This window comes from Nonomuraea sp. NPDC048901 (genome assembly GCF_040649695.1).
In the GTDB taxonomy this organism is placed as follows: domain Bacteria; phylum Actinomycetota; class Actinomycetes; order Streptosporangiales; family Streptosporangiaceae; genus Nonomuraea.
Genome location: NZ_JBEZFW010000024.1, coordinates 55,084 through 112,110, shown reverse-complemented (window position 1 = coordinate 112,110; position 57,027 = coordinate 55,084). Strand labels below are relative to the sequence as shown.

Sequence of the window (57,027 nt, the reverse complement as noted above, 5' to 3'; positions counted from 1 at the left end):
ACGCGCTGGTGGGGTACGTATCGAGGAGACGAACAGGGGGTGGGATGCGGCAAACATGGGCATTTGTCGTTGCCGGGTTGAGTCTGTACGCGTTGCTCCCCACGCTGCCCTCGGCCGACTTCCACCCAGTGGCCATATCGAGGGACCTGCCCGCCCGGCACGTGGACCCCCCGACCAAGCGGCTCGTCGAGGACGTCTTCTACGTCACGCAGGGCATCGAGGTGACCAATCGCCTGCTGCCGTTCCAGGACGGCCTGACCATCCGCGGCGCCGCCCTGGCACCGGGCGTGACCTTGGACGACGCGGGCCGGCTGCACGGAGTTCCCCAGCGTCCCGGCACCTTCGCCACGCCCGTCCGCCTGTGCCGTGGCCAGGACTGCGTCGATCAGCAGGTCACGGTCGTCGTGCTGCGGAACGTGCCCTGGCAGCCGAGTGAGCTGGCCTTCCCCGGCAAGGTGGGCAACCGCTACGACGACCAGATCGGGATCTCGGGCGGGCCCACCGGCGTGCCGCCCACGTTCTCCGTGACCGACCACGGCAAGCTGCCGGCGGGCGTCACGATCGGCCCCGACGGGCACATCGGCGGCATCCCGGAGGCCGCTGGGGTGTCCGAGGTGCCCGTCCGCATCTGCGTGGCGGGCAACTGCGCGGGCGTCGTGGTGACGCTGATCGTCGTCTGAACGCGCTCAGCCGGGCACGCTCTCGGCGACCGGAGCGGGAGCGCGTAGTTGCCGCACCCCGGGAGACAGCAGCGCGGCGAGTGTGGACAGCACGACGAGCGCCGCGCAGCCCAGCAGCGCCGTCCGGGTGCCGACCAGGCTCGCCACCGGCCCGGCCAGCATGAGCCCGATCGGGCCGAACATCAGCGAGCCCAGCGCGTCGTACGAGCTGACCCGCGACAGCGACTCCGGCGGCACCTCCCGCTGCATGGTCGTCTGCCACAGCACTCCGAACACGTCGAAGCAGACCCCCAGCACGAACGCGCCCGCCACGATCGCCCACAGCGGCGCGCCGGTGCCCAGCAGCACGTACGGCAGCGCGGTCGGCAGGCAGAGCAGCGTCCCGACCAGGATCGGCCGCCTGGGCCGGACGCGCAGCGAGACGATCACTCCCACGATCGTGCCGGCCGCCTCGCCGGCCAGGAACGCCGACCAGGCCGCGGGCCCGCCCAGGCTCTCCTTGGCGATCAGCGGCCCGAGCACCCCGTGACCCGCCTGGAGCCCCATCACGAGCACCGAGAACTGCGCGACCACCACCCAGATCCACTGCCGGGTGCTGAACTCGCGCCACCCGTCCCGCAGGTCGGCCAGCATCGAATGCTCGGCCGCCGCGTCGCGCTCGGCGGGCGTGAGCCGCAGTGCCGCGATCAGCACCCCGGCCACCGTGAACATCAGCCCGCTCACGGCCAGCGCCCACCCGCTGCCGAACAGTACGACCGCGCCGCCGCCCAGCACCGCGCCCGCCACCCGCGAGCTGTTGGCGCCCAGGCCGAGCAGCGCGTTGCCGGTCTGCAACCGGTCGGCGGGCACGACCTCGGGGATGATGCCGGTCAGCGAGGGGAACAGCATCGCTATCGCCACGCCACTGGCCGCCGCGGCGGTCGCCATCGCGGGCAGCGGGGTCCAGCCCGACAGCATCATCGCGGCCAGGGCGAAAAAGGCCAGCGCGCTGATGAACTCGCTGACCATCATCACCCGCTGCCTGGGGAACCGGTCCGCGATCACCCCGGCGAACAGCATGAACACGATCATCGGCAGCGCCTCGGCGGTGAGCACCACGGACAGCGTGGTGGCGTCCGCGCCGGGCAGGGCGAGGATGCCGAAGGCGAGAGCCACGGGGGCGAAGGAGGTGCCCAGTACCGAGATGGTCCGCGCGGTCAGCAGCAGCGTGAACCGCCGATCCCGGAGCAGCCCGAGATCGCGAAGATAGCCGTGCACGTGGTAAGCCCCCTAATCCCCCAAATGCTCACTATTGTGATGGTTCTTCGCATCTGCTGTCGTCTGAATATCTCCGTGCTTGTCACGCCGCTGACAAGACCGGAAGCGGAATGTGCAGGCGTTTGGCAAGAATCGAAGCTCTTTCTGCCGTAATTTTCTAGGTCCCTGTAGTCGGCGAGGGGACCCGGGCATGCCCGAGGCACTGATCGAGCGCGTGGCGCGATGGGCGCGGGAGATCCCGGACGCGCCCGCCTACACCTTCGTCGATTACCTGGGTGACGGCTCCCGCGAGACCCTGACCTGGGCGCGGGCCGACCTCAAAGCGCGGGCGCTGGCCGTACGGCTGCGCGAGGTCGCGGGGCCCGGTGACCGGGTGGCGATCCTCGCTCCCCAAGGGCTGCCGTACGTGGTGGCGATGCTCGGCGCCCTGTACGCCGGGATTGTGGCGGTGCCGTTGTTCGCGCCTGATCTGCCGGGGCACGCCGAGCGGCTGACCCGCGCCTACTCCGACGCCGAGCCGGTCGCCGTGCTCACGACCACGGCCGCGCTGCCCGGCGTGCGGGCCTTCGCCGCCGGGGTTCCGGTGATCGCCGTCGACACGGTCTCCGACCTGCTCGCCGACGAGTGGGAGCCGGTGGCGATCGAGCCCGGCGAGCTCGCCTACCTGCAGTACACCTCCGGCTCCACCCGGGCGCCCGCCGGTGTGGAGATCACGCACGGCAACCTTGAGGCCAACGCCGCGCAGCTATGGAAGCTGTTCCGGGCCAAGCCGCTTACCTCGGTCGCGGCTCTGTGGCTGCCACTCTTCCACGACATGGGGCTGGTCGCGACGATCGCCCTGCCGATGGTGGGGGGCAACCAGGTGGCGTTCATGGATCCGGTGGCGTTCGTCATGCATCCGGTGCGGTGGCTGCGGCTGCTCAGCGAGTTCGACGACGTCTATACGGGCGGGCCCAACTTCGCCTACGAGTACACGGCGGCCAGGGTCGGCGCGGCCGACAAAGAGGGGCTGGACCTGTCCGGGGTGCGGGTCATGCTGAACGGCGCGGAGCCGGTACGGCCCGGCACCGTCGAGGCGTTCAACGCCGCGTTCGGCGGGTGCGGGCTGCGGCCGGAGGCGCACACCCCGGCGTACGGGCTGGCCGAGGCCACGGTCTTCGTCTCCGCCATGGGGCCCGACGAGGCCGTGGTGGCCACGGACTTCGACCGCGACGCCCTCCGCGACGGCCGCGCGGTGCCGCACGGCGGGTCGTCGGGGGCGCTGACCACGCTGGTGGCGTGCGGACGGCCCAGTGGTCAGCGGGTGCGCGTCGTCGGCTCGGGCGGGCAGGAGTTGCCGGACGGGCGCGTGGGGGAGATCTGGGTCCAGGGCCCGAACGTGGCGCGCGCCTACTGGCGCGATCCCCTCCGTACGGCCGAGGTGTTCGGCGCGACGCTGGACGGCGCGGACGGCGCCTGGCTGCGGACGGGCGACCTTGGGGTGGTGTACGGCGGGCTGCTGTACGTCACCGGCCGGATCAAGGACCTGATCATCGTCGACGGGCGCAACCACTATCCCCAGGACATCGAGGTCACCGTCCAGGAGGCGCACCGGGCCGTGCGCCGCGACCATGTGGCGGCCTTCTCCTTGCCAGGGGAGGAGACCGAGCGGCTCGTGGTGGTGGCCGAGCGGTCGCGCGGTGGTGCTTCGGCCGATCCGGCGGAGGTGGCGGCTCGGGTACGGGCAGCGGTCCGGAAATTTCACGATTTATCCGTCCACGACTTCGTGCTGACGGGCACCGGAGCCGTACCCCGGACGACCAGCGGCAAGATCGCCCGGCGGGCCTGCCTGCGGGCGTACCTGGAGGGCGCCCTTGTTTGAGTCGGCGGGGCGCCTGATCCACCGCGGCCGGTGGACGCTGCTGGTCCTGAGCCTGGTGGCGGCCGTCCTGGTCGCGCCCTTCGGGCTGCAGCTGTTCGGCCGGATGGCCGACGGCGGCTTCGCCGACCCGGCCGCCGACTCGACCACCGCCGCCCGCTGGAACGACGCCTGGTACAGCGGCAACACGCCCGACGTGGTCGTCCTCTACCGGCACCCGCAGGTCAAGGTGCGCGACGCGCGCTTCAAGAAGGCCGTGCACGACTCCCTGCGTGCCCTGCCCGCCCAGTACGTACGCAAGCTGGCCACCTACTGGACCACCGGCGCCAAGGAGCTGATGTCCACCGACGAACACGCCACCTACGCCCTGATCACCCTGAAAGGCGCCAAGCAGGCGGCGTACGCGGCGATCAAGGACCGGCTGCCCGTCGCGAACCTCCAGGTCCAGGTGGGCGGCTCGGTGCCGCTCCTGAAGGAGCTGAACGATCAGACGGCCGCCGACCTGGCGCGCGCCGAGGCGATCTCGATGCCGGTGCTGCTGGTGCTGCTCGTGGTGGTGTTCGGCAGCGTGGTGGCCGCCGGGCTCCCGCTGCTCGTCGGCCTCTTCGCGGTGCTCGGCGCGCTCGTGCTGCTCAGGCTGCTGACCGAGGTGACCGAAGTCTCGGTCTTCTCGCTGAACGTCGTCACCATGCTCGGTCTCGGGCTGGCCGTCGACTACTCCCTCTTCGTGCTGAACGCCTTCCGGGAACAGATCAGGTCCGGCGCCCCGACCCAGGAGGCCGTGGTGCGCACCATGGCGACCGCCGGGCGTACCGTCGCCTTCTCCGGTTTGACGGTGGCGACCTCGCTGCTGGGGCTGCTGCTGTTCCCGCAGATGTTCCTGCGCTCGATCGGGCTGGGCGCGGCGGCCGTGGTGCTGGTGGCCATGGTCGCGGCGCTGGTCGTCCTGCCCGCCGCGCTGTCCATTCTCGGTCCCCGCGTGGACGCCATCCGCATCACCCCCGACTTCGGCTCGGCCCGCGTGGGTGCCGGCCTGTGGCACGCGATCGCCTCAAGCGTGATGAAACGGCCCGTGCTCTACCTGGTCGCGGTTACCTCCGTACTGCTCGCGCTGGCCGGGCCGTTCGCCCACGTACGGTTCGGCAACGTCGACCACCGGGTCCTGCCCGCCGCCGCCGAGAGCCGCCGCGTCGCCGAGATCGTCGACCGCGACTTCGCCAAGAACTCGATGGCCACGATCGACGTCCACGCCCTCATCGAACGCTCCTTCACCACCCGCCCCGCCGCCGTCGGCCCCCTCGGCCAGGGCTACACCCCGATCAGCGCCGTCACCACGATCGACCCTGCGGATGCCAAGCCCCTCGCCGACCGCCTGCGCAAGCTGCCCGGCGTCACGGGCGTCGACCTGGCCGGCCTCTCCCAGGCCAACGGCGCGGTACGGCTGGCGGTCCGCTACTCCTACGACCCCATGTCGGCCCAGGCCCAGAACCTGGTGACACTGATCAGATCCATGACCCCGGAGCCGAACATCCGGCGACTCGTCGTAGGCGGCCCGACGGCGGCCCAGATGGACCTCCTGTCGAGCCTTCTGTCCAGGTTGCCGTGGATGGCGCTGGTGGTGGGTGGGGTGACGTTCCTGCTGCTGTTCGCCGCCTTCGGCTCCATCGTGCTGCCGCTCAAGGCCCTGCTCATGAACGTCCTGTCGATCGGCGCCTCGTTCGGCGTGATCGTCTGGGCCTTCCAGGACGGCCACCTGGCGACTTGGCTGCACTTCACGTCGACGGGGACCATCGAGGCCACGGTGACGGTGTTGATCCTGGCAGTGGTGTTCGGGCTGTCGATGGATTACGAGCTGTTCTTGCTGTCGCGCGTACGGGCGGAGTGGCTGCGAACGGGCGACAACACGGCCGCGGTGGCGACGGGGTTGCAGCGGACCGGCGGCGTCATCACCAGCGCGGCACTGTTGCTGCTGGTGGTGATCGGGGCGTTCTCGACGGCCGGGATCACGATCGTGAAGCTGCTCGGGGTGGGCATGTTCGTGGCGATCGTGGTGGACGCGACGCTGGTGCGGGCGCTGCTGGTGCCGGCGACGATGCGGCTGCTGGGCGGGGCCAACTGGTGGCTGCCGGGGGTGCTGCGGGGAGTGCATCGGCGGATCGAGTTCCATGAGGGGTCTTTGTCCTCGGAGGGGGCCCCTTTGGCTCAGCCGGCTGCTGGACGGCGGCTCGCTGAGCGGCGGCCTGCTGAGCGGCGGCCTGCTGAACGGCGGCTTGCTGAGCGGCCGCTTGCTGGACAGCTGTCTGCTGGGCGGCCGCTTTCCCCGGACGAGCTTTCCCCGCCAGCGCCATCCCCGGGCGCCGCGTCGGCGAGTACGAACGGCGGCGAGGCTCGGCGCCCTGAGACGGCGAGCGGCCCGCGTCCCGGGAGGGCGATCAAGCCCAATCCGGACGGCCCCGGCTGGTGCTGGGCGGAGGACGGCCCTGGGACAGCGTCGCCGGTGACCGTCAACGGCCGCCCAGCCATCTTCGGTGTGGACACCGACCCCATACCGGTATCCGCCGAACACGACCCCCCTGCCGCCCTCCCCGTCCCGCGCCCCGCCGCACCACCCGTCAGAAAGCGCCCCTACAGCGCCGCCGAGCCCGCAGTCTCCAAACGACCGCAGGTCACCGCCCGCCCGACCCCCAAAAGCCCGGCCGGCGCCGATACCGCCGACACCGCGTCTGGTCCCGACGACCCAGGAACCTCTGGTTCCGGGCGTGCTGCGGGTACGCGGCGCCCGACCTGGGAAAAGGTCACCACCGGTCGTACCAGGGTCGTCAGGGCGAACCCCAACGGACCCGGCTGGACCTGGGCGGAGGTGGACATGTGACCTTGACCGTCGCCCCTGTACAGCCCGCCACCCGATCCCGGCTGCTCCTGACGGTCGTCGGCTTGGCCGGGTTCGTGACGACGCTGGACAACACCGTGGTCACCGTCGCCCTGCCCAGTATCCAGCGCGATCTCCACACCCGCCTGAGCGCGCTCGAATGGGTCGCTACCGGATACATCCTGACGTTCGCCGGCCTCATGATCGCCGGCGGCCGCCTGGCCGACGTGTACGGACGGCGCAAAGTGCTGCTCATCGGGCTCACCGTCTTCACCGGGGCATCGCTCGGCGCCGGTCTGGCCACCTCGATCGAGCCCCTGGTCGTCGCGCGCCTGGCCCAGGGGGTGGGGGCGGCGCTCATCCTGCCCGCGACGCTGGCCGTCCTGGCAGGGCGGCCCGATCGGTCGCTCGGGGTGGCCATCTGGATGGCGTCCGGCGCCGGTGCTCTCGCATTGGGACCGGTGGTGGGCGGGTACCTGAGCCAGCACGCCCATTGGAGCTGGGTGTTCCTGATCAACGTCCCCATGGGAGCGATCGTCATCGCGCTGGCCACCGTCGCAATATCGGAAACGCGCGCTGAGCCCAGCGTCGGGCGGCGGGGTCAGGTGGATGTGCCTGGGCTGCTGGCGTCGGTGGTGTTTCTGGCTTCTGGGACGTTCGCGCTGATCCACGGGGGCGAGTACGGCTGGGGGTCGCCGCCCATCCTGATCGCGGTGGCCGGGTGCGTGGGTGGCGGGGTGCTGTTCCTGGTACTGGAGCGTGGGGCGCGGGCGCCGATGGTGGAGTTGGGGCTGTTCGCGGGCCGGAGCTTCACGGGTGGGGTGCTGGCTCAGGTGCTGTGGGGGCTCGGGGTCAACGGAGTGTTCTTCTATACCGCGCTGTTCCTGCAGGGGGTGCTCGGGTTCACGCCTACGGCCTCCGGGATGGCGTTCGTGCCGTTGGCGTTGCTCGTGGTGGTCGTCACGCCGCTGGTGCCGGTGGTCGAGCGGCGGCTGGGGAGTGGGAGGACGGTCGCCTGCGGATTGGTGCTGGTGGCGGCTGGGATGGTGGGGGCGGCGTTCCTGGAGGCGGGGGACGGGTGGGGGCGATTGGTGCCCGCTGTCTGCGCGATCGGGGTGGGGTCGGCGCTGACCATGCCGCTGGGGTCGGCCGTGCTGGGGGCGGTGCCTGAGTCTCGGGCCGGGGTGGCGGGTGGCATCTTCTCCGTGAGTCGTGAAATTTCCGGCCTCTTCGGGATCGCGGCCATCGGGGTGATCGTCCACGAGGCTGGGAGCTTCTCCCAGGGGTACGCGCTCGGCCTGCTGGTCGCGGCGGCCCTCGTACTACTGGGCGCGTTGATCGCCTTGCTGACACTGCCGTGAGCAGATCGGCCGTGAGCTGGTTGGGCGTGATGGTGACCCGCACGTAAGGGCGGGCTGGGCGTGACGGCGGGCAGGGCCGAGAAGGCGGGCTGGGTGTGAGGGTTGCGGTGCTGGCTTTGGGGTCGCGGGGGGACACTCAGCCATGCGTGGCGCTGGCCCAAGGGCTGGCCGCGCGTGGGCACGAAGTCACGCTTGTGGCGCCCGAACGCTTCGGACATCTGGCCATAGGTGAGCGTTTAGCGGGCCTGCGGTTCGTGCCGCTAGGGGTGGATCCGGTGACGATCGTCGAGAGCGAGGAAGGGCAGGCGTGGTTGCGCAGCGGGCCGCTGGGGTTCGTGCGGGGCTTCAGGGCCGTTCTCGAACCCCTCGCCGCGGAGCTCGTCGCCCAGGTGGACCACGCCTGCGCCGACGCCGAACTGGTCCTCGGGCCCGCGCTCGGCGCCATGGGCAGACACCTCCACGAGAGGTACGGCATGCCGTACGGGATCCTGCAGTTCCAGCCCAGCGAGCCGACCGGCGAGTTCCCGAACCCGCTGATCCCGTGCCGGACCCTGGGCAGGGTCGGCAACCGGGCCAGCTTCGCCGTGGTCGAGCGGCTTGGCTGGCTGATGCTGGGCCGCATGATGAACCGGCTGCGCGGGCAAGTGCTGGGGCTGCGACCGTTGCGGGGGAGTCCGTTCGCGGCCGACCGGCGGGATCGGGTGCCGGTGTTGTGCGGGGTGAGCCCGCTGGTGGTGCCCAGGCCGCGCGACTGGCCCGACTACGTCCACCTGACCGGCTACTGGCGCCTGCCACTCGACCCGGACAGCGCAACCGCCCGCCCGCCGCACCCGGACAAACCCACCCTCCCACCTGGCCCGGACCCGACCGCCCTTCCGCTGCCCCCAGACGTCGCCGCCTTTCTAGACGATGGACCGCCGCCCGTGTTCGTCGGGTTCGGGAGCATGGTGCCCGATAAGCCGGACGCGGTCGCCGAGCAGGTGGTCGCAGCGTTGCGGTTGGCGGGGGTACGGGCGGTGGTGCAGGGGTTGCCCGTGGCCGCCTCGGCGGACGTCTGTCCGGTAGGCGAGGTGGCGCACGAGGTGCTGTTCCCGAGGACGGCGGCCGTCGTGCACCACGGTGGGGCGGGGACCACGGCGGCGGGGCTGGCGGCCGGGGTGCCGAACGTGGTCTGCCCCTTCTTCTCCGACCAACCGTTCTGGGGTCGCCGGGTGGCGGCATTGGGAGCGGGGCCGCCGCCGCTGCCTATTCGGGCGCTGAGCGGGCGGTCATTGGCGGCGCGATTGCTGGCCGTACCGGAATATCGCGAGAACGCGGCGCAACTTGGGGGGCTACTGCGGGTGGAACACGGGGTGAAGAACGCAGTGGATCTCATTGAAGGTAGCTGATCATCCGGATATTGTGCGATATGTCCGCGATCACCCCCTGGAGTAAGGCGCCATGCGACTGAGGAAGATTTTCGTCATCGGATTGGCACTCTCACTGCTGGGCATAGGCGTTCCAGCCTGGTCGGAGGACGATCCGCGCAGCTGCAACGACCTGATGTCCGGCGACACCCCGGCGTACGTCGTGTGCCGCTGGATGGCCACCCCCGACGAGGCGCGGGACATCGCCAACTTCTGGCTCTCCAACGACGGCGAGCACATGCAGGAAGCCGGCCCGCTGAGCCCGATCCTCGTCGACTGCACCGAAGCCGGCAACGAGTGCGCCAACGACTCCGAGGGCGACGGCGAGCTGCACGACGTCGACTCGCCCGATGTCGACGGCGCTGAGGACGGCGGCTCGCCCGAGTGCCAGTCCGGCGAGGAGTGCTTCGTCAACCCCGAGGGCCTGTCCAAGGCCGAGATCCAGGCTGCCGAGAAGTCCGCCGGCGGCCAGGCCGTCAAGGCCGCCGCCGCGGCCGGGATGCGCGTCTGGATCGACGCGGAGCTGGCCGATGATTGGAAGGCGGGCAAGCTCGCCGAGGCGGCCAAGAAGGTCGCCGCGGTCGCGGCGCAGCAGGGCGCCGTGGGGATCAGGTTCAGCTCGCAGCTCGGCTTCAACAAGACGTTCGAGACCGCTGACGAGATGGACAAGTTCGTCACGGAGGCCACCACCACGCTCCGCAACCTCGCGCCGGGCAAGAAGCTGGCCGTGCACACGGTGGTGCCGGTGCTCGGCTGCGGCGCCAACGACACGTGCAAGGCCGAGGTGACCAAGAAGTACCCGCTGCTCGACCCCGAGCGGATCGGTGCCTGGCTCACCAAGGGCCTCGTCGACCAGCTCGCCCTGGACGGCGGGCACCTGGCGACCGAGTACGCCACCTGGAAGATCGACGCCACCGAGGCCCAGCGCAACCAGTGGATCCAGGTCAGGGCCCGCGCCTGGGACGCCTACGGTCAGATCGTCGCGGAAGACGCGGGCTTCGCCGCCGTGGGCTCGCCGCAGCTCACCGCCGAGCAGGCCACCAAGTCGATCACCGACCGCATCGCCACGCCGCTCCAGGCCGACGCCGCCGAGACCGTCAACCTCTGGTCCCGCTGGCAGAACGACCAGGGACAGGTCAGCAGGCTGTACGGCGAGAAGTGGGCCGAGAACGCCACCTGGGACCAGCTGAAGAAGCTGACCTCGATCCGTCCCCGGCTGGCCACGATCTACGACCCGTCGGCGCCGGAAGTCGACTCGGCCACGGACCTCAAGAAGCTGTCCGAGGTGTTCGGGCAGGTTTATCTGCACACCGCCTGATCAGGTCACTGTGCTGACCCCGGGTCAGGTCGTCGTGCTGACCCGGGCGGCGAGTCGTTCCCGCAGTGCTGTCAGACGGGAGATCTCCTCGTCCAAGGCGGTGAGCCGACGCTGGACGACTCCGGTGCCCTGAGTGCAGCCAGTGCTGCCGTACGGCGGCAACGTGTCGCCCTCCAGAAGATGGAGGCGTTCGGCGCAGCTGCGTACGTCCTCGACGGTCAGCCCCAGTGAGAGCAGTTCGCGGATGATCCGCACCAGCGTCACGTCATGGGGCCCGTACTCCCGCTGCCCGGTCATCGTGCGCGGCGCCGGGGGCAACAGCCCGCGCTGCTCATAGAAACGCAGTGCCCGAGGTGTCGTGCCCGCCGCTGCCGCCGCGTCGCCGATCCGCATCAGCCCTCCAAAGGTAACTACAGCTCTACGACGACGGCTCCGAGATGCCGGCCGCCGATCATCTCGTGCAACGCCTGGGGAGCCTGCTCGATGCCCGGCACTCGTACGTGCGGAAACGTGATCTCTCCGGAACGCAGCCAGCCGCCGAAGCGCTCGGTCCACTGTGCTCGTGCCCGCGCGTCGTCCGGGGCGCTGAAGCCACGCATGGCGATGCCTTTGAGGATGAGCTGGTAGGTGTCCAGTTCGACCGGCGCCGTCGTACCGGTGCCATGTGCCGACATCTGGCCGGACAGTGCGCCGACCAGGACGAACCGCGCCCCGGGCCGGGCCGCGGCCACCGCCGCCTGGAGCTGTTCGCCGCCGACGTTGTCCAGGAGGACGTCGATGCCGTCCGTCGCGATCTTGGCCAGCTGCTCGTCGATCGGCTCCGCGCCGCGGATCACGGCGGCGTTGTACCCCAGCTCGGACACCAGCCGCTCGGCCTTCTCCCGCGAGCCGGTGCTGCCGATGACCTGGCCCGCGCCGAGCAGCCGGGCGATCTGCCCGGCCAGCGAGCCGACCGCGCCGGCGCCGCCGGAGACGAACACCGTGTCTCCGGGCCGTACCTCGGCGCCCAGGGTCAACGCGGCGTACGCGGTCCAGCCCTGTGCCAGATGAGCGACAGGGTCGGGCAGTGTGTCACCCAGTGGGGTGCATTGGGCGGCGGCCACGGCCGCGTACTCGCGCCACCCGAGCCAGTGCGAGACCAGCTCGCCGGGGCGCAGCCCGCTGTCCGCGGGCGCTGACACGACCTCACCGATCGCCGCCCCGAACAGGGTGTCACCGGGGAGGAGAGGTGGGAACGGCGCGCCCTTCACCGATCCGCCGATCAGGGTGCGGAGTGCGGCGAAGACGTGGAAGAAGCGGTTGCGGACCAGTACCTGGCCTTCTTCGGGCACCGGCAGTGGCGTCTCGACGACCCCGAAGTGCTCCGGCCTCGGCAGGCCGTCGGGGCGACTGGCGAGCCGGACTTCGCGGGACATACGGGGCAAGGCTTCGCGGGACGTGTGGGGCAGGGCAGGCATGCGACGCTCCTCAGCGGTGGGCAAGGGGCCCTTATGGCGTCGCGACCTTAACCCTTGACCCATACGTCAAAGGCAAGTCGCACGATGAGGAGGTCGTGGCTCGCCGCCCTGGGGCACACGCCGCAGGCTGGATTTCCGATAGCACGAACTGGCCAGACGGCTTGGGCCCGGGGAGCACGAGGGCCGGAAGGTCACCTCGCCGGAGGTGCGGGGACATGTCCCCACTGTCACCGCCCGAGCTCCATCGGCGCAGAGCGCCTGAAGGCGGTGACCATACTTACAGGGCCGGGCCCGATAACACGCGTCAACACACACCGACAGCGCCCTCTGGCGAACGCTGCCCGCTTCAGATGGTGCCAGGCGGTTTCAGAGTTTGATCAGCTTGGCGTATGGGGTCGTGATGCGTTCCTGTCGTGATCCGAAGTCGATGAGGACGGCCTCGTCCTCGACACCGATGACCCGACCGAGACCGTAGCGGTCGTGGGACACCTGGTCGTGCATGCTGAACTGCTCGACCGGCGGCGCCGGAGGCGGGGGCTTGAAGGGGCTGGTGGGCAGGTGGCGCCGGGTCGCGGCGCTGGGTGGCTTCATCTACTCCAGTATGCGCCACCGCGAGATCTTAGAACGCCACATTCGCCGCAGTGGTTCGGTTTTCGGGCGTGAATACCCAGGAACATCGGCCTTATGCCCGTTTTATTGGCGTCCGGAAAGCCGTCGAGGACAGGCGGTGACATGCTCAGGGCCGGGGATCGGCCAACTGCCAGTCGCCCTGGCGGTCCGTCGTGTCCAGCTTGGGCGGGCCGCCGCCCGGCAGGCCCAGCGCGGCCAAGATCATGGGGTACGAGTTCTTGAACTCCCTGATCCAGTACGGCCAGGTGTGGGTGCCGTTGCCGTACAGGTTCAGGGTGTGCTGGATGCCCAGGCTGTTCAGGCGCTTGCTCAGGGCTTTGACCGTGTAGGCGGAGATGGGTTCGCCCAGGTGGGCCGGGTGCCAGGGGGAGCCGGGCGGGTCCAGGGGGCCCATGAAGCTGTTCGTGCCGCTGGACATGTAGATGGAGACGCCCCTCAGCCTCGGGGCCAGGGCCACGGGGTCGTTGGCCGCCCAGACCTGCCGGTCGCGGATGGGGTCGCCCCACAGGGCCTTGGGGTCCTGCTTCTCGCTGGCCTGAGCGTTCATGATGATCGCGGGGATGCCGGGGATCTCGGTGGCCATGATGCCGCTGTACGCGCCGACGAAGCGGAACATCCCCGGATAGCGGGCCGCGTACTTCATCGCCCCGTACGCCCCCATCGACAGGCCGGCCACGGCTCGCCGGGTGCCCGCTCGGTAGCCGATCTCCAGCAGTCGTCGCACCTCATACGTGTGGAACGTGGCCCACGCCGGTGTGCCGCCCTTGCCGCCGTTGTACCAGTCGGAGTAGTTACCGGCCCGGCCTGCTTCCGGCATGACGACCATGGCGTCCAGATTCTCGGTGAAGCCGGCGATGTCGGTCATGCGGGTCCAGGAGGTGTAGTTGTCGGCGCCGCCATGGAGGAGGTACAGGACGGGCCAGGTACGGTTCGCCTGCTTGGACCAGCCCTTGGGGAGCAGCAGGCGGACCGGCGTCATCAGGCCGATCGACGGTGAGGAGATGAGGAGGTCGAGCATGCGAGGGCTCAGCCACCTCTCCCGCACGACGCGGGCACTGCCGGGGAGGGCTTTCTGGCCGGGCATGTAGTTCGTCGCGGTGGTCGATTTTCCGTCGGGCACGAGCAACCAGCCCGGATCGGCGAGTACGGGGGTGGCGTTCGAGCCGACGAGGAGCACCGTCGTCGCCAGTGCCAGCAGGGCGCGGGATCGCATGAGAGCTCCCCTTCGCAAGTGAGACCGGAGGCGAGGCTAGGGGCCCGGGCACCGGTCCAGCTATGCCCCAACGCAACGAAATATCGCCGTTGGGTGCGCTCTGCCGGACAAAACCGGGGGTTATCACCGGCGTGACAAATCAGACCCGAGGAATGTTCGGTACGGGCCTGCCCCGGTGCCACGGCGTGTGGGTATGTTGGCCGATCACCCGGCAGCATGGGAGCCCTCGTGAACGTACTGGGCGAAGCCGACATCCGCCGCTTCCTCACCGAGCGGATCGCGTCACGCGGCGTCGAGCGGGTCGATCCGGAACGGCCGCTGGAGGAGTACGGCCTGTCGTCACGTGACGCGGTGGCGATCGCGGGCGAGCTGGCCGAGCTGCTCGGCAGGCAGCTGAGCCCGACCCTGGCCTGGGAGCACCCGACGATCAACCGTCTGGCCCGCGCACTCGCGGGACCGCCCCAGGAGGACCGGGCAGAGATCCCCGGCGACCCGGGTGAGCCGGTGGCGGTGGTCGGGGTGGGGTGCCGGTTGCCGGGCGCGCACGGCCCCGAGGCGTACTGGGAGCTGCTGCTCGACGGGCGGGACGCGGTCGGGGAGGTGCCCGCGGGGCGGTGGGAGGCGTTCGACGACGGATCGGCGCGTACGGAGGAGGTACTGGCCGGGACGACCAGGCACGGCGGCTTCCTGGAGGACGTGGCCGGGTTCGACGCGGAGTTCTTCGGGATCGCGCCGGGCGAGGCGGCGCTCATGGATCCGCAGCAGCGGCTGCTCCTGGAGACGGCCTGGGAGGCGCTGAAGCACGGCGGCATCGCGCCGAGGTCGCTGGGCGGCAGCCGTACCGGGACGTACGTCGGCATCTCCGGCGCCGAGTACGCCTACTTGACCAGCGCGGACCTGAGCGGCGTCGGCGCGTGGACGGCCACCGGCGTGGCGCTCAGCATCGCCGCGAACCGCCTGTCCTACCTGCTCGACCTGCGCGGCCCCTCGATGGCGGTGGACACGGCCTGCTCGTCCTCCCTCGTCGCCACCCACCTGGCTGTAGGCGCCCTGAGATCGGGAGAGTGCGACCTGGCCCTGGCCGCCGGGGTGAACCTGCTGCTGTCGCCCCTGGTCACGGTGGCCTTCGACCAGGGCGGCGGTACGGCGGCGGACGGGCGGTGCAAGGCGTTCGACGCGTCGGCCGACGGCATGGTGCGGGCCGAGGGCTGCGGCGTCGTCGTACTCAAACGCCTGACGGACGCCGAACGGGACGGCGACCGTGTGCTGGCGGTGATCAGGGAGACCGGCGTCAACCAGGACGGCCGCTCCAACGGCCTCGTCGCCCCCAACCCCGAAGCGCAGGAGGCCCTGCTGCGCCAGGTGTACGCGGGGCTGGACCGGGGACCCGACTACGTGGAGGCACACGGAACGGGCACGTTCCTCGGCGACCCCATCGAGGCGCGGGCCATCGCCGGGGCGTTTCCCGGGCAGGTGCTGCTCGGCTCGGCCAAGACGAACCTCGGCCACCTGGAGGCGGCGGCCGGGGTCGCGGGGCTCATCAAGACGGTCCTGGCGCTGTGGCACGGCGTGATCCCACCCAGCCTCCACTTCCGGCAGCCGAACCCGCACATCCCGTGGGAGAGGCTGCGAGTCGTCACCTCGCCGACGCCGTGGCCACGGGCGGACGCACGCGCGGGGGTGTCGTCGTTCGGCTTCGGCGGCACCAACGCGCACATCGCTCTGGCCGCTTATCGGGCGGTGGGGGAGGCGGCTTCCGCCCGCCCGACCGCCTCAACGACCGCCCAGCCCGCCCTCACCCACCCCGTCCCTGCTCAACTCACGCAACCCTTGCAGCTCGCGCCCGCCCAGCACGTCTTCGTTCTCACCGGTGCCACGCCCGATCGCGTGCGGCAGTACGCGGAGACGCTGGCCGCATGGCAGCCCTCGGCCGACCTCGGCGACGTGGCCCACACCCTGGCCAGGCGAGCCGGTGGCGCTCGCGCGGCCGCCCCTGTGACCGCCCCCGTCATTGCCCCCGTGGCTGCCGTTGTGACCGCTGCTAACGCGGCCGAGCTGCGTGAACGCCTCGCCGCCATCACGCCCCGGCCCGTCCCCCTGGCGCCGGTCGGCCCGGTGTGGGTCTTCAGCGGGTACGGCTCGCAGTGGCCGGCCATGGGCCACCACCTGTACGAAACGGAGCCGCCCTACAAGCAGGCCATCGACGAGCTCGCGCCCCTGTTCCGAGCTGAGGCCGGCATCGACCTCCACGCCCCGGAGGCCCAGGGCGTGGCCACCGTCCAGCCCATGATCTTCGCCGTCCAGCTCGCCTTGGCCCGCCTGTGGCAGGCGTACGGCATCGAGCCCGCCGCCGTGATCGGCCACTCGATGGGCGAGGTGGCGGCTGCCGTGGTGGCGGGCGGCCTCGACCAGCACGACGCGGTACGCGTGATCTGCCGCCGCGCCCGCCTCCTCGCCAGCCTCGCCAGCCTCGGCGGCCTCGGCGGCCTCGGCGGCGGTGATGGTCGCAGTCACGGTGGCGGTGGCGGTCGGGATGGGGATGGCAGTCACGGTGGCGGTGGCGGTGGCGGTCGGGATGGGGATGGCGGTCGCGATGGCGATGGTGGTGGGGCGATGGCCGTGGTCGGGGTGGCTGCCGATGAGGTGCCCGATGACCTGTATGTGGCGGTTCATTCCGCCCCGCACCAGACCGTCGTCACCGGCGCTCCCGAGCGGGTCGCCCGGTTCGTGGCGGAGGTCGAGGCACGAGGGCTGTTCGCCAGAACACTCACCACCGAAGGCGCCGGACACTCACCCCAGGTCGCCCCTCTGCTGCCGAAGATCAGGAACGAGCTGGCCGCCATCACCCCCGCCAAGCCGCGCCTGCCGTTCTACTCCACGGTCTTGGACGACCCTCGCGAGACCCCCACATTCGAGGCCGCGTACTGGGCCGCTGGCGTGCGCCGACCGGTGCGTCTCCTCCAGGCAGTACAGGCCGCCGCGGAGGACGGCTTCACTGTCTTCACCGAGCTCAGCCCGCACCCCGTGCTGAGCCAGGCGCTCCAGGACACACTCCCGGCCGCGACGATGATCACCCACTCCCTCGAACGCCACCACGACGACGCCTTCCACTCCCAACTCGCCACTGTGGCCACCGCCATCACGCCCAGGACGCGTGGCCGGGTGGTGGACGTACCGGGGGCGCCGTGGCGGCACACCCGCCACTGGGTCACCCCGTACCGCCGCCCGCCAGAACACCGCCTGCTCGGCGCGCACGTCGAGACCCCGGCCGGACACGCGTGGACCATCGCGCTCGGCGACCTCACCGACGCGCCCTGGCGCCTGGACCCGTCCGACTGGCACCGCCACGGCCACCCCGTGCTCCCGCTCACCGCCGTGGCCAGACTGGCGCACGCAGCGGCCGTGGAGGTGTACGGCTCAGCGGAGCTGCATGGCTCGGTGGAGCTGCATGGCCCGGCGGAGTCGCACGGCTCGGTGCAGTCGCACGGTGTGGAGCTTTACGAGGTGGCCCTGCACGCGCTGCTTCCCCTGCCCTCGCAGGTGACGGTCACCTTGGCGGGAACGCGGGTGGAGGTGACCGCCAAGAACGCCGCGGGCTCCTGGACCGTCTACGGCTCGGCCAGCCTCACGCAGCCGGCCGCGCCGCCCGAAGCCCTGGACACGCAGCCAGCCGCGCCGCCCGAGGCCCTGGAGAGGGTACGGCGGGTGGCGGCGGACGGCACGCTCCACGGCGTCGAGAGCCGGGAGCTCGCGGCATCGAGCATCCCGGTGCCCCTCGACGCCAAGCTCGTCGAACGCGTCTGGGTCCCCGCCCCATTGCCGACGACTCCGGCGGGCGACGTCCAAGAGACGGCTCAGGGGTCGGGCGCTGTTGTGCGGGTTCCGCGGCTGCTGGAGCCGCCGGCGGCTCGGCGGCTGATCCTGGACCTGGCCCGCCTCGCCGACCAGGGGACACAGCTCACGATCGTCACCGAACGCGCTCAATCCGTACGGGACGGAGAGGCCGCAGATCCCGGCCCCGCTTCGTTGAGCGGGCTGGTCAGAGTGCTGGCGCTGGAGCGTCCCGAGGCCCGCGTCAGGCTGGTGGACGTCGACGACCCCAGCGTGCTGCCACGGGAACTCGCCACCCCGACCGGAGACGACGAGGTGGCCTGGCGCGACGGCGTCCGCTACGCGGCCCGACTGCGCCGCGCCACCCTGACCCCCGGCCCGGCGACCTCCCGCCTGGCAGCCCCCGCCCCCGCGACCCCGCGTTCGGCGACCTTGCGCTCTGCCATGGCGGTCGCGGGGCCCGGCGGTTATGTGATCACCGGTGGGTACGGGAGGCTCGGGCTGGTTGTCGCGCGTCGGCTGGCCCGCCTTGGCGCCACCCGTATCGTGCTGAATGGCCGGGCCGCCACCCCCGTGCCCAGCGACCTCGTGGGCGTCGCCCAGGTGGTGGCGGGTGATCTGGCCGCGCAGGGTACTGCCGAGCGGCTTGTGGCGGCCGCGACCGCGGGAGGGGTACGGCTGCGCGGAGTCGTACATGCGGCCGGAGTCCTGGACGATCGTCTGGTCGCCGACCTCGACCCCAGCAGCCTCGAACGGGTCTGGGCCGCCAAGGTGGACGGCGCGCTCAACCTCCACCGAGCCACCGAACACCTGGACCTCGACTGGTGGGTGGCCTTCTCCTCCGCCGCCGCGCTGCTCGGCTCCCCCGGGCAGGCCGCTTACGCCACGGCCAACGCCTGGCTGGAGGCCCTCTGCCGACTGCGCCGCGCCCGGGGGCTGCCCGCCATCGCCATCGGCTGGGGTACGTGGGCCGGGGCCGCCACGATGCCGGGCGTCGAGCCGCTGGCTGTCGAGGAGGGTGTCGAGGCGTTTGAGGCGTTGATCCAGCGGGACCGGTGTGCGGGAGTGGTCAGGATCGCCCCAGCTACGGCTTTGTCGGTGTTTCCTGGGATCGGTCGCCTTCCGTACTTCTCGGACGTCGCCGATCTCGCCCCAGAGGTGCGGCGCGACCTCGGGCCCGAGGGGGTGCTGGCCGCCGTCAGAGAGCGGGTCGCGGCCGTGCTCGGGGTGGAGCCGGTGTGGCTCGACGAGAGTGCCGTGCTCACCGACCGGGGGCTCGACTCGCTGGCCGCCACCCGGCTGCGTGGCCTGATCGAGCACGACTTCGGCGTCACGATCCCGACGACACCGCTGCTCAACGGCGGGACGTTGGGCGAACTGGCCCAGGCCGTCACCGCCGACCTGGCCCTCCCGCAGTCCAAACCGCCACCCGCCTCAGCGAGTCAGGCGGACACGCCGACAGGTCCAGCGCGCGCTACCGCAGGTCAGGTAGACGTGCCGACAGGGCCAGCGGATCAGGACGCGGTGACAGGGCCGCCGCGCGGCACAGCCGGACCGTCGGGTGCTGTCAACGGGCGTGCGGTGGTCGGGCCGAGGGATGCGGCGGAGCGGCAGGTGGTTCGGGTGCTGACCGGTCTGCTGGGACGCGAACCCTCGGTCACCGAGACCGTCCCGCCGGACACGCTGGCGAAGGCCCTCGACCTTCTCCGCCTCGAACTCGGCAGATCGGTCGCGATGGTCGGCGGACGGGAGAGAGCGCGGGTGGCCGAGGTCGCCGATGCCGTACGCCAGGGCGAGATGGCCGAAGCCGGGCTCGCCACCGTCAGACCCCTCACCGAAAGAACCGAACGAACCGGGATCAAACGGCCCGACCGCACCGAACGGACTCACCGCATCGAACAGGCCGACCGCACCGAACGGACCGGCGGCTGGCCGCTGTTCCTGGCCCACCCCGCCGGTGGCACCACAGGTGTGTACGCCCTGCTGGCTGCCCGCCTAGACCTCCCGGTCATCGGCCTGGAACGGCTGGACGACGCGGCTGAGCTGGGCATCCCAGAGCGGGCCGCCCGTTACGCCGAGGCCGTCAAACGGACCTGCCCGGGACCGTACCGGCTGGGTGGCTGGTCGTTCGGGGGGATCCTGGCGTTCGAGATCGCCAGACGGCTGGGCGACGACGTCGAGCTGGTCGTGATGATCGACTCGGGGCTGCCCGAGCGGGTGCCCGAGGAGCGGCGGCGGGAGATCCAGGCCCGGCGGTACGTGGACTTCGCGGCCTATCTGCGTGACACCTATGGCGTTCGGGTCCGCCTCGACCCGCGAGAGCTCCTGTCGCTCGACGAGCGCGGGCAGGTCGCGCTGGCCGAGGAGCGGATCGCGGAGTCCGGCGTGCTGGAGCTGCTCAGCCCGGCCATCCTGCGTCACCAGATCACCTCGCACGAGGACACCAGGGCCATCGACCGCTACGAGGCCGGGCCGTACCTGGGCGACGTGCTCCTCTACCGGTCCACTGAGCCGACCCCCTGGGCGGTCGAGGACGTCCGGTACGCCCACGCGGACGATCCGGCACGTGGCTTTCGCCCGTACTGTCCCCGCCTGGAGATCATCGAGGTCCCCGGCGCGCATCACCTCAACCTGCTCGATCCACCCCACGTCGAAGGCATCGCCGCCGACCTGAAGAGGAGGCTCGCATGACGCTGGCAGAGGCCGTGGTGGCGGGCGCGGCGCCTGCCGAGCTGGCGAGCCTGGAGGTGCCGACGCGCTACCGCGCCGTACACCTCCGCAAGGACGAGGTCGGCATGTTCGACCGCCAGGACAAGGACCGCCCAGGCAAGGACCGCCCGGGCAAGGACGGCCAAGACAACGACGGCCCGGACAAGGACGTGCGGAGGTCGCTTCACGTAGGCGAGGTGCCGATGCCGGAGTTGGCCCCCGACGAGGTGCTTGTCGCGGTCATGGCCAGCGCGATCAACTTCAACACGGTCTGGTCGGCGATGTTCGAGCCGATCCCGACGTTCGCCTTCCTGGAGCGGTTCGGCCGTACGGATCCCCGGCACGACCTGCCCACCCACGTGCTCGGCTCCGACGCGGCCGGGGTGGTCGTCAGAGCGGGTCAGGCGGTACGGCACTGGCGTCCCGGGGATCGCGTCGTCACCAGCCCCGCGTACCTCGACAGCCAGGACCCGATGGTGCAGCACGACGGGATGCTGGCCGCGGACCTGCGCGCCTGGGGGTTCGAGACGAACTTCGGGGGGCTGGCGGAGTTCGCGGTGGTCAAGGCGACCCAGTTGCTGCCCAAGCCGAGGCATCTGAGCTGGGAGGAGGCGGCGTGCAACATGCTGTGCGCGTCGACGGCGTACCGGATGCTGGTCGGCGAGCGCGGCGCCCGGATGAAGCAGGGCGACGTGGTGCTGTTGTGGGGGGCGACGGGCGGCCTCGGCGCGTACGGTGTGCAGCTCGTCAGGAACGGCGGCGGCATCCCCGTCGGCGTGGTGAGCTCGCCGGAGAAGGCCGCGCTGCTGCGCGAGATGGGCTGCGAGCACGTCGTCGACCGATCGCGCTTCGACGACCTGACCGATGAGAAGGGCTGGCGCGGGCTGGGGGCGGAGGTCAGGCGGTTGGTGGGGGAGGACCCGGCCATCGTGTTCGAGCACACCGGAAAGGACACTTTCGGCGCTTCGGTATATGTCGCGAAAAAGGGTGGAAAGGTGGTCACGTGTGGCTCGTCCAGCGGGTACGACCACACCTACGACAACCGCCACCTGTGGATGCGGCTCAAGCAGATCATCGGCTCACACGGCGCGAACTACCAGGAGTGCCACGAGACCAACCGGCTCATCTCGCTCGGCATGATCCACCCCACGCTCTCCCGGGTGTACCCGCTGGAAAAGGCGGGGGACGCGGCGCGCGCCGTACAACTGAACCAGCACGTCGGCAAGGTCGGCGTGCTCGCACTGGCCCCCGAGCAGGACCTCGGCATCGAAGACGGCCGCCTCCGCGAGCGCATAGGCGAGGAGCGCCTCAGACTTTTCCGTGTATGACGTTCAGGGCGGCCCGGCGAGCACGGAGCACGATCTCCAGCTCGAAGCGGATGTCCGGATCGGCGAGCTGATCGCCGTAGAGCTCCTCCAGCTGCCGCAACCGGTAACGGACCGTCTGCGGATGTACGTGCAGCCGAGCCGCCACCTCACCCGCCCCCCGGCCGTACCGCAGCCAGGCCAGCAGCGTCTCCGCCAGCCGGTCCTGCTGTGTGGGCCGCAGGTGGGCCAGTGGCGCCAGGCGTACCTCCGCCAGCGCGTTGACCAGCTCCTCGTCCTTGAACACCACCAGCGTCGCCATGTGGTCCGCGCAGTGCAGCAGGCCGCGCGGCAGCACGCCGCGCCCGGACAGCTCCAGCGCCTCGGCCGCCCAGCGCAGCGACGCCGCGGCGGCGGTCAGGGGCACGGGCGGCCCGATGGCGCCCAGGTAGCCGCGGAGCGCGGTCTCCAGCATGCGCGCCTGGCCGGGGCCGTTCGGGTCGGGTATGAGCAGGCAGGGTGTGGCTCGGTCCAGGCCCATCAGCACGTCGGGCGGCATCGCGGGTGAGCGGCAGGTGCCGTGCTGGTCGTCGAGCGCGACGCAGGCCACGGTCTTGGGCAGCCGCCACCCGGCGGCCTTGGCCAGGTCGGAGATGGCCTCCGCGCCGGCGGGCGGGCGGCTCAGCAGCAGGTCGAGCAGGCGGTTGCGGCGGCGCTCGATCTCGCCCGCCGCGTGCGCCCTGGCCTCGTCGAAGCCCTCGGCCGCGGCGTCGGCGAGCTGGTCGAGGTAGACGAAGATGGCCTCGCCCAGGTCGTACAGGGACTGCGGGGAAAGCCCGAGAGTGTCGGCGATCTCGGTGAGCCGCCGCCAGCCGACCCTGGCGCCCAGCCGCATCGCGGCCTGCAGCGGCTCGAGGTTGCGCCCCTCGGCCGCCTCGCCCTTGCCGATCATGCGGAACGGCTCGGGGTCCCAGGGGGCGGCGGGGTCCTGGATGTGGTCGAGGAAGCCGTCGATGGCCTGCTCGACGGCCATCCTGACGACCTTGATGTAGACCTCGTCGGACGGTCTGGCGTACTCGGGGATGCGAGCCTGGATCTCCGCGATCACCTCGGCGGAGATCCGGCCGATTCCGGCCCTGAGCGTCTTCACGATGTCCGCGGAGATCCGGGTCTCGCTGGTGTCACTCTTGATGGCCATCGTCCCTCCTGTCGCCATTGTTACCCGTGCGGCAGAGGGTTGTGTAGCAAGTGCTTGTTTTACCTCTGCAGGAAGGTGCCGAACTCCTCGACGTCGATCAGGCCGTCGCCGTCCTTGTCGAGCTTCTCCACCCCGGCCTGCGCGGCCTCCAGCGTGATCGGCTGACCGAGCACCTCCATCAGCCCGACCAGCTCTTCGGCGGAGATCCGGCCGTCATTGTCAACGTCGATCAAATCGAAGGTGATCGTGTAGTCGTCGCTCATGGGTTGCCCTTTCGCGGGATCCGTATCGGTCAGACCTTAGTGGCGCTCTCTCGAAGCGCGTCGATGAATGCCCTGACTTCTCGTCTTTTATCGCCGGAGCGCCAGGCGATGGCCAGCTCACCCGGCGGGAGGCCGGCCACCGGGCGGTAGACCAGGCCCGGCCGCGTGTAGAGCGCGGCGTTGCCCTCGGCCACCAGTACGACGCCCAGTCCGCTGGTCACGGCCTCGAACACCTCTTCAGGCGTGTTGGCCGTGAACCCGATGACCGGTTCGTCGGCGCGGAGGTCGCGGGCGAGCCAGTAGTCGCGCAGCGGCCCGGCCGAGGCGGGCAGCGCGATGAACGGCTCGTCGCGCAGCGCCTCGAACGGGATCTCCGCCAGCCCGGCGAGGGGGTGATCGTCCGGCATGGCCACGCCTCTGCCCTCAGTGGCCAGAACATGCGTGCTCAGCCCCTCCGGCACGGGCAGCCAGATGAAGGCCACGTCGGAGCCGCCGTCGGCCAGGCCGCCGCTGGGGTCGTCCCAGCCGACCAGCCGCAGCGACACCTCCCAGCCGGGCATCGCCGCGCGGAACAGGCGCAGCGCCTCGTGCTGCAGTCCCCGCCCTACGGCCGTCTGCATGCCGATGACCAGCGTGCCCGTGGGCGCGGCGGCCCTGGCGGTCTCCAGCCCGGCGGTCCATCGGTCGAGCAGTTCGCGCGCCACCGGCAACAGCGCCTCACCCTGCCTGGTGAGCACCACCCCGGTGGGTACGCGCTCGAACACGTCGAAGCCGAGCTGCCGTTCCAGCGCCCTCAGCTGCTTGGACAGCGCGGGCTGCGAGACGAACAGCCGCTCGGCGGCCCTGGTCACGTTCAGCTCCTCGGCGACCGCCACGAAATACCGCAAGTCACGCAGGTGCACGTCCATAACCGATGGTTATAGCAGAAGGTCTTGGACGCGCCGCGCGTACCGCAAGCAGGATGAACCACATGAAGACCCGTGAACTTGGCAACAACCTGACGGTCCCCGCGATCGGTTTCGGCGCCATGGTGCTGTCACCCGGCGTGTACGGCGACATCGACGACACCCGCGCGGAAACGGCGCTCAAGGCGGCACTCGACGCCGGAGCGGTACACATCGACACCAGTGACGCCTACGGCGTGAACGGCCACAACGAACGCCTGGTCGGCCGGGCGATCAAGGGACGGCGTGCTGAGGTGGTGGTCGCCACCAAGTTCGGCCTGGCCATCCCGGAGGGTGAGGCGAGCAGATCGCACCCGGTGGGCTACGCGTTCGGCGAGCTGCGGGTGAACGCCGAGCCGAGGCTGGTCCGCCGCTACGCCGAGCGGAGCCTGCGCAACCTGGACACCGACGTGATCGACCTCTATTACGCGCACTACGTGGACCCGGGCGTACCGATCGAGGAGACGGCCGGGGCGATGGCCGAGCTGGTCGAGGCCGGGCTGGTCAGGCACCTTGGCCTGTCGAACGTGACCGCCGACGAGCTGCGCAGGGCGCACGCCGTGCACCCGGTGACGGCCGTACAGAACGAATGGTCGATGTGGCGGCCGGTCGATCCCGACCTCCTCAAGACGGCCCGCGAGCTGGGCGTGGGGATCGTGGCCTGGAGCCCGCTGGGCAACGGCTTCCTCACCGGCACCGTCCAGCGGCTCGGCGAGGGCGACTTCCGGCACAACGCGCCCCGCTTCTCCGCCGACAACCTGGCGAGCAACAACGACCGCTACGCCCCGATCAGGGACCTGGCCACGCGCCTGGGCATCACCCCGGCCCAGCTGGCACTGGCCTGGCTGCTGCACCAGTACGAGCACGTGGTGGCCATCCCGGGCAGCCGCACGCCCGCGCACATCGAGGAGAACCTGGCCGCCGCCGACCTCGTCCTGCACCCGGACACGCTGGCCCGCGTCGACGAGGCGCTCGCCGGTTTCGAGGTGACGGGCGGCACACTGCTCTGAGGCGTGGCGGCGTCGTCCCCAGCTCTTCCGGGCAACGATCTCCGCCAGATCGCTCGCGTCTCGTTGATCGGCCGGATAGAGGTCTCGTGCACCTCGTGCAGGAAATGATATCTATCTTCCTGCTTGTGCGGTATCGTTTTGGGGAGCCATGGCTAATGGAAGGGTCCTGTCATGTCCCGAACTGTCATTGACCTCGATGACGAGATGGTGGCCGAGGCCATGCGCATCTACGGCTCAAAGACCAAAGCGAAGGCTGTGCGCATGGCCATGGAGGATGCCGTCAAGCGCCATCTCCGTCAGGAGCTCGCGAACGCGATCAAGAGCGGGGAGCTCGACCTCAGCGAGATCGTGGAGAACACCGGTCCCCGCAATGCCGACGGCACCCTTCAGCGCTCCACGCAACAAGGTGCTGCGTGACCGATTACCTCGCTGACAAATCGGCGCTCGCGCGCTGGGGCCATCCCTCCGTCGGCCGGGTTCTGGACGATTTCAGTGACCGGGGCGTCCTGGCCACCTGCGCGGCGGTGGAATGGGAGATGGTCTACAGCGCTCGCAACAAGCCGGACATGGCCCGTATCCGCTTCCTGCTGCGCGGCTTCAACTTTCTCTCCTGCGGCGACGAGGTGTTCGAGCGCGTGCTCGAGGTTCAGGGCGTCGCGTTGGAGCGTGGTTTTCACCGTGCCCTGTCCATGGCGGATCTCCTTATTGCCGCCACTGCCGAACGTCACCGGGCGACCGTGCTCCACTACGACGGTGACTTCGATATGGTCGCATCGATCACCGGACAGCCCACCCAGTGGGTCGTGCCCACAGGGACAGCGGACCGCTAATCTGGCCGGTTTATCCCGCAGGAATGTGGATTGCTTCGACCCAGGTGGGCGGGGGCGGCGGGTCCGTGCCGATGAGCGCGGCGATGAGGCGGGCCGACGACGGCGCGTCGGGCCAGGGAGTGAAGCCGTCGGTCAGCACGATCACGACGCCGACCCGTTCGGGCAGGGCGAGGGCCGCGCTGATGCCGACCCGCATGTCGGTGCCGCCCCCACCGGCGAGATTCACCTGCTGCGCGGACGTCACTCGAGCAGCGGTCTGTACGTCGGCGTCGCAGGCGAGCACCGTGACCCGATTACCGCCGACGCCGACCTCCCGCAGTACACCGGTGACCTCGGCGAGGGCCGCCGCGAGCTCGTCCTCGCCCATGGACCCCGAGGTGTCGATGACGATCGCGACGACCGGCAGCGGGCGGCGCAGGCTCGGCAGCACGACGCCGCGCAGTGCGGCGGTGCGGCGGGACGGGCGATGGTAGGTGTAGTCGACCGCCCCGGCGGCCCAGGCGACCGCCTCCCGTACGGCGCCCGCGAGCACCCGGCGCCAGTCGACCGTCGGTTCCAGGATCTGCTCCGCCCAGCGTTGCCAGCCGGCCGGAAGGCTGCCGCGGTTGCGCTGGTGGGCGCGCATCGCTTCGGCGGTATGCCGCCGCAGAGCCTCGGACTCGACCGTGTTGACGCCGCCCGGCCCGCCGTCACCGGTGAGCTCCCAATCGCCCGGTGAGCCGTGGGCGCCGGAGCCGCAGTCGGAGCAGACAGCGGACGGCGGCAACTGCGGGAGATACTCCTCGAACAGCCGTCCGGCCGTCAGCCCGAAGGTGCCGGGTTCCACCCGGCCTTCCGGCAGTGTCAGCCCATCGGCGAGCAGGTCATCGTTGATCTCGCAGTCCTGGGCGACGTTCACGCGCAACCGGTCGCGCTGGTCGGTGGCCGGCAGCCGGTCCGCACGGCCGTGGTGGTCGCGCAGCACGTGAGAAACCTCATGGATCCATACGCCCGCGAGCTCGGGAACGGACGTCGCCGCGACGAACGCCGGTGACACGTAGCACCGCCAGTGCCGATCGACGGCCATCGTCGGCACACCGCTGGTCGGCACGACCGTCAGCGAGTAGAGCGCGGAGGCGAGGTACGGCCGGTCGCTCGCGGCACGATAGCGCGCGGCGAGCAACTTGACCCGGTCGAATTCGGCCACGGGTCAGGAGGCGCTCGGCAGCGCGCCGGACAGCTGGAGCAGATCGAGGAACGCGTCGATGCCGCTCGGCACCGGCCAGTCGGTGTCGCGCATCGCCGCGAGATCCCCGGCGGCCCGGGCCGCGACGTCCGGTACGCCGGCGTCGACGGCCTTGGCCAGCACCGCCCAGCCGGCCTCCCAGCGTCGCCGCGTGAGGTCGCTCTGCACCGCTGAGACGATGGCCGTCAGGAAGGCGAGCTGCCGGTCGCCCCTCTCCGGTAGTGCGAAGGCGGCCGGATTGGCCAGAACGCGGTCCGGGTCGGGCAGGTCGAGCTGTTCGAGGTAGGCCAGCAGCTCCAGACCCGTGCCGTCGCCCACCGCGCCGATCACCGCGGCCGCGACCGCCTTCTGGTCGGCGTCGGCGGCGTACCCGACCGACAGCAGGCGCAGCACCATCTCCCAGGTACGAGGCGACGGCCAGGCGCGGCCCCGGCTCTCCGCGTCGCCGGGCAGATGGTGGGCCAGGCCGGGCCGTGCGGTCAGGAACCCCGAGATCACCCCACGGGCGCGGGCGACCGCGCTGGGCACCCGGGCCGGGTCAATGAGCGGCAGGGGCACGGCCGGCCAGGTTCCGGCCATGCCTCGTGCGACCGTTCGCGGATCGTGCGTCCACTGCAGGTGGACGAACCGGTTCGCCAGTGGCGGGCTGAGGTGCCAGCCGTCCGCGGCGCTGGACGGCGGGTTGGCGGCGGCGACCACACGGACCGGCTCCGGGAGCGACAGGCTGCCGACCCGGCGTTCGAGGACGACCCGCAGCAGCGCCGCCTGGACGGCAGGGGGAGCGGACGACAGCTCGTCGAAGAACACGACGCCGCGCCCGGCCGCGGCCAGCCGCACCGCCCAGTCCGGTGGGGCCATCGGCACCCCGGTGGTGGCCGGATCATCACCGATGATCGGCAGGCCGGCGAAGTCGGAGGGCTCGTGCACGCTCGCGATCACCGTCTCCAGCGGGACGCCGAGCCCGGCGGCCAACTGCTGGAGGCCGGCGGACTTGCCGATCCCCGGCTCGCCCCACAACAGCACGGGGAGGTTCGCCGACACCGCGAGCGCCAGCGCCTCCAGCTGCGGGTTCGCGGCCGGCTCCGTCCGCTGGGAGCCGAGCCGGCGGACCAGTTCGTCGGCCGCGGCCAGCGGATCCGGTGTGAGGTTCTCATCGGTGACGGTCAATGTTCCTCGTTCTAACGGTCCCGGTCCAGCAGGGCCAGGAGGAAGTCCAGGTCGGTGCGCTCGTGGAAGCGGATGAGCTGGGAGAGCGAGTGGCCCGTGTCGTCGGCGACGTCGGGGTTCGCTCCGGCGGCCAGTAGCGCCCGGACCAGCGCGACGGAGCCGTTGTCTCCGACCGCCACGTGCAGCGCTGTGCGCCGGTTGTGGTCCTCGGCCTCGAGGTCGACCCCGGCCGCCAGCAGGCGCGGCAGCAGGACCTCGTGGTCCAGGTGGATCAGCGCGTGCAGGAGCGTGCGGCGCCGACCGTCACGGAAGCGTGGGTCGACCCCGGCGTCGAGAAGCCTGAGCACTCCCGGCGTGTCACCGTGCTGGGCGCGCGTGTACAACTCCCGCTGCTGCTCCCGCAAGGCCTTCGGCAGCCGACCCTCGCCGGAGGACACTGCCTGCGCCACGGCGAAACAGCCGGCGACCGCGCCGCCGAACGCCCGCATCGCCTGCTCTCGCCGCTGCTCGTCCGCGCTGTGCGGCACCCGCAGCGCGCCGTCCTGGAAGCACACCTCGTGCCACTCACCGCGGCAGCGCACCCGAACCGGGGACGGGAGCCGCGGATCCGGCGGTCCGACCGGATCGGCGGAGTCCTCACGCAGCGGGAAGAGCGCGTCCCGGACCAGCGGATGCAGCCGGTCCGGATCCGCGTCGCCAAGCCGGAGTGCGTCGAGGTCCGGCAGCCGCCGCCAGCACGCCTCGGGCAGCACCGGAGCGCCGGAGATCTCCTCGGGGTCGATGACCCGGATCCGCAGTCCGTCGACCTGCCTGCTGTCTTCGAGCAGCAGGGCGCTGAAGGAATGCGGAATCTGGAAGCGACGCCCGAAGCCCTCGCGGATGAGCAGCCGGATCTCCGGCTCGATCCTGGTCAGCGCCAGCGGGAGTCTCTCCAGGACAGACAGCGGATCGATCAAGCCCCAGCGGTGCTTGAGTGGTGACGGATCCAGCGCGATCCCCGCCGCGGCGAACGCCGCCTCGACCTCCCCTCGCTCATGCAGCAGGGTCACCCATTCGGCGCGGGCCGGCGGGTCGGCGCGGCCGGGGTCGGCCGTGGGCAGCTCCCCGGCGGCGCGCCGGGTCCCGTCCGCGTTGAAGAATGGCGGCCGGTCTCCACCACCATGGCGTTCCAGCAGCGCGCCGGTGTGCCGTACATCCCACAGGTGCCGCAGCATGGTCCAGTCGTGGACGCGCCGATGACCGCCCGAGCTGAAGACATGGTCGATCCGGCCGAAGCACAGGCGTAGCCGCTGCGGCCCGTCCACCATCGTCGGGGTGGTGACGTGCAGATAATGCGTGGCCTTGTCCGCACCCAGGTAACCGCCCAATGTCACCGTCTGGCCGGTGCGGATCGTCGTACGTCCGTCCAGGACGCGCGGCAGATGCCAGCGCAGCAGGTCCGGTGCGAAATGGCGGAGGTCGTCCTCGACAGCGACCGCGACGGCGCCGCCATGCTCCCGGGCGATGTCGGCCAGGTCGAACGCGACGTTGACGTTCGCGGCGGCGCAGGCGCCGCGCCAGTCTCCGTCGAGACGTCGCTCGGTGGCCCGCTCGATCATCCACCGGGGAACGGCGTACCGCAGGATCCGCCGTCGGCTCGACGCCTCGTCCGGTGGGTACGACGGCGTGCGGCGGGGCGCAGCCGTGGGGACGGGGACTGGCGTGCTGACGGCGTTCACGCTTCCTCAGCGATTTCCGGATACTCGCGTTCGATCCGATCCTTGATGAAGCCCAGGTCATAGCGATCGAGCATGACGATCAGGCTGTAGAGCGAGACGGGCTCGTCTTGGATCGCGCCGGTCAGGTCTATCCGCGCCCCCGCGGCGAGCAGCGCGTGGACGAGCGCTACCGAACCGTCCCCGCAGATCGCAGAGAACAGCGGCGTGCGCTGGTCCTCATCTCTGGCGTCGATGTCCAGGCCCGCCGCCAGGAGCCGCCCGAGCAGACCATCATGGTCGAGGTGCTGCAGCATGTGGAGCAGGGTGCGCTGTCGGCCATCACGGACGCGTGGATCCACGCCGGCGTCCAGCAGTCGTAGGACTCCCGGGAGGTCGCCGTGCTGGGCCCGCGCGAAAATGTCCCTTCGCTGGTCGCGCAGGGCCTTGGGCAGCCGTCCGGTTCCGGACGTCCACGCGTGCCGTGCTGCGAAGCATCCGGCGATCGCGCCCCCGAACGCCCGCATGGCGTCCTCCCGCTGCTGCTCCTCTGCGCTGTGTGGGATGTGCAGGACGCCGTCACGGAAGGACGCCTCGTGCCACTCGCCGCGGCAGCGGATCCGGGTCGGCTTCGGGAGCTCCGGGTCGGCCGCAGGAACGCCGTGCACCGCGCGGCTCGGGAACAGGGCCTCGTGTACGAGCGGATGGAGCCGCTCCGGCGGATAGCCGTCCCGCAGCAGGTCAAGGTCGGGCAGGCGGCGCCAGCACGCTTCGGGGAGCACCATGTCCGCGGGCTCCGTGCCTGCCTCGAATTCGACGAGTCGGACGCGCAGCCCCGCATCCGATCCGTCGGTCTCGAACAGGATCGCCGCGTACTGCCGGTAGGGAAGCCAGAAACGGTCGGTTCCCACTGAGGCCGCGAGGCGACGGATCTCCGCCTCCACCCGGCTCAAGGCGAGGGGCATCCGCGCGAGAACGTCGAGCGGATCAACGCGATTCACCCCGTAATAGGGATCGAGCTCGAGCGGCGCGGCATCCAGATCGATGCCGGCGGCTGCGAACGCCGCTTCGACCTCACCACGTTCGTGCAGCAGCGTGACCCACTCGGTGAGCGACGCCGGGTCGGCGTGGCCAGGGTCGGCCGTGGGAAGCTCTTGCGCCCCGCGCGGTGTGCCGTCGCCGTGGAAGAACGGAGCCCGAGCCTTGTCGCCACCGCAGCGTTCACGCAGGTCGTCGGTATGGCGTACATCCCACAGGTGACGCGACGAGCTCCAGTCCTGGACGATGTCGCGCCAGAACGCGCAGTACGCCCAGTCGGTCTCCAGATAGGTGTCCTGCTGGTGAACCGGCCCGACATGCAGGCGTAGCCGCTGCGGACCGTGGACCATCCAGCGGGGCGTCTGGAGGTACAGGTACGGGGCGTCTGAGGCCCCACCCGGCCTTCCCAGGACCATCACCTGGTCGGGCACGATCGTCGTACGCCCGCGGTCCAGGCGGGGCAGGTGCCAGCGCAGCAGGTCCGGGGCGAAGTTGCGCAGGTCGTCCTCGAGCGCCGTGGCGACGGCGTCACCGTGCTCATTCGCGATGTCGGCCAGGTCGAAGGTGACATCGATGTTGGCGACGGCGCAGGCGCCACGCCAGTCGCCGGCGAGCCGTCGTTCGGTCGCCTGATCGATCATCCACGGGGGGACCGCGTACCGCCTTATCCGCCGCAACCGGGACGCCTCGTGCGGCGGATACGAACGGGACGGCGTACGAGGTGGCAGACCGGCCGGTGGGGGCGCCGCGCTCACCGGTAGAGGCTCCCGATCGCGTGCAGGTCCGGATGGGTCCGGGCGGCGGGACGGAGCCGTGGCGCCAGCGCACGCTTCACCTGGCGGGGCACGCCGGGGCCGAACCCGACGTATTCCAGACGGGTGTCGTCGGGAACGGCGGCCAGCAGAGCCTTGGCGCCCCGGCCGGTGATCCCGGTCCGGCGCAGCTCCAGCCGGCGCAGTGGGCTGCCGGGCAGAGCCGCGGCCAGCGCGGCCGCGCCCGTGTCGCCGGTGACGTTCGCGGGCGCGCCGAGGCTCCGCTCCGATGGCGGACGTCCCAGATCGAGTGCCTCGATGCCGCTGAGCGCGTCGGCCAGCGCGCGTGCGCCGTCCGGCCCGATGCCGTTGCCACCGAGGCCCAGGCGCACCGGCCGGGCGGGGTCGGCCGCCACGGCGAGCGTGGCCGCACCGGCGTCGCCGAGATGGTTCGCCGGAAGGTAGAGCTCGCGTACCCCGGCGTCCCGGATCAGCGCGGCCAGCAGGTCACCGGACTCCGAGCCCAGCCCGTTGCCGCCCAGAAACAGCCGTTCGACCGGATTCGGCCGCTCGGTGAGCACGGCCAGCAGCGCCCGCAGGCCCTCCTGCGTGAGCCCGGTGTTGACCAGGTCGAGCGTGCGGATCGTGGTGTTCTGGCGCAGCATCGCGGCGAGGGCGAGGACTCCGTCGTCGCCCACCGGGTTCCGCTTGAGCCACAGGGCGCGCACGGTGGTGTCCGTGGTCAGCCGACCGGCGAGCGCCTCGGCGCCCGCCGCGTCGATGCGGTTGCAGCCGAGGTAGAGAGTCTCCAGGCCGTGGCCGGGAACGAGCGCGTCGGCGATGGTCCGGGCGCCATCGTTGCCGATGGCGTTGGTGCCCAGCAGCAGATGCACGGCGTGCGGCGAGGCCACCGCGGCCGGGAGCAGCCGCGCCGCACCAGCCGGGCCGAGGCCCTGCTTGCACAGATCGACCCGGCCATCGGGCCGTACGGTGCCGAGCGGGAAGGTCTCGTCGGCCGCCACCCGGGTCGGTGCGGCCAGCCGGGCGACCAGCGGACCCAGGTCCGTCAGATCGGCCGGCGGCACGTCAACGTGCTCGATCGCGGGGCAGCGTACGGGCGTCGGCTCCATCATCACCAATCCACCGGTCGGTAGTCCTTCAAGAACAGGCCGGACATCCGGTTCCCGCCCACACCGCGCACGATCGGGTCGTAGACCCGGGCGGCGCCGTCGATGACGTCCAGCGGCGGGCGGAACCCTGCCTCCCGCTGCGCGGTCTTGTCCGGATGAGGGCGTTCGTCGGTGACCCAGCCAGTGTCGACGCTGTTCATGTAGATGCCCGAGGCCGCATAGTCCGCGGCGGCGGTGCGGGTCAGCATGTTCAGGGCGGCCTTGGCCATGTTGGTGTGCGGATGGCGGACGGTCTTCTGCTCCCGGGAAAAGCTGCCCTCCATCGCCGAGACCTGCACGACGTACCGGTCCGGCCACGGCGAGGCCTCGAGCAGACCGCGCAGCCGGGACGTCAGCAAGAACGGCGCGAAGGAGTTCACCAACTGGACCTCCAGCCACTCGGCCGGGTCCACCTCGTGCAGCCGGAGACTCCAGCTGTTGCGATCGCGCAGGTCCAGCGGCTGACCGGTCTCGTCCGTCCGCCCGGCGGGGAACAGCGCCTCCAGGGCGTCCCGTCGCGTGACAGCTTGCCCGGAGCCCGATGGAGTCGCGACCGCCGGCGCGAGTTCCGGCCGCGCGGCAACGGCGGGCGCGACCGTTCCCGATATGTCCGCCACGTCGATCCGCGCGGCCAGGCCGCTCAGCGGGGCGCGCTCCGCCGCGCGCACCTCGCGGTGGTACGCGCCGGGTCGGCGGATCGTCTGGGCCGCGTTGTTGACGAGGATGTCGAGATGACTGAACCGCCGCTGAACGGACTCCAGCAGACCCGCGACGGCCGCCAGGTCGAGCAGGTCGACACCGTGGACGTGTACCCGGTCCAGCCAGGCTTCGGCGTCGGGCACGGCCGCGAACCGACGGGCGGCATCCCGCGGAAAGCGGGTGGTGACCAGGACGTCCGCGCCGTCGCGCAGCAGCTTCAGCGTCAGCTGGAAACCGATCTTCACCCGGCCGCCGGTCACGATCGCCCGGCGGCCACGCAGGTCGCAGTGGGCGTGCCGACGGGCCAGATTCTCCTCGGCGCAGTCCGGGCACAGCAGGTGGTATTCCGGATGCACCTGCTGGTAGGCGGACTTGCAGACGTAACAGCGTCGCGTGCCCACCAGCGGGCGCCGTGTCGGCGCGTCACCCGGCGGATCCTGGGGGCCCGTCGGGGCTGCCGGCGGGACGAGCGCGGGGGATGGATCCTGCTCTCGATAGCGCGTCGTGGCCGCCGTGGCCTCGTGGTCGCGTCGCCTGCGCTCGGCGTGCCGCGACGCCTTTCGGGTCTTCTTCCCCGCCCGGTACAGGTGCGCCGCGGCCTCGTGCACGGCCGCCCATTGAGGATCGGCCGGATCCGCCGCGCGTGCCTGGGCCATCACCCGCAGGCAGGTCTCGACCTCAGCGGGGTTGGGGAGGGTTCCTGATTCGGGCGGCGGTGTCCCGGTCCAGTCAGGATCGACGACCGACACCCACACCCCCACTCCGCGATTTGGGGCAAGGCTGGTCGGATTCGAACCGACGTCCTCCAACCTGCTGTAAGGCGCGACGACCTCTGCGCTACAACCTTGCCGCTGGAGATCTTAGCGACATTCAATGGCCACTACGGGCGTATGGGACCTGTCCGGCTTATGTGGATGAGAGTCGCGTTCCGGAATGTGTGCGCCGCCGCTGGGTAGCGGTCGCGTCATGCGACTGACCTACACGTCTGACCTGTGGTGGAAGAATGCCGTTGTCTATTGTCTCGACGTCGAGACGTTCAAGGACGGCAACGACGACGGGGTCGGCGACTTCCGGGGGCTCACGCAGGAGATCGACTACCTGGCGGGGCTCGGGGTCACCTGTCTGTGGCTGATGCCGTTCTTCCCCACCCCCAACAGGGACGACGGCTACGACATCACCGACTTCTACGCCATCGACCCGAGGCTCGGGACGCTGGGCGACTTCGTGGAGTTCATGCGCACCGCCAAGGACCGCGGCCTGCGGGTGATCGCGGACCTGGTCGTGAACCACACCTCCGACCAGCATCCCTGGTTCATCGAGTCGCGCTCCAGCAAGAAGTCGCCGAAGCGCGACTGGTACGTCTGGTCGGACAAGCCGGAACCCGACGATCCCAAGCAGGTGGTCTTCCCCGACAAGGAGGACAGCATCTGGCAGCTCGACACCTCCACCGGCCAGTACTACCTGCACAGCTTCTACCGCCACCAGCCCGACCTGAACGTCAGCAACCCCGAGGTCCGCGATGAGATCGCCCGGATCCTGGGTTTCTGGATGGAGCTCGGGCTGTCGGGGTTCAGGGTCGACGCGGTGCCGTTCCTCATCGAGAACGTCCAGCCCCAGCTTGCCGACCCGCACGAGTTCCTGGCGGACCTGCGCGCCTTCATGACCCGCCGCGAGGGCGCCTCGGTGCTGCTCGGCGAGGTCAACCTGCCCTACAAGGGCCTGCTCCCGTACTTCGGCGACGGACTCGGCGACCAGCTCACCATGTGCTTCGACTTCATCGGCATGCAGCGCGCGTGGCTGGCACTGGCGCGCGGCGAGGCCGAGCCGCTCGCCGACGCGCTCAGCTCTCGCCCCAAACCGCCCAAGGACTGCCAGTGGGCGATGTTCCTCCGCAACCACGACGAGCTGACGCTGGACAAGCTCACGGACAAGGAACGCCAGGAGATCTTCCAGGCGTTCGGCCCCGAGGAGGACATGCAGATCTACGGCCGTGGCCTGCGCCGACGCCTGCCGACCATGATGGGCGGGGACATGCGCCGCATCAAGATGGCCTACAGCCTGCTCTTCTCCCTCCCCGGCACCCCCGTCATGTTCTACGGCGAAGAGATCGGCATGGGCGAGAACCTCAAGGCGGAGGGCCGCATGGCCGTACGGACGCCGATGCAGTGGTCACCGGACGGCGGCTTCACCCGCGGCACCCCCGAACGCGAGATGCCGGAGGCCGCCTTCGCGCCCGCTCGCATCAACGTGGCCGACCAGAAGCGGGACAACGACTCGTTGCTGCGCTGGTTCCAGCTGCTCATCGAGCGCTACCGGGAGTGCCCCGAGCTGGCCTGGGGCGACTGCACGGTGCTGGAGACGGCCGATCCGGCGATCCTGGCGCACCGCTCCGACGCCGACGGCGCCACGGTGGTGGCGATCCACAACCTCGGCGAAACCGCCCAGGACGTGGAGCTGAAGCTGGTCGGCCTGGAGACGCACACGCTCACGGACCTCCTGGTGGACGGGACCCTGGAGGTCTCGGAGGAGGGCGTGGCCCGGCTGACGATGGACCCGCACGGCTGCCGCTGGCTGCGCGCCTCACCGAAGGAGATCCCCGCCGAGGACGCCTCGGTCAAGTCTCACTGAAGACGCTGTGGCCGCAGCAGCCGGTTTCAGGCGACCATGCTGAAGTCCACGGTTATCTCATCCAGCTCGGGAATCATCATCTTCGTCCCGGATTGCTGACCGGCCCATGTTTTTGGCTGGGCGGTGACGAAGCCGAGCGCCTGCTGAACTTGGGATCGCCAAGAATGCGAGGTCCCTGAGATGTAGTAGACATATACATGGGAACGCAAGGAGCCGCCCTTGCTCTTGACGTATCGGTCGTAAAGAAGGAGTGCTTCGTCCAATTCTATGGACGCGCCCTCGGCCCACCGCTGATCGTACGTGATCGTCGTCCGCCCCGCTGTCATGTGCAGCTGGTAGCGCGTCCAATCAATGTGCAGCGCGAGCTGGCACCAGATGGACCCGTAGTCGTCTTCCCCGCATATTGTTACTTTTTCTATCCATTGATTCTGGATGCCTCTGCACACTTTCTCGATGGTCGAAGAGGGGGTGTACGTACGGCGAAGCGCAGTTCGGACCTGCGAGATCACGGCATCCATCCGTGTCAGGGTGAAGGTGGTGGTTTCCGTTCTTGATCTTGTGTAGGTGTAGGCCACGAGCTGCTCCATAGATGGTTGACATAGCTACTGGCGGCACGGATGACACGCCCGGTGGCGATTACTCTGGGTAGCGTGACATTCCCGGGTATCTTCGGCTGGAGCCCATGAGCAAGCCGCTCCAGGGCCTCGCGTGGACCAATGGCGGCGATGTGCTCCCAGAGCAGGTCATCGGCTAGATCGTTACGTATGGCGGAAAAGAAGGCTATGGGCATGTCGGGAAACTCGTCGAGCAACTGCGCGCAGTCGGCCCGAAGCTCGGGGAACATACTCGCGACTACTTCGGATTTCTCGATCCGGGTCGGCGCCCATGGAAACGGGCGCATACGTCCCGGCCGGATCAGCGGGCCGTACAGCTTGGTGAAGTCATTGCCGGTGATGATGATCGGCACGCGCTTGACTCTTTGACCGTCCACGTGCTGCGGAAAATCTGCCAAGTGCATGAGCTCGCCAAATATGTTCTGTCTGTTGACCGTGTACTGCACCATGTCGCCCCAGTTGCCGATGGCGGCGTCGATGTCATTGAAAATCAACGCCACCGGCCGGAGGCCCCGGCTGCTGCTCGCCCGCATTCTTGCGCACGCCAAATACTTTTCGCGTACCAGCCTGGCCGGCTCGCCGGCCTCCACGCTCTCCAGTTCGCCACCCGAGACGAGGCTGGTTTCGATTCCCAAACGTTCCATGAGTTTTTCGCACTGATATGTCTTGCCTTCCCCGGAGGGGCCGTGGATGCCGAGAATCAGGGGCGCCGAAGGCTCGGGCTCGGGCATCAGATTCTTGTACAGGTGCAGAGTCACTTCGCGGTGAAATCTGGACGGTATTCTTGCGTCGGTCATGCATTATCCGTCTCGGACTGCCCGCTGCGGCGCCTATGTACGCGTTGCTTCATCGCCTCCAGCTCGGTGCGCCATAGATCTGAATGCAGATCATCTTTGGCGACCTGCTCATACTGGACGGCAGTAGCCGGATTCAACGGCAGGCCGAGAGCCGCTCTTCGTTGATTGACGATATCGTTCAACCGGGCGAGGCGATCGGTGAGGATCTGCTCTTGGAGTTCGGGGGTGTTCTTCTTGGCCACCTGCCGGGCGAGTTTGACGCCGCCAAGCGGGCCGACGGTGAGATCGGGGTCGCGTTTGATGATCTCTGCTATTTCGGTCATCACCTTTCGGACGACCTCATCAAGTTGCTCGGTGCTCAGCGCTGCACGTTCTCGGGCGATAGAGGCGGCGGCGGCTTCGATCTCCTGCTTTCTTGCGGCATCCCGCTTGCCTCGGATGAGGTCGACCAGGAGAGATTGAACGACGCCTTGAGCTACTGCGATCACGAACTCAACGATCATGATTTCCCCGCAGGGTGAAGGATGGAGTCGCTTCTAGAAACCGAGTGTCTACGAACTGGGCATCCGTGGTCAATGGGCATGGAGCGCCACTTTGCCACTGCCTTCATTGGGGAGAATGTGGCATTTATCCAGTAAGTACGATTTTATGGGACGAAGCCTAGGGTCCGTGATCCATGGGTTATGCGCCGCAATTACTGTCAACGCCATGCACACCATGAAGCTTGGGGCCGTCGCGCTGACCGCGCTGGCCCTGATGGGCGTACCCGCGAACGCGACCGGTGACAAGACCATCACCGTCACCGTGATGGGCACCTCCGACATCCACGGCAACGTCCTCAACTGGGACTACTACAAGGACGCGGCCTACGCCGACAGCGCCGGCAACAACGTCGGCCTGGCCAAGGTGTCGACGCTGGTCAACAAGGTGCGAGCGGAGCGTGGCGCCGGTCGGACGCTGCTGTTCGACTCGGGTGACACCATCCAGGGCACCCCGCTGGCGTACTACTACGCCAAGGTCGAGCCGATCACCAGGAACGGCCCGGTCCACCCGATGGCCAAGGCCATGAACGCCATCGGCTACGACGCCGTCACCCTGGGGAACCACGAGTTCAACTACGGCCTGCCCCTGCTGGCCACCTGGATCCACCAGATGAAGGCTCCGGTGCTCGGCGCGAACGCCGTCAGCGCGAAGACCGGCCGGCCCGCCTACCTGCCGTTCGTGATCAAGACCATGAACGTCAAGGGCGACAAGCCGGTCAAGGTGGGTGTGCTCGGCCTGACCAACCCGGGTGTCGCGATCTGGGACAAGGCGAACGTCGAGGGCAAACTCCGCTTCACCGACCTGGTGGCGTCGGCCAAGAAGTGGGTGCCGATCATCCGTGGCCTGGGCGCCGACGTGGTCGTGGTGACCGCGCACGCGGGCGACAACGGCATGTCGTCGTACGGCGGCGACCTGCCCGTGGAGAACGCCTCCGCCATGGTCGCGGAGCAGGTGCCGGGCATCGACGCGGTGCTGTTCGGGCACGCGCACAACGACGTGGCCCAGCGGTTCGTCACGAACCAGACCACCGGCCGGCAGGTCCTGCTCACCGAGCCGAGCAAGTGGGGCCAGCGCCTCAGCGTGATCGACTTCCAGCTCGCCAAACAGCGCGGCAGATGGACGGTCACCGGCAAGTCCTCGGCCACGCTCAACACGAACACGGCCGCCGAGGACCCCAAGATCACCGCCCTGCTCAAGCCGCAGCACGACGCCACGGTCGGCTACGTCAACAAGGTCGTGGCCAAGTCGTCGGAGCAGCTCTCGGCCGCCGAGTCGCCCTACAAGGACACCCCGATCCTCGACTACATCCAGCAGGTCCAGGTCGAGACCGTCAAGCAGGCCCTGCCGGACAACCAGCTCCCGGTCCTGTCGATCGCCGCGCCGTTCAGCCGGACCGCCGTCTTCCCCGCCGGCGACATCCGGGTGCGTGATGTGGCCGGGCTGTACGTGTACGACAACACGCTGCTGGCCGTGAAGCTGACGGGCGCCCAGATCAAGGACTACCTGGAGTACTCCGCCAAGTACTTCAACCAGCTGGCTCCCGGCGACCCCGTGGACGTCGCCAAGCTCACGAACGCCGGCAACACGCCGGACTACAACTACGACCAGCTGTCGGGCGTGTCGTACGACATCGACATCGCCAAGCCGGTGGGTCAGCGGATCGCGAACCTCACTTACGAGGGCGCGCCGGTGCCGGCGGACAAGGAGTTCGTGGTCGCGATCAACAACTACCGGCAGTCGGGCGGCGGCGGGTTCCCGCACGTCGCGGGCGCGCCGGTCCTGTACAACGCCCAGGTGGAGATCCGCCAGGCGCTGATCGACTACGCGACGGCCAAGGGCACGATCAACCCGGCCGACTTCGCCGCCGCCAACTGGCGCCTGACGCGTGACGGCGCGCCGGTCTTCTGACGCACGGCAAGCAGCGGACCGGCAGGGCTGAGGCGCGGACGCGCTTCAGCCCGTCGTCCAGCGACGCAGTTTGTCGGGATTGCGGACCACCCAGATGCGCTTGATCCGATCGTCCACGACCTCGAACGCGAACACCGTCACAGTGGTGCCGTCTTCCTGAGCCACCAGACCGGGCTGACCGTTGACCGTACGTTCCAGGAACGTCATGTTGCCCGGCAGTCGGCCGGCCAGCTCGATCCAGGCGTGTGCGATCTGCTCGCCGCCTTCGATGGGATGCAGGAAGGTGATGGCAGAGCCGCCGCCGTCGGCGATCGCCGTGGCGTCGGGGTCGAGCAGGCCGATGAGGGCGTCGATGTCCTTGGCCTGCCATGCCTGCTTGAAGTCCCTGACGACGCCGGCGCGCTGGGCCGCCGGAGTCGCGGAAGGCCGCGCGGCCCGGATGCGGCGGCGGGCCGAGGAGGCCAGCTGGCGGCACGCCGCTGGACTACGGCCGACGATCTCGGCCACTTCGGCGAAGGAGTGGCAGAAGACGTCGTGCAGGATGAACGCGACGCGCTCGGCCGGGGTCATCGACTCCAGCACGACCAGGAAGGCCAGGTTGACCGACTCATCCAGGGTGACCCGGTCGGCCGGGTCGACCATGGTGTCGCTCGTGACCCACTCCGTACGTTCGGGCAGCGGCTCAGGGAGCCATTCGCCCACGTAGGTCTCACGCCGTGACCGGGCCGAGCCGAGCAGATTGAGGCAGATGCGGCTGGTGACCGTCGTCAGCCAGGCGCCGGGGGATTCGATGGCGTCCTGCTGCTGCGGGGACATGGCGCACCAGCGGGCGTAGGTCTCTTGGACGGCATCCTCGGCCTCGGCCAGGGAGCCCAGGAGCCGGTACGCGACATTGATCAGCTGACGCCGCTCGCTCATGATCGCGCTCAATCCCGGATCGGGTGGGGTGGTCATGGTGTAGCCGGCTCCTTTGGTCGCATCTGCCCTCATCGGTTTCGACAAGACAGCCCACCGGAATGTGAGGTCGTGGTGTCGGCGTACGTGGCCACCACGTGGTGCCCGCGTACCCGGCACGTGGCCGGCACGGATGCCTCCCGCCTCACCTGAACGGCAGGCTCGATACCGAATCGCCGGCTTCCCCAAGCCGGCTGATCCGGAAGGAAAGACATGAGCAAGGTCATCAGCGCCCACGCCGTCTCGGTCGACGGCTACATCACCGGCCGCGGCCCCGGCGCCGGACGCGGCCTCGGCGACGCGAACATGCTGTTCGACTGGTACTTCAACGGCGACACACCCAGCCAGACGTTCGACGGATTCAACCTCAGCGAGCCCAGCGCCCGCCTCTTCGACATTCTCGCCGGACGCGTGGGCGCGATCGTGGCCGGCCGCAACACCTACGACGACTCCGACCACTTCGGCGGCGGCAGCCCGCACCCGGCAGCCCCGCTGATCCTCCTCAGCCACCGACCGGCCCCAGAAATCACCGAGCGGCAGACCCTGATCACCACCGGCATCCAGGACGCGATCGCGGTCGCCCGCCAGTTCGCCGATGGCAAGGATGTCGGCCTCATGGGCGGCGGCGTGCTGGCCGCCGCGCTGGAAGCGGGCCTCGTCGACGAGGTGATCCTCCACCAGGTGCCCGTCCTGCTGGGCGCCGGCCGCCCCTTCTTCCGGGAGCTCCCGAAACACGTACACCTCCGTCTGCTGGAGGCCGTCCCGGCCCCCGGCGTGACCCACCTGCGCTACGAGGTGGCCCGATGATCCTCATCACCGGAGGGCTCGGCATGATCGGCGCCCACACCGCCCGCGCCCTCGTCGACCTCGGACACCAGGTCGTCGTCACCGCACACCGCCGCACCAAGGTCCCCTCGTTCCTGGCCGGCCGGGTCACCGTGGAATCCCTGGACGTCACCGACCGGGACGCCTTCCTGGCCCTGGCCGATCGCCACGACATCAGCGACATCGTCCACCTCGCCGGCAGCATCCCTGACAAGGACCCGGTCACCTTCTTCCGTACGGACACGATCGGCCTGCTCAACGCGCTGGACGCCGCCCGCGCCTGGGGCGTGCGCAGATTCGCCGTCGCCAGCAGCCTCGGCGTGTACATCGGCGCGGCCGAGACCCGCTGGCACGAGGAGCTCGCGCTGCCCACCGCGGACCTGCCGCACCTGATCATCGCCTTCAAGAAGGCCGTCGAGCCGCTCACCACGCACAGCCTCCAGGGCAGCGGCGTCCAGCCGGTCGTGCTCCGGATCGGGAGCATCTGGGGACCGCTGATGGACCCGGAATCACCGTTCAACCCCATCCCGCCGTACATCAACGCCGCACTCCGCGGTGAACAGCCGCAGCCGCTGTACGCCGACGACGGCGGCGACAGCTGCTACGCACCCGACGCCGGGCGCGCGATCGCCCTGCTGATGACCACGGAAACCCTGCGGCACACCACCTACAACGTCTCCAGCGGCCGGCCGTTCACCAACCGCGAGCTCGTGGACGCCGTACGGGCGATCACCCCCGGCTCGCGGCCCGACCTCCTGCCCGGACGACGGAACGGCCCCGGAGACGACCCCTACCTCGACATCACCCGGCTCACCCACGACACCGGCTTCACCCCGGCCTTCGACGTCGGCACGGCGGTCGCCGACTACATCGCCTGGCGCGCCGACAACCCCCGCTGAAGGGGCACTCTCAGCGGATCCTCACATTCAGCGGGGTTGCGTTGTCGAACCGATGAGACGAACACGCCACCCACGAAGCCGTCGTACACCGGCTTCGAGGCGACCAGGAGGAAACCGATGAGCGACTTTCAGGCCATCGCCGACCGCGTCGAGATCGAGGCGCTGCGCGCCGAGTTCACCGACGCGGCGATGATGCGCGACCGCCCCCGCCTCGCGTCCCTGTTCACCCACGATGGCGCGCTGCGGATACCCACTATCCCCGAGATGGTCGGCCGGGAGCAGATCCGCTCCGAGGGCGAGCGACTGCAGAGCCAGTGGGACTTCTTCGTGCAGAACACGCACCCGGGCACGATCCAGCTGGACGGCGACACGGCGACCGGCCGCGCCTACATCCAAGAGATCGCACGTACCCAGGACGGCCGCGAGGGCGTGAACTACGCCGTCTACCACGACCGCTACCAGCGCACCGGCGAGGGTTGGAAGTTCACGGAGCGGGCCTACGAGGTCAGATACCTCGACACCACCCCGCTGGCAGGCTCGGCGCCCCGCACGGCCGAGGCGCCCGTTGCCGCGCCGTTTGCCGACCGGGCGTCCGATCAGCGCCTGGAGCGGGCGGCCGCCGCGCTGACCGCACACGGTTTCACCGTGGAAATCCTCGACGACGCCGCCGCCGCGCGTACCCGCGTCAACGACCTGATCCCGGAGGGCGCCAGCGTGTTCACCGGGGCCAGCGAAACCCTCCGCCTGTCCGGCATCGATGAGGACATCAACACCAGCGGCCGATACAAGTCCGTCAAGGCAAGCAGCACGACCATGGACCGTGCGACCCAACTGGCCGAGATCTGGCGGATGATCGCCTGCCCCGACGTCATCGTGGGCAGCGTCGCCGCGGTCACCGAGACCGGATCCCTTGTGGCCGCCTCGGCCAGCGGCAGCCAACTGGCCGGTTACTCGGGCGCCGCGCCCCGCGCGATCTGGATCGTCGGGGCACAGAAGGTGGTCCCCGACCTGAGCACCGCACTGCGACGCGTCGAAGACCACTGCCTTCCGCTGGAGAACGAGCGCGCCATGAAGGCATACGGGCAGCCCAGCGCTCTGAACCGCCTTCTCATCCTCAACGCGGAACCCAACCCAGGCCGCGGCACCGTCCTGCTGCTCCGCGAAGCCATCGGTTTCTGAACCACCAGGAGCGGTTTAGCAGGCGTGACGGCGCCGTCCCTCCAGATTTCGCCGCCACGCCCGTTCTAGCGGACTCTTCCGGACAACAATCCCGTCCAGATCGCCCGAGCCTCATTGATCGGCCGGATAGAGCTCTCATGTACTTCGTGCCTGCGGTCGCGTTGGATGGCCCGGCGTGTGAACGCCTGCCCCGCCCAGCGTCGGTCCAGGTGGGTGCACCTGTCAGGTGTGGGGATCTATGGGAATTCGGGCGTGAACCATGCGTTCATGACTCTCGGTCAGGCTCGTATCCCAGGCGCCGTGGCAGATATGATCAACGATCTGTAGTCCCCTGCCTCCCACTACGAGACCGTCCAAGTCCCGCGAGTCTGCGCAGCGCCGTTGCGGATATTCGGTGGGATGTCCAGGATCCGTCACTGTCACGCGCACCGACGTGGGATCCATATCGATGCTGAGCTGAACCCATTGCCGACCCGGACGGAAATGCGCATGCGTCACGGAGTTGGTCACCAATTCGGAGACCACCAACTCGACATCCTCCAGCAGTTCACTTTTCAGCCCCAAGCCGAGGGCTGACCATATGCGCACGATTTGGCGGGCTTGGCGTGGAGTGTCGGGGCTGGCGCGAAGCAACGTCCGGTGTGTTTGGGAGCTATGTGCATACATGGATCCACCCTGGGGTGAGGACATATCTGGGGCATCGAGACTTACGGCCCCAAGATTTCGGTAGGCCCTCTCAGAATGGCGTTACCTCCCTGTCCAGTCCGCAAAAGTAGGCGTACAGTTCCTTCCGGATTCACTGGGTGGCCGTAAGTGGGGGAGTACGGGGAGAGGTTCGAAAGGGTTGTTATGGCCGAAAATGGGCAGGATCCTGGTAGGAAGGCATGGAAGGAATTCGCCTCCCGCCTACGTTCGTACCGGACGGAACAAGGGTTGAGCCAAGAGCGTCTAGCGGAGCGACTTCCCTACAGCGAGAGCGCCGTGGGGCACGTTGAGCGCATGATGCGCAAGCCGGGCGAAGCGCTGACACGAGAGATCGAGAAAGCTCTTGGCCTCCACGGGCAGCTCCTGGAGCTCCTCCCGCAGATACACAACTCTCTCGGGCCGAAGTGGTTCCAGGAGTGGCCACGTGTGGAGGCCGCCGCGCACACCATACGTACCTCGGAGCCGATGATCATCCCCGGTCTGCTCCAGACGGAAAGCTACGCTAGGCAAGTATTCCTCGGCGAACCAGGCGCGACCGAAGACCAAGCTGAGAAGGCGGTACAGCTTCGAATTCGACGACAGTCTGTTTTTCTCCGAAAGCCACCTCCGATGTATTCGACCCTGGTCGATGAAAACGTTCTGCACCGACCGGTGGGCGGGAAAGAGGTGATGCGCGAACAGCTTGCGAAAATCCTAGAGATCCTCAATCCTCCTTACGTCACACTCAGGGTGCTACCCCTTGCGGCAGGGCTGACCACGGGCCTGCTGGGCGCGTTCGAGGTGGCTACTATGAGGGACGGCGGACCTGACCACGCCTATATAGAGAGCGCTGAGGAAGGTCGAGTAACCAATCGCACTCAGACCGTGCAAGCGCTTATTGTGCGATGGGATGCCCTGTCCAACATGGCGCATCCCGTTGACGCCAGCAGGGAGATCATACGCGAGGTGATGAGCCGCTATGAGTAACACACCAGGTCTGCCGGTAGGGGTCTGGACCAAGGCGAAAGCGTCGGGTGGCAACGGCGGTAGCTGTGTCGAGGTGATGCGGCGCGCCGACGACTCGGTTCTGGTGAGGGACACCAAGGATCACGGATCGGGGCCCGTTCTGGCGTTCACTCACGCAGAGTGGTCAGCCTTCCTGGACGGGGCCGGTAAGGGAGAGTTCGACCTCTCCTAGCTCACTTTCCGTAGAAGGGGTTCGGCTTGAGCCGGGCCCCTTTTGCCTGCCTGAGATTTCCTACGCCGGAAGTATGGGAGGCATCCGTACACGCCATGCTGCGGAAACCCACGCTCTGGTCATCGCGCCATGACTCAGCGTTGATCTTGCCGCACAGCCGTTCGCGATCTACGCTCACTCCGAGTTTTCCGGATTGTCAGGATCTTCATGGAGATGGCGCCTTTGCGGTTTACACGGTCGTTACGAAGCTCAGCTCTCGCCGTCACAGCGAGTGCGGCCCTCGCCGCCTCGATCCTCAACCCCCCGCCCGTCCAAGCACAACAAGCTGGCCCGTCGCCTGTTTCCATGGAGGCCGCGACCAAGCAGCTACCAGGTGAGATCCTGGGCGCCGCCACAGAATCTCGGCGAGTGGTCCGTCGGCAGGACGGGCAGGTGATCATCGAAACCTGGTCCCGACCCGTGCGACTCAAGCAGAACAACGGAGCGTGGGCCTGGATCGATACGGGGCTCGTCGAGAAGGACGGCGCTTTTCGGCCGAAACTCGTGAAGGCTTCGCTCGCTTTCACGGCAGGCGGACAGTCCGAACCGTTCGCCCAGTTGTCGACCGCCGGAGGTCAATCGCTGGCCCTGTCATGGCCGACGCCGCTCCCGCGCCCTCAGATCTCGGCGAACCGAGCGACGTACGACCTGGGCGACGGCGCCCAGCTTGTGGTCAGCGCCATGGCAGCGGGATTCCGCTACGAGATCGTCCTCCAGCGTCGTCCGACGATACCCCTGGACCTCACACTTCCCGTGCAGGTGAAGGGCGCCTCGTCCGGCGAGCGGCGGGAGGAGCTCGTGGACGCTCAGGGGCGAACCGTTCTGCGAGCGTTGACGCCCCGCCTGCACATCAAGCCAGGACGGCGGACGGCCACGAAATCAGCCCCCAGCGCGTTCAAGAGCGAGCAGTCCGGCGACAACCTGCGGGTGGCGCTGGACGGCGCCAAGCTGGACACCGCGGCCTTCCCCGTGACGATCAGCGGCTCGGTCGCGATGCCGACGAGTGCGGACGTGGACGTCTCCGACGAGGGCGGCACAGGCGACCCGTCTTCGCCGTTGCTGATGACCGGCGGCATCTTCGGCATACGCAACCGCGGCCTGCTGCGCTTCGACACCATGGCTCTCACGGGTCAGCGCATCATCGACGCGAAATTGTCGGTGGTGAACACCGATGGCCCGGGCTGCGGAGAGAGTGGAGACGGCATCCAGGTCCGGCGGACCACCAGCCGCTGGGATCCGTACAACCTCACCTGGGCCAACAAGCCGGCCACGACCACCGAGGGCGCCACGATCGTCACCCAGTCCCACGCCAGCGACTGCGGCAGAGGGACACTCGACTGGCCTGTCAAGGAGATCGCCGCAGCATGGGCGAGCGGCAGCCCTAACTATGGGCTCACACTGCAGGAGCCGAACGAGGCCAACACCTCCGACAACTTCCGCGAGCTCGCCTCCACCGAGTACGGCGACCCCGGCACCGAGGTGCCGAAGCTGACGGTCGTCACCCAACCGGTCCCGGCACCCCAGGTGCTGTACCCGGCGGGACCCGACGGGGTGGAAGTGTTCACCGCGCCCGCGGACTGGAAGCTGGACGGGCTACCGGTCTCCTCAGAGAACGTGCACGCGTTGAACGGCGCTGACAACCGTGCACAGGCCAACGCCACCACCTTGGCCCCGCCCTACTTCGACCCGGCCAGCGGGCGGGTGGTCGCTCCCGCGACGCCGGCGGGCAAGGACACCGCGAGCAAGGTGCTGAGCGGGATCGCGGTGGACAACGGCGACGCCGACGAGACCCTCGCGATCGGTTTCGAGAACGAGGATTCACCGGCGGCCAGGACTGCCGCAGTGGCCGCCGCGGAAACCCCGTACTCGATCACTCCCCGATACGCCGAGGTCGCCAACAGCTACCAGGCGCTGAACACCATCACCGACCAGGTGCTCGACCTGGACGAGACGATCCCGGCGGGAACCGCGCTGTTCGCCACGCAAATCTGGCCCCAGCGCAATCTGGCCGTGGTGCAGTCCACCGACGCATCCGCGGGGCTACGTAAGGCATTGGCGGACCGGTACGGCACGTACAACGTCGCCATCTGGCTGCGGTCGGAGAGTGACCGTCCGCGCCTGGACGTCGGCACGACATCCTCCGCCTCCACCTCCGCCGCGGACACCCGGCAGAAGGACACGGGAAAGCTCAACGGCGGCTCAGCGTTCTCTTCCTCCAATCCCGACGGCACCGAAGGGGGGTGCACGACTGGATTCGCCATGGGGACTGCGGCCGACCACCTCATGGTGAGCGCCGGGCACTGCGTTGTGTCTGACGGAATCACGAGCGCTGGTGTCGTCGAATGGACGAACTGGGTGGCCGGTCAAGGAACGATCAAACTGCCGAATCAGCCCACCTATTATGGCGACGTGTCCCTGATACAGACGGTACTCGGCCGGGTCACCAGCCCCACCATCTTCATCGGTAGCAGGGACTCAGCAGAAAAGCAATGGGTGGGCGGGCGATTCTCGGTCCCCGCGCGAGAAACAGACCAGTACTGCGTCGGCGGTGCCAGCCCGGATACAAAGACCCTGTCCAACGGACAGATCTGCGGCTTCAAGGTCACCGACATCGGCTGGAAGGTCGAGGGCTCGAAGCCGAAGAGCACGACACGCTGGCTTCAGGTTGGTAAGAAATCCGGCCGGTGCACGATCAGGGGCGACTCGGGCGCTCCGGTCTACACCTTCCGCAAGGGCGATGGATACGTGGTGGCCAAGGGCATCCACCACGGCAGCAACAACGTCGATAACAAGCCTAGCGTGTCCACCTGCGTGAACTACTTCACCGACATCCATGACGTGATGAAGGCAGTCGGCAAGGACGTCTACAAGAAATGAACCCCCTGGGCCCGTCCTTCCTGTGGCGCATGTTCTGCCTTCTGGTGCTGGCCGTCGCCGTCTCCATGGTGGCTGGCATGCGGGAGTCCCGGCCGGTCGAACCGCCCTTTCCCGGGCGGATCGACACGGTCATGGTGGAAGGACGGGTCCTCATCCTGCAGGTCTTCGGCGGGGCGAGCGACCCGGCATGTCTCCAGACCGACAAAGTCGAAGCCGTCGAGTCCGAGGCGAGTGTTCGGCTTCGGATAGTGCTTCGCGATGCCTGCCCGCCCCCCGAGCGCACGCTGCTGGAGATGTGGCGGGACAAGTTGTGGCCGCCTGCCGTGCTCGACATCCTCCGTGGCGTCGAAGTGCCCATCCTACTCGAGCGGCCCTTGGGACGCAGGAAGGTCGTCGACGAGACAGGCCGCGAGCTCCGGGTCTGCCCGATCACGGGCTCGCGACGGAAGACCATGCAACAGTGCCTGACGTAGGTGCGGGTGCCGAACGCTGCAGCCAAGCTCCCTCGGAGGTCAGCCCAACCGGCCTCCGACAGGTGATCACCGACCTGCTCCATCGAGACCGCCGCAGCAAGCTCTCCGGTCTACGGGCTCTCGCACGCCGCTCCGGTGTAATTCTCTGAGCTTCCCATCCGACTTGGGTGGCGAGGAGAAGCGATTTGGCCATCTGCGTGTTGGTGAGTGGCGCCGCGTTCCGCGCTTTTCGAGCGCGCTTCGCCGCCGCACTGGCCGCCGACCGCGGCGTTCCCGTGGCCCTGGGCGACCTGCGGCACCCGCCGCTGGCTCCCGGCTCGCTGGCCGGGTTGTGGTCGGTCGCGGCCCTCCTGCACGTACCGGCCGCCGAGACCGTCCCCACGCTGCGCGCCTGGCACGCGGCCCTGCGCCCTGGGGGCGTGCTCGGGCTGAGCACCTCGGCCGGCGACGGCGAGGTCTGGGAGCCGGTCCCGCACGACAAAGGGCTCCAGCGCTGGTTCGTACACCGCGAGCCGCGCACGCTGCTCGCGATCCTCGCCGAGATCGGCTTCGAGGTACGCGAGCACGCCGAGAACACCACCCACCGCACGTGGCTCAGCGTGCTCGCCATCCGCCACGAGGTTTGACCATCCACTGTCCCACGCTCACCATCACCGTGCGAATCGGCAAGGCCGGCAGCATACTGCTCGACGACCGCGTCCACGTCACCCTGCTCAAGCTCCACCTGGGCCGAGTTGATCTCGTGCTCGGCCGCGCCGACGTGCTTGTGAAGTAGCGATCAGACGGCCAAGTCGTCGGGGTCGGACCTCGTTCCCGTGTCGAACCTCGCCGTCACGGGCGCCGCGCTCCAGTCGCTCACCTCATCGCCCCTGTCGACGCGCAGCAGCCGCGCCTGCATGACGTCCGTCAACCGGTCGGCGCCGGGCAGGAACTCCGGGCCGTTGACGAAGTGCATGACGGCCCCGACGACGTCCTGACGGTCGTCCTCGTCGAGGTCCTCGGCGTCGAACGGCCTCCAGCCCGTCGCGGTGGCCGCCGCGAGAAGGCGAGCCGGGTCGTGGACGTGCACCTCCAGCAGGCTGATCGTGCGTACGACCGGCCCGGGGAAGGCCTCGAGGCGGGCATCACCCGGTGTGCGGCTCTCAAGGTCGCCACCGAGGCCGGCCGAGTCGCCGCGGCCCCGCCGCAGGGACTCCCACGTGGCGGCCAGCTCGGGGGCGTCGGCCCAGGTCCCGTTCACGACATCGGCCAGCGTACGACGGAAGGAGGCGGCGGGCGCGTCGGGCAGAGCCGCCGCGATCCGCTCCGACTCAGCGCGGGCGGCGGGGCCCAGGCCGTTCTCCAGCACCGAGGAGAGAAGGTAGGCGGCGTGCTGAGCGACGGCTGGATCGGTGCAGGTCAGTACGGCATGCAGGGTCGCGGGCTGACCGGAGCGCTCGACGAGGGCGTACACCCTGCTCTTGGCGCGGGTGTGCTCGCAGTGGAAGGCGCGAGGGACGGCAGAAGTCACGATCGGGTTCTCCATCAACGTGAGGTACGTGGAAAACCGCTGGTGGGCGTGGTACGGCCACGCCCCCTGACGGAGAAGTCCTGCCCGCTGGTGCTGCTGGTACGGCCAGCTGCCCGGTTCGGGGTTTGCATCGTACCGCTTGGGTGTTGTTTCGGGTGACTACGCGGCGACTGGACCAGCCGGGGGCGAATTGGTCGCGGGGCGGGCTCGTGTGGGTGAGCGCGTCGCTCAAGCGATTCGAACCACGGGCGAGGGTTGTCGGGACCGACCTCGTTGACCCCGGCCGGCGCAGCCGCTACTGCCGGGCGGCCGGGCCGTGGCCACTTAGGTCACCTCTTCAACGCGACTTTGGTTGCTGCCGGACCGTCCCGGTGACCGGCTACGCTCTGCGGCTATGTCGTGGCCACCGCGCAGGACCTGCGGCCCAGCCTGCTCCGGTCGCGCCGCGACCGTGCCGTCGCCGGGAGCGGCTTCCTGCTGCTGCGGGCGAGAGATATCGATGGCGCGGCGCGCGATGAGTTTTGCGGGAGCCGGTGGTCTGAGTGCGTGAGTGACCAACCGCTGAGCACGAGCTGATCGAGCGGTGGGCGCTGATCGGAGCTCAGGCAAGCGCCCCCATGGGGCGTTGGGACCGTCCCGGCGCGGGACGAAACAAATGGAGGCACCGGATGCGGAAGCTGATTCTGGGTTTTTACGTCTCGCTCGACGGCAAGAGCGCTGACGGGGACAACGGAATCCGGGACGTCATGATGAGCATCGACGACCGCGAGCAGGAGGAGTATTTTGTCAGCCGGCTGTGGGAGGCCGGGGCCTTCCTCATGGGCCGCAACACCTACGAGGCCATGGCCGGATACTGGCCCGGCTCCGACCATCCGTCTGCCAGGGCCATGAACGAGATCCCCAAGGTCGTGTTCTCCCGCACCCTGAAATCGGCCGACGACTGGCCCGAGACCCGCATCGCCGGCGGTGACACCGCGGAGGAGATCGCCAAGCTCAAGGCCGAGCCCGGTAAGGACCTCGTCGCCGCCGGTGGCACCGAGTTCATGCACTCCCTGATCAAGCTCGGCGTGGTCGACGAGTACCGGCTGTGGGTGCTGCCCGCCGTCACCGGCAAGGGCGCGCCGCTGTTCCCCGAGCTGGATCAGGCTGTGAACCTGCGCTTGGTGAAAAGCACGTCCTTCCCGTCCGGCGTCCTCGAACTGGTGTACGTGCCGGCCGACAAATAATACCCAGCAAGCGACACAGTCACGGTGGCACCGGGGGCAGGCGCCTGCCCGTCCCCAGTACCGGCCGCGCCTGAGAAACCGCGGTCGAACCCAGCAGGTCAGGCCGTGAGGGCGGCCGCCGCTTCCCGGTAGATGACATTCGGGTCCTCCGACAGCCATGCCTTCACCTGGCGGCTCCAGTCGTCGGCGAGCACCTCGGGCCGGTGCGCCTCGATGCCGTCGAGGGCCGCCGCGACGATCACCTCGGGGGCGCTCTTGTCGCCGTCGTACCAGGCCATCATGTCGGTGTCCGCGGCGCCCAGGTGCAGGCCCGTCACCAGGGTGCGCTGGTGGGCCAGCTCCAAACGTACGGCGTTGGTGAGCGCCCATTCGGCGGCCTTCGCCGCGTGGTATCCGCCCGCGCCGTCGAAGGCGAGCCACGAGATCGCGGACAGAACGTTGAGGATCGCGCCGTCGGCCAGCTGGGGCGCGAAGGCACGGATCACATTGAGGGTGCCATAGAAGTGGGTGTCCATCTCGCGGCGAATCGTGTCCAGGTCCCCGGTGACCAGATTCGCCCCGGTCGAGATGCCCGCATTGTTGATGACGATCTTGACGTCAGGTGCCGCTGCCGCCGCGGCGGCGACCGATGCCGGATCCGTGATGTCGAGGCGCAGCGGGATGACCCCCGGTACGTCGATGAGCTCCGGGCGGCGGGCAGTGGCGTACACCTTGCCTGCGCCGCGGTCGAGGAGAGAAAGGACGAATTGCCGTCCGAGGCCGCGGTTGGCCCCGGTCACCAGCACATGTGCTCCGTTGATCTGCATGCGGATAGGCTAAAACCTGACGTTGACGTCAGAGGCAACTCTTGTGATGGAGGTCACGGTGCGTATCGGCGAGTTGGCGGCGAAGTCGGGCGTGAGCGTACGGGCCCTGCGCTACTACGAAGAGCAGGGACTGCTGGACGCGTACCGGAGCGGCTCCGGGCAGCGCCACTACCCCGAGTCGGCGGCCGACCGTGTCCACCTGATCCAGATGCTTTACGCCGCCGGTCTGTCCAGCCGGACCATCGCCGAACTGCTGCCCTGCGTCGAGGCCAAGGCCAGTACTCCGGAGTCGCGCGCCCAGCTCGCCGCCGAGCGCAATCGCATCGATGCCCAGATCGCCGCGCTGACCCGTACCCGTGACCGCCTGGACGTGATCATCCGGAACACCGAAAGCCCGGACAGCGGCTGCGCGTGGATCGCGGACCACGACGTCGCCGCAGAGGCAAGTCTCTCCGCGACGCCGTGATCGCCGCGGCATGGCGGTGTGGGCGCGTCATCCGTCCGCGGCGTCCTCGGCCTCCCAGCGCAGCAGGTCGCCCGGCTGGCACTGGAGCACCTCGCAGAGCGCGGTGAGCGTCGTGAAGCGCACCGCCTTGGCACGGCCGTTCTTGAGCACCGCCAGGTTGGCGGGCGTGATCCCTATGCGGTCCGCGAGCTCGCCCACGGACATCTTCCGCTTGGCCAGCATCACGTCGATGTCGACGACGATCGGCATCAGATCATCTCGTCCAGCTCGGCCTGCATCTGCGCCGCTTCGCCGTCCCGCGCGACGGCTTGGGCGAGCAGCACCCGCAGCACGCGCACGATGAGCGCGACCCCCAGGATGGCCACGCCAATGCCGGCCATGATGACGGTGACGCCCGGGTCGTCCCGCTGGCCCGGCGCGTTGATGGCCGTGACCGCGAACCACACGAAGGCGGCCGCCACGATCGCGCCGATCACGATGTCCACGTACCGGAAGGCGGCGTGGGAGAACACGGTTCCGCGTCGCACCATCGTCACCAGCCGCCATACGCAGACCACGGCGACCTGGACCGACACCATGCCCAGGATCGTGATCACGCGCAGCGGGGTCAGCGGGAGCGACCCGTCCTCCGGGTCGTTCCCGCTGATCAACGTCCACACCATCAATACCTGTATGAACACGGTGCCGACGAGCACCACCCCGAGCACGGCCCGCAGCGCGAGCACTGTCAGTTTCCCCATGGCGCATCCTTCCATCGAGTTGCGATGGAAATCTATCGAGTTTCGATAGGTTAAGCAAGGGCTGGGCTACAGCCTGCCCGCCGACCAGGGCGGGCAGGGTCCGAGGATGGTCTCCCCCGGTTACAGGTACGACGGGCCGGTCACCCGGTGCCGGAAGGTCCACCAGACCCACGCCTGTGAGGCCACCAGGAACGGGATCAGCGTGAGGATGACCGGCACCAGAAGCGCGCCCGAGGTGCCCGGGGCCAGAGGCAGCCGGAAGCCCGCCAGGACGCCGATCGCCACCAGGGCCGTCGCCGTCAGGGCGTACGTGCGGCCCTCTCCGGTGCCGCCGGACAGCACCGCCGCGCGCTCGCGCAGCACGCCCCGCAGCCGCAGCGCCGCGAACGACAGCCCGTGCGTGGCGAACAACGCGGCCACCAGCAGGGCGGGCAGCAGCGCGAGAGGCCCATGGATGCCGAGCAATACGTCACTGAGCAGCGAACCCCAGCTGAGCGCCAGCCCCCAACTGCCCGCCACGACGGCGCCGTCCCAGAACCCCTGCCACCGGACGCCCGCCAGCCGCCCACGCAGCCACAGGCCCATGTCCCGGATGACCCAGGAGAGCAGCAGCGCCACGACGAGCGAGTAGTTGCCGCTCAGCAGCGAGCCCTCCAGAGCAGGGAAGAGCCCGGCGAGCACTCCGGCTGTGGCCACCAGCCACACCTCGTTGCCGAGGAAGAACGGCGCGATCGCGGCGATCGCCTCACGTCGCTCGCCCGGAGTGCGGCCCAGATACGGCAGCACCATGCCGACGCCGATGTCCGCTCCGGCCAGCACGAGGTAGCCGATCGCGAAGAAGGCCAGAATAAGGATCTCCATGACGGCTCCTCAGAAGGTCAGTACGGGGGCGACGGTCTCGAGCGGGCGGTCGCCCAGCGCGACGGCATCCGGCCCCTTACGGGCAGTCCTGGCCAGCAGCCAGTAGTTGACCAGGATGAGTACGGCGAACACGGTGACGAACGCGGTCAGCGAGAACCTGATCTGCCCGTACGACACCGGTGACATGGCGTCGGCGGTCTTCAACAGGCCGTACACGGCCCAGGGCTGACGCCCCATCTCACGGAACATCCAGCCGGCGATCATGGTCACGAACGGGACGGGGATCAGCGCCGTCAGCAGCCAGTGCCACGGCCGGAAGCCCCGTACGACCGGCCGGAACAGCATCAGCAGAAAGCTCGCCCCGGAGACGAAGAAGAGCACCGCGAAGAGCGACATCATGGTGATCCCGGAGGCGCGCACCCACCCCAGCGACGGCAGGTAGTCGCCCGGACCGTACATGGCCACCATGTCCGCCTGCACCTCGGCCATCCGCCGCGCGCTGCCCGACCAGGCGGCCAGCTTGGTCAGTTGCATCGTGTCGAAGCCGAGTCCGCCGAACGTCGCGGTGAACAGCGTCGCGGGCAGCGCCACGCAGATCCCGATGCGCAGCGACTTGCGAAAGAAGTCCTGCTCGGCCGTGCGCTTGGCCAGGTGGTACGCGCTCACCCCGGCCATGAGGAAGCCACCGACGATCAGCGCGCCGCCGCCGATGTGGAAGAAGGCGACCAGCGCCGCCGGATTGGCCACCAGCGCGCCGAAGTCGGTGAGGTGCAGGACGCCGTCCTTGAGCTGGTAGCCCACCGGGTTCTGCAGGAAGCCGTTGGAGATCAGGATCCAGAACGCCGAGGCGTAGGCCGTCAGCGTGACGACCCAGATCAGTGCCAAGTGCGCCCAGCGGTTGAGCTTATTCCAGCCGAAGATCCACAGGCCCAGGAAGGTGGACTCGATGAAGAACGCCACGATCGTCTCGATCGCCAGGGACGAGCCGAACACGTTCCCGGCGAACTCGGTGAGCCCGCTCCACGACAGCCCGAGCTGGAACTCCATGACGAGCCCGGTGACGATGCCCATCGCGTAGTTGATGATGTAGAGCTGCCCCCAGAACCGCGTCATCCGCATGTGCACCGGGCTGCGGGTCAAGGTGGCCCAGGTCTGGATGACGGCCACCAGCGTCGCCAGGCCGAGGGTCAGCGCGACGAACAGGAAGTGCGCCCCCGCGGTGAGGGCGAACTGCAGGCGGGCGAGGTCTACGGTCTCCATGGTCAGAGGTTCTGGCCAAGGTCATCTCCGCCGCGTCATGCTGGGGCGGGCACCTGCCGTACACCTGTGGTGTCAACCGGCCGCCCGCCGTACAACTCAGGGAGTAAGCCAGCCTGGGGTGATCATGCCGGCCTCGTAGGCGAGCACCACGAGCTGCGCCCGGTCGCGCGTGCCGAGCTTGGTCATGATGCGGCTGACGTGCGTCTTGGCCGTGGCCGGGCTGAGCACCAGCCGGGCCGCGATCTCGTCATTGGACAGCCCGGCCGCGACCAGCGCCATGACCTCGCGCTCGCGCTCGGTGAGCGCGTTGAGCCGGGGGCCCGGCTCCGGGCGCTTGACCCGGCCCGCGAACTCGGCGATCAGCCGCCGGGTCACCGAGGGCGCGATCAGCGCGTCACCTCTGGCCACCACGCGCACCGCGTGGATCAGCTCGGCCGGCTCCGTGTCCTTGACCAGGAACCCGCTGGCCCCCGCCCGGAGCGCCCCGTAGACGTAGTCGTCGAGGTCGAACGTGGTCAGGATGATCACCTTGACGCCGTCGAGCCGCGGATCGGTGACGATCGCGCGGGTCGCCTCCAGGCCGTCCAGCTCGGGCATCCGGATGTCCATCAGCACCACGTCGGGCCGCAGCTCGCGGGCCTTGGCCACGGCCTCGGCG

50 protein-coding genes and 1 tRNA gene (1 of these 51 only partly in view) are annotated in these 57,027 nt (G+C 69.3%); 24 read left to right on the top strand and 27 right to left on the bottom strand.

All coding sequences use genetic code 11. From position 1 onward, the window contains the following. Positions 1-77: 77 nt before the first annotated feature. On the top strand, positions 78-680 hold the full coding sequence (locus tag AB0C30_RS50390) for a hypothetical protein (RefSeq protein ID WP_357957874.1): 603 nt from the start codon (positions 78-80) through the stop codon (positions 678-680). A gap of 6 nt (positions 681-686) precedes the next feature. Here the strand turns inward: AB0C30_RS50390 and AB0C30_RS50385 are convergent, their stop codons facing one another. After that, positions 687-1,937: an MFS transporter gene (locus AB0C30_RS50385; protein WP_357957872.1), complete on the bottom strand. Its 1,251-nt coding sequence runs from the start codon at positions 1,935-1,937 to the stop codon at positions 687-689. 190 nt (positions 1,938-2,127) lie between these two features. On the opposite strand from AB0C30_RS50385, the gene AB0C30_RS50380 reads away from it, so the two are divergent. The 5 genes from AB0C30_RS50380 (at position 2,128) to AB0C30_RS50360 (ending at position 10,749) form a co-directional block, all read left to right on the top strand. Continuing rightward, entirely contained in the window at positions 2,128-3,798 is a 1,671-nt protein-coding gene (locus AB0C30_RS50380) for a fatty acyl-AMP ligase (RefSeq protein ID WP_357957870.1), read from the top strand. Further along, positions 3,791-6,667, top strand: a complete 2,877-nt coding sequence (locus AB0C30_RS50375) for an MMPL family transporter (protein ID WP_357957868.1) — start codon at positions 3,791-3,793, stop codon at positions 6,665-6,667. Before AB0C30_RS50380 ends, AB0C30_RS50375 begins: the two co-directional genes overlap by 8 nt. Then, positions 6,664-8,025: an MFS transporter gene (locus AB0C30_RS50370; protein WP_357957866.1), complete on the top strand. Its 1,362-nt coding sequence runs from the start codon at positions 6,664-6,666 to the stop codon at positions 8,023-8,025. The genes AB0C30_RS50375 and AB0C30_RS50370 overlap by 4 nt, the downstream gene beginning before the upstream one ends. Before the next feature lie 95 nt (positions 8,026-8,120). Continuing rightward, positions 8,121-9,413, top strand: a complete 1,293-nt coding sequence (locus tag AB0C30_RS50365) for a glycosyltransferase (RefSeq protein ID WP_357957864.1) — start codon at positions 8,121-8,123, stop codon at positions 9,411-9,413. A 52-nt stretch (positions 9,414-9,465) separates the two neighbouring features. Continuing rightward, positions 9,466-10,749, top strand: a complete 1,284-nt coding sequence (locus tag AB0C30_RS50360) for a hypothetical protein (RefSeq protein ID WP_357957862.1) — start codon at positions 9,466-9,468, stop codon at positions 10,747-10,749. Between the two features lie 24 nt (positions 10,750-10,773). Here AB0C30_RS50360 and AB0C30_RS50355 read toward each other — a convergent pair whose 3' ends face one another. From AB0C30_RS50355 to AB0C30_RS50340, 4 genes are all read right to left on the bottom strand, one after another. Then, the gene (locus AB0C30_RS50355; RefSeq protein WP_357957860.1) at positions 10,774-11,142 is read right to left on the bottom strand and encodes a MerR family transcriptional regulator; all 369 of its coding nucleotides are present in this window, start codon (positions 11,140-11,142) and stop codon (positions 10,774-10,776) included. A gap of 17 nt (positions 11,143-11,159) precedes the next feature. Beyond that, entirely contained in the window at positions 11,160-12,164 is a 1,005-nt protein-coding gene (locus AB0C30_RS50350) for an NADP-dependent oxidoreductase (protein WP_357957858.1), read from the bottom strand. Positions 12,165-12,572: 408 nt separating this feature from the next. Next, positions 12,573-12,797, bottom strand: coding sequence for a hypothetical protein (locus AB0C30_RS50345; protein WP_225300811.1), 225 nt, complete (start codon positions 12,795-12,797; stop codon positions 12,573-12,575). Positions 12,798-12,942: 145 nt separating this feature from the next. Then, the gene (locus tag AB0C30_RS50340; protein WP_357957856.1) at positions 12,943-14,049 is read right to left on the bottom strand and encodes an alpha/beta hydrolase family protein; all 1,107 of its coding nucleotides are present in this window, start codon (positions 14,047-14,049) and stop codon (positions 12,943-12,945) included. A 228-nt stretch (positions 14,050-14,277) separates the two neighbouring features. On the opposite strand from AB0C30_RS50340, the gene AB0C30_RS50335 reads away from it, so the two are divergent. Further along, positions 14,278-20,571 carry an SDR family NAD(P)-dependent oxidoreductase gene (locus AB0C30_RS50335; protein WP_357957854.1) on the top strand — a complete coding sequence of 2,098 codons (6,294 nt, stop codon included), beginning with the start codon at positions 14,278-14,280 and terminating at the stop codon, positions 20,569-20,571. After that, on the top strand, positions 20,568-21,917 hold the full coding sequence (ccrA, locus tag AB0C30_RS50330; RefSeq protein ID WP_357957852.1) for a crotonyl-CoA carboxylase/reductase: 1,350 nt from the start codon (positions 20,568-20,570) through the stop codon (positions 21,915-21,917). The genes AB0C30_RS50335 and ccrA overlap by 4 nt, the downstream gene beginning before the upstream one ends. Here the strand turns inward: ccrA and AB0C30_RS50325 are convergent. From AB0C30_RS50325 to AB0C30_RS50315, 3 genes are read right to left on the bottom strand one after another with little or no spacing between them, the layout of a single operon-like run. Next, complete coding sequence (locus tag AB0C30_RS50325) at positions 21,898-23,091, bottom strand: helix-turn-helix domain-containing protein (RefSeq protein ID WP_357957850.1); 1,194 nt, start codon at positions 23,089-23,091, stop codon at positions 21,898-21,900. The genes ccrA and AB0C30_RS50325 overlap by 20 nt on opposite strands. Positions 23,092-23,150: 59 nt before the next feature. Next, positions 23,151-23,354, bottom strand: a complete 204-nt coding sequence (locus AB0C30_RS50320) for an EF-hand domain-containing protein (protein ID WP_357957849.1) — start codon at positions 23,352-23,354, stop codon at positions 23,151-23,153. A gap of 29 nt (positions 23,355-23,383) precedes the next feature. Then, positions 23,384-24,262 (bottom strand): LysR family transcriptional regulator, encoded by an 879-nt coding sequence (locus AB0C30_RS50315; protein WP_357957847.1) that lies wholly within the window; start codon positions 24,260-24,262, stop codon positions 23,384-23,386. A gap of 62 nt (positions 24,263-24,324) precedes the next feature. Between AB0C30_RS50315 and AB0C30_RS50310 the strand changes: the two genes are divergently transcribed. From AB0C30_RS50310 to AB0C30_RS50300, 3 genes are all read left to right on the top strand, one after another. Next, entirely contained in the window at positions 24,325-25,308 is a 984-nt protein-coding gene (locus AB0C30_RS50310) for an aldo/keto reductase (protein ID WP_357957845.1), read from the top strand. 171 nt (positions 25,309-25,479) lie between these two features. Further along, a complete protein-coding gene (locus AB0C30_RS50305; protein ID WP_357651335.1) occupies positions 25,480-25,725 on the top strand; it encodes a type II toxin-antitoxin system VapB family antitoxin in 246 nt (81 codons plus the stop codon). After that, positions 25,722-26,138: a PIN domain nuclease gene (locus tag AB0C30_RS50300; protein ID WP_357957843.1), complete on the top strand. Its 417-nt coding sequence runs from the start codon at positions 25,722-25,724 to the stop codon at positions 26,136-26,138. Before AB0C30_RS50305 ends, AB0C30_RS50300 begins: the two co-directional genes overlap by 4 nt. 10 nt (positions 26,139-26,148) lie before the next feature. On the opposite strand, the gene AB0C30_RS50295 is transcribed toward AB0C30_RS50300, so the two are convergent. The 7 genes from AB0C30_RS50295 to AB0C30_RS50265 all read right to left on the bottom strand — a co-directional run bounded on the left by AB0C30_RS50295 (position 26,149) and on the right by AB0C30_RS50265 (position 34,729). Next, positions 26,149-27,324, bottom strand: a complete 1,176-nt coding sequence (locus AB0C30_RS50295; RefSeq protein WP_357957841.1) for a VWA-like domain-containing protein — start codon at positions 27,322-27,324, stop codon at positions 26,149-26,151. 3 nt (positions 27,325-27,327) lie between these two features. Then, positions 27,328-28,530, bottom strand: coding sequence for an AAA family ATPase (locus AB0C30_RS50290; protein ID WP_357957839.1), 1,203 nt, complete (start codon positions 28,528-28,530; stop codon positions 27,328-27,330). A gap of 11 nt (positions 28,531-28,541) precedes the next feature. Next, positions 28,542-30,248 (bottom strand): ankyrin repeat domain-containing protein, encoded by a 1,707-nt coding sequence (locus AB0C30_RS50285; RefSeq protein ID WP_357957837.1) that lies wholly within the window; start codon positions 30,246-30,248, stop codon positions 28,542-28,544. Then, a complete protein-coding gene (locus AB0C30_RS50280; protein ID WP_357957835.1) occupies positions 30,245-31,903 on the bottom strand; it encodes an ankyrin repeat domain-containing protein in 1,659 nt (552 codons plus the stop codon). Before AB0C30_RS50280 ends, AB0C30_RS50285 begins: the two co-directional genes overlap by 4 nt. A gap of 110 nt (positions 31,904-32,013) precedes the next feature. Beyond that, on the bottom strand, positions 32,014-33,147 hold the full coding sequence (locus AB0C30_RS50275; RefSeq protein ID WP_357957833.1) for a gala protein: 1,134 nt from the start codon (positions 33,145-33,147) through the stop codon (positions 32,014-32,016). After that, a complete protein-coding gene (locus tag AB0C30_RS50270) occupies positions 33,147-34,631 on the bottom strand; it encodes an SDR family NAD(P)-dependent oxidoreductase (protein WP_357957831.1) in 1,485 nt (494 codons plus the stop codon). The genes AB0C30_RS50275 and AB0C30_RS50270 overlap by 1 nt, the downstream gene beginning before the upstream one ends. A 26-nt stretch (positions 34,632-34,657) precedes the next feature. After that, positions 34,658-34,729 (bottom strand) — tRNA-OTHER (locus AB0C30_RS50265). A 119-nt stretch (positions 34,730-34,848) separates the two neighbouring features. Here AB0C30_RS50265 and AB0C30_RS50260 point away from each other — a divergent pair. Beyond that, a complete protein-coding gene (locus tag AB0C30_RS50260) occupies positions 34,849-36,510 on the top strand; it encodes an alpha-amylase family protein (RefSeq protein ID WP_357957829.1) in 1,662 nt (553 codons plus the stop codon). 26 nt (positions 36,511-36,536) lie between these two features. On the opposite strand, the gene AB0C30_RS50255 is transcribed toward AB0C30_RS50260, so the two are convergent. The 3 genes from AB0C30_RS50255 to AB0C30_RS50245 are packed head-to-tail and all read right to left on the bottom strand — an operon-like array spanning position 36,537 to position 38,424. Next, on the bottom strand, positions 36,537-37,085 hold the full coding sequence (locus tag AB0C30_RS50255) for a hypothetical protein (RefSeq protein ID WP_357957827.1): 549 nt from the start codon (positions 37,083-37,085) through the stop codon (positions 36,537-36,539). Beyond that, the gene (locus AB0C30_RS50250; RefSeq protein WP_357957825.1) at positions 37,034-37,921 is read right to left on the bottom strand and encodes an AAA family ATPase; all 888 of its coding nucleotides are present in this window, start codon (positions 37,919-37,921) and stop codon (positions 37,034-37,036) included. Before AB0C30_RS50250 ends, AB0C30_RS50255 begins: the two co-directional genes overlap by 52 nt. Then, complete coding sequence (locus tag AB0C30_RS50245) at positions 37,918-38,424, bottom strand: hypothetical protein (protein ID WP_357957823.1); 507 nt, start codon at positions 38,422-38,424, stop codon at positions 37,918-37,920. The genes AB0C30_RS50250 and AB0C30_RS50245 overlap by 4 nt, the downstream gene beginning before the upstream one ends. Before the next feature lie 205 nt (positions 38,425-38,629). Between AB0C30_RS50245 and AB0C30_RS50240 the strand changes: the two genes are divergently transcribed. Further along, positions 38,630-40,372 carry a 5'-nucleotidase C-terminal domain-containing protein gene (locus AB0C30_RS50240; RefSeq protein WP_357957821.1) on the top strand — a complete coding sequence of 581 codons (1,743 nt, stop codon included), beginning with the start codon at positions 38,630-38,632 and terminating at the stop codon, positions 40,370-40,372. Between the two features lie 45 nt (positions 40,373-40,417). On the opposite strand, the gene sigJ is transcribed toward AB0C30_RS50240, so the two are convergent. After that, positions 40,418-41,326 carry an RNA polymerase sigma factor SigJ gene (gene sigJ, locus AB0C30_RS50235; RefSeq protein ID WP_357957819.1) on the bottom strand — a complete coding sequence of 303 codons (909 nt, stop codon included), beginning with the start codon at positions 41,324-41,326 and terminating at the stop codon, positions 40,418-40,420. A gap of 213 nt (positions 41,327-41,539) precedes the next feature. On the opposite strand from sigJ, the gene AB0C30_RS50230 reads away from it, so the two are divergent. The 3 genes from AB0C30_RS50230 to AB0C30_RS50220 all read left to right on the top strand — a co-directional run bounded on the left by AB0C30_RS50230 (position 41,540) and on the right by AB0C30_RS50220 (position 44,229). After that, on the top strand, positions 41,540-42,133 hold the full coding sequence (locus AB0C30_RS50230; RefSeq protein WP_357957817.1) for a dihydrofolate reductase family protein: 594 nt from the start codon (positions 41,540-41,542) through the stop codon (positions 42,131-42,133). After that, a complete protein-coding gene (locus AB0C30_RS50225; RefSeq protein WP_357957815.1) occupies positions 42,130-43,050 on the top strand; it encodes an NAD(P)-dependent oxidoreductase in 921 nt (306 codons plus the stop codon). Before AB0C30_RS50230 ends, AB0C30_RS50225 begins: the two co-directional genes overlap by 4 nt. A gap of 117 nt (positions 43,051-43,167) precedes the next feature. Continuing rightward, positions 43,168-44,229, top strand: coding sequence for an LUD domain-containing protein (locus tag AB0C30_RS50220; RefSeq protein ID WP_357957813.1), 1,062 nt, complete (start codon positions 43,168-43,170; stop codon positions 44,227-44,229). A gap of 222 nt (positions 44,230-44,451) precedes the next feature. Here AB0C30_RS50220 and AB0C30_RS50215 read toward each other — a convergent pair whose 3' ends face one another. After that, the gene (locus tag AB0C30_RS50215; protein WP_357957812.1) at positions 44,452-44,895 is read right to left on the bottom strand and encodes an ATP-binding protein; all 444 of its coding nucleotides are present in this window, start codon (positions 44,893-44,895) and stop codon (positions 44,452-44,454) included. A gap of 183 nt (positions 44,896-45,078) precedes the next feature. Between AB0C30_RS50215 and AB0C30_RS50210 the strand changes: the two genes are divergently transcribed. The 6 genes from AB0C30_RS50210 to AB0C30_RS50185 all read left to right on the top strand — a co-directional run bounded on the left by AB0C30_RS50210 (position 45,079) and on the right by AB0C30_RS50185 (position 50,275). Continuing rightward, positions 45,079-45,900 carry a helix-turn-helix transcriptional regulator gene (locus tag AB0C30_RS50210; protein ID WP_357957982.1) on the top strand — a complete coding sequence of 274 codons (822 nt, stop codon included), beginning with the start codon at positions 45,079-45,081 and terminating at the stop codon, positions 45,898-45,900. Next, a complete protein-coding gene (locus AB0C30_RS50205; protein WP_357957810.1) occupies positions 45,893-46,111 on the top strand; it encodes a DUF397 domain-containing protein in 219 nt (72 codons plus the stop codon). The genes AB0C30_RS50210 and AB0C30_RS50205 overlap by 8 nt, the downstream gene beginning before the upstream one ends. Positions 46,112-46,456: 345 nt before the next feature. Continuing rightward, entirely contained in the window at positions 46,457-49,027 is a 2,571-nt protein-coding gene (locus AB0C30_RS50200) for a DNRLRE domain-containing protein (protein ID WP_357957808.1), read from the top strand. After that, the gene (locus AB0C30_RS50195) at positions 49,024-49,500 is read left to right on the top strand and encodes a hypothetical protein (RefSeq protein ID WP_357957806.1); all 477 of its coding nucleotides are present in this window, start codon (positions 49,024-49,026) and stop codon (positions 49,498-49,500) included. Before AB0C30_RS50200 ends, AB0C30_RS50195 begins: the two co-directional genes overlap by 4 nt. 185 nt (positions 49,501-49,685) lie before the next feature. Continuing rightward, a complete protein-coding gene (locus AB0C30_RS50190) occupies positions 49,686-50,126 on the top strand; it encodes a hypothetical protein (protein WP_357957804.1) in 441 nt (146 codons plus the stop codon). Further along, positions 50,123-50,275: a hypothetical protein gene (locus AB0C30_RS50185; RefSeq protein ID WP_357957803.1), complete on the top strand. Its 153-nt coding sequence runs from the start codon at positions 50,123-50,125 to the stop codon at positions 50,273-50,275. The genes AB0C30_RS50190 and AB0C30_RS50185 overlap by 4 nt, the downstream gene beginning before the upstream one ends. Before the next feature lie 3 nt (positions 50,276-50,278). On the opposite strand, the gene AB0C30_RS50180 is transcribed toward AB0C30_RS50185, so the two are convergent. Beyond that, the gene (locus tag AB0C30_RS50180) at positions 50,279-51,010 is read right to left on the bottom strand and encodes a hypothetical protein (protein ID WP_357957801.1); all 732 of its coding nucleotides are present in this window, start codon (positions 51,008-51,010) and stop codon (positions 50,279-50,281) included. Positions 51,011-51,678: 668 nt separating this feature from the next. Here AB0C30_RS50180 and AB0C30_RS50175 point away from each other — a divergent pair. Then, the gene (locus AB0C30_RS50175; RefSeq protein ID WP_357957799.1) at positions 51,679-52,236 is read left to right on the top strand and encodes a dihydrofolate reductase family protein; all 558 of its coding nucleotides are present in this window, start codon (positions 51,679-51,681) and stop codon (positions 52,234-52,236) included. A gap of 98 nt (positions 52,237-52,334) precedes the next feature. Here AB0C30_RS50175 and AB0C30_RS50170 read toward each other — a convergent pair whose 3' ends face one another. After that, positions 52,335-53,042 carry an SDR family oxidoreductase gene (locus AB0C30_RS50170; protein WP_357957798.1) on the bottom strand — a complete coding sequence of 236 codons (708 nt, stop codon included), beginning with the start codon at positions 53,040-53,042 and terminating at the stop codon, positions 52,335-52,337. A 58-nt stretch (positions 53,043-53,100) separates the two neighbouring features. On the opposite strand from AB0C30_RS50170, the gene AB0C30_RS50165 reads away from it, so the two are divergent. Continuing rightward, positions 53,101-53,508, top strand: coding sequence for a MerR family transcriptional regulator (locus AB0C30_RS50165; protein WP_357957796.1), 408 nt, complete (start codon positions 53,101-53,103; stop codon positions 53,506-53,508). A gap of 27 nt (positions 53,509-53,535) precedes the next feature. Here the strand turns inward: AB0C30_RS50165 and AB0C30_RS50160 are convergent, their stop codons facing one another. The 5 genes from AB0C30_RS50160 to AB0C30_RS50140 form a co-directional block, all read right to left on the bottom strand. Continuing rightward, positions 53,536-53,757, bottom strand: a complete 222-nt coding sequence (locus AB0C30_RS50160; RefSeq protein ID WP_357957795.1) for a helix-turn-helix transcriptional regulator — start codon at positions 53,755-53,757, stop codon at positions 53,536-53,538. Further along, on the bottom strand, positions 53,757-54,248 hold the full coding sequence (locus AB0C30_RS50155; RefSeq protein WP_357957793.1) for a DUF2975 domain-containing protein: 492 nt from the start codon (positions 54,246-54,248) through the stop codon (positions 53,757-53,759). Before AB0C30_RS50155 ends, AB0C30_RS50160 begins: the two co-directional genes overlap by 1 nt. Before the next feature lie 120 nt (positions 54,249-54,368). Then, on the bottom strand, positions 54,369-55,109 hold the full coding sequence (locus AB0C30_RS50150) for a cytochrome d ubiquinol oxidase subunit II (RefSeq protein WP_357957791.1): 741 nt from the start codon (positions 55,107-55,109) through the stop codon (positions 54,369-54,371). Between the two features lie 9 nt (positions 55,110-55,118). Next, complete coding sequence (locus AB0C30_RS50145) at positions 55,119-56,369, bottom strand: cytochrome ubiquinol oxidase subunit I (RefSeq protein WP_357957789.1); 1,251 nt, start codon at positions 56,367-56,369, stop codon at positions 55,119-55,121. Positions 56,370-56,465: 96 nt separating this feature from the next. Beyond that, positions 56,466-57,027, bottom strand: partial view of a response regulator transcription factor gene (locus AB0C30_RS50140; RefSeq protein WP_357957787.1) — the 3' portion only. It continues 107 nt past the right edge of the window; 562 of the gene's 669 nt are visible here — the last part of the coding sequence; its start codon lies off the right edge, out of view; the stop codon is at positions 56,466-56,468.

Excerpts from the sequence above, each read along its gene's own strand:
- AB0C30_RS50340 (WP_357957856.1), bottom strand. The coding sequence starts at position 14,049 with ATGCGATCCCGCGCCCTGCTGGCACTGGCGACGACGGTGCTCCTCGTC.
- AB0C30_RS50320 (WP_357957849.1), bottom strand. The coding sequence starts at position 23,354 with ATGAGCGACGACTACACGATCACCTTCGATTTGATCGACGTTGACAAT.
- AB0C30_RS50250 (WP_357957825.1), bottom strand. The coding sequence starts at position 37,921 with ATGACCGACGCAAGAATACCGTCCAGATTTCACCGCGAAGTGACTCTG.
- sigJ (WP_357957819.1), bottom strand. The coding sequence starts at position 41,326 with ATGACCACCCCACCCGATCCGGGATTGAGCGCGATCATGAGCGAGCGG.
- AB0C30_RS50220 (WP_357957813.1), top strand. The coding sequence starts at position 43,168 with ATGAGCGACTTTCAGGCCATCGCCGACCGCGTCGAGATCGAGGCGCTG.
- AB0C30_RS50380 (WP_357957870.1), top strand. The coding sequence starts at position 2,128 with ATGCCCGAGGCACTGATCGAGCGCGTGGCGCGATGGGCGCGGGAGATC.
- AB0C30_RS50315 (WP_357957847.1), bottom strand. The coding sequence starts at position 24,262 with ATGGACGTGCACCTGCGTGACTTGCGGTATTTCGTGGCGGTCGCCGAG.
- AB0C30_RS50260 (WP_357957829.1), top strand. The coding sequence starts at position 34,849 with ATGCGACTGACCTACACGTCTGACCTGTGGTGGAAGAATGCCGTTGTC.
- AB0C30_RS50210 (WP_357957982.1), top strand. The coding sequence starts at position 45,079 with ATGGCCGAAAATGGGCAGGATCCTGGTAGGAAGGCATGGAAGGAATTC.
- AB0C30_RS50170 (WP_357957798.1), bottom strand. The coding sequence starts at position 53,042 with ATGCAGATCAACGGAGCACATGTGCTGGTGACCGGGGCCAACCGCGGC.
- AB0C30_RS50350 (WP_357957858.1), bottom strand. The coding sequence starts at position 12,164 with ATGTCCCGCGAAGTCCGGCTCGCCAGTCGCCCCGACGGCCTGCCGAGG.
- ccrA (WP_357957852.1), top strand. The coding sequence starts at position 20,568 with ATGACGCTGGCAGAGGCCGTGGTGGCGGGCGCGGCGCCTGCCGAGCTG.
- AB0C30_RS50345 (WP_225300811.1), bottom strand. The coding sequence starts at position 12,797 with ATGAAGCCACCCAGCGCCGCGACCCGGCGCCACCTGCCCACCAGCCCC.
- AB0C30_RS50225 (WP_357957815.1), top strand. The coding sequence starts at position 42,130 with ATGATCCTCATCACCGGAGGGCTCGGCATGATCGGCGCCCACACCGCC.
- AB0C30_RS50195 (WP_357957806.1), top strand. The coding sequence starts at position 49,024 with ATGAACCCCCTGGGCCCGTCCTTCCTGTGGCGCATGTTCTGCCTTCTG.
- AB0C30_RS50200 (WP_357957808.1), top strand. The coding sequence starts at position 46,457 with ATGGAGGCCGCGACCAAGCAGCTACCAGGTGAGATCCTGGGCGCCGCC.
- AB0C30_RS50305 (WP_357651335.1), top strand. The coding sequence starts at position 25,480 with ATGTCCCGAACTGTCATTGACCTCGATGACGAGATGGTGGCCGAGGCC.
- AB0C30_RS50280 (WP_357957835.1), bottom strand. The coding sequence starts at position 31,903 with ATGATCGATCAGGCGACCGAACGACGGCTCGCCGGCGACTGGCGTGGC.
- AB0C30_RS50160 (WP_357957795.1), bottom strand. The coding sequence starts at position 53,757 with ATGCCGATCGTCGTCGACATCGACGTGATGCTGGCCAAGCGGAAGATG.
- AB0C30_RS50245 (WP_357957823.1), bottom strand. The coding sequence starts at position 38,424 with ATGATCGTTGAGTTCGTGATCGCAGTAGCTCAAGGCGTCGTTCAATCT.
- AB0C30_RS50145 (WP_357957789.1), bottom strand. The coding sequence starts at position 56,369 with ATGGAGACCGTAGACCTCGCCCGCCTGCAGTTCGCCCTCACCGCGGGG.
- AB0C30_RS50215 (WP_357957812.1), bottom strand. The coding sequence starts at position 44,895 with ATGTATGCACATAGCTCCCAAACACACCGGACGTTGCTTCGCGCCAGC.
- AB0C30_RS50355 (WP_357957860.1), bottom strand. The coding sequence starts at position 11,142 with ATGCGGATCGGCGACGCGGCGGCAGCGGCGGGCACGACACCTCGGGCA.
- AB0C30_RS50205 (WP_357957810.1), top strand. The coding sequence starts at position 45,893 with ATGAGTAACACACCAGGTCTGCCGGTAGGGGTCTGGACCAAGGCGAAA.
- AB0C30_RS50310 (WP_357957845.1), top strand. The coding sequence starts at position 24,325 with ATGAAGACCCGTGAACTTGGCAACAACCTGACGGTCCCCGCGATCGGT.
- AB0C30_RS50360 (WP_357957862.1), top strand. The coding sequence starts at position 9,466 with ATGCGACTGAGGAAGATTTTCGTCATCGGATTGGCACTCTCACTGCTG.
- AB0C30_RS50325 (WP_357957850.1), bottom strand. The coding sequence starts at position 23,091 with ATGGCCATCAAGAGTGACACCAGCGAGACCCGGATCTCCGCGGACATC.
- AB0C30_RS50175 (WP_357957799.1), top strand. The coding sequence starts at position 51,679 with ATGCGGAAGCTGATTCTGGGTTTTTACGTCTCGCTCGACGGCAAGAGC.
- AB0C30_RS50150 (WP_357957791.1), bottom strand. The coding sequence starts at position 55,109 with ATGGAGATCCTTATTCTGGCCTTCTTCGCGATCGGCTACCTCGTGCTG.
- AB0C30_RS50240 (WP_357957821.1), top strand. The coding sequence starts at position 38,630 with ATGCACACCATGAAGCTTGGGGCCGTCGCGCTGACCGCGCTGGCCCTG.
- AB0C30_RS50275 (WP_357957833.1), bottom strand. The coding sequence starts at position 33,147 with ATGATGGAGCCGACGCCCGTACGCTGCCCCGCGATCGAGCACGTTGAC.
- AB0C30_RS50230 (WP_357957817.1), top strand. The coding sequence starts at position 41,540 with ATGAGCAAGGTCATCAGCGCCCACGCCGTCTCGGTCGACGGCTACATC.
- AB0C30_RS50155 (WP_357957793.1), bottom strand. The coding sequence starts at position 54,248 with ATGGGGAAACTGACAGTGCTCGCGCTGCGGGCCGTGCTCGGGGTGGTG.